This is a genomic window from Paenibacillus artemisiicola (genome assembly GCF_017652985.1).
GTDB lineage: Bacteria > Bacillota > Bacilli > Paenibacillales > Paenibacillaceae > Paenibacillus_Z > Paenibacillus_Z artemisiicola.
On the sequence record NZ_JAGGDJ010000008.1, the window covers coordinates 1 to 55,489 of the forward strand.

The 55,489-nt window shown below is 61.2% G+C and carries 60 protein-coding genes, 1 riboswitch and 1 other annotated feature (1 of these 62 cut by a window edge); of the genes, 44 read left to right on the top strand and 16 right to left on the bottom strand.

What is annotated here, in order from left to right:
* From I8J29_RS33795 to I8J29_RS13175, 5 genes are all read left to right on the top strand, one after another.
* The coding region (locus I8J29_RS33795; RefSeq protein WP_240546156.1) for an HNH endonuclease at positions 1–569 on the top strand (569 nt) is incomplete at its 5' end.
* A 133-nt stretch (positions 570–702) separates the two neighbouring features.
* Complete coding sequence (locus I8J29_RS13160) at positions 703–1,488, top strand: CAP domain-containing protein (protein ID WP_208848061.1); 786 nt, start codon at positions 703–705, stop codon at positions 1,486–1,488.
* 123 nt (positions 1,489–1,611) lie between these two features.
* Positions 1,612–2,247 (top strand): TetR/AcrR family transcriptional regulator, encoded by a 636-nt coding sequence (locus tag I8J29_RS13165; protein ID WP_208848062.1) that lies wholly within the window; start codon positions 1,612–1,614, stop codon positions 2,245–2,247.
* Positions 2,248–2,326: 79 nt separating this feature from the next.
* Positions 2,327–3,475, top strand: a complete 1,149-nt coding sequence (locus I8J29_RS13170) for an ATP-binding protein (protein ID WP_208848063.1) — start codon at positions 2,327–2,329, stop codon at positions 3,473–3,475.
* 66 nt (positions 3,476–3,541) lie between these two features.
* A riboswitch (cyclic di-AMP (ydaO/yuaA leader) is annotated at positions 3,542–3,743 on the top strand.
* A 106-nt stretch (positions 3,744–3,849) separates the two neighbouring features.
* A complete protein-coding gene (locus tag I8J29_RS13175; RefSeq protein ID WP_208848064.1) occupies positions 3,850–4,665 on the top strand; it encodes a 3D domain-containing protein in 816 nt (271 codons plus the stop codon).
* Between the two features lie 142 nt (positions 4,666–4,807).
* On the opposite strand, the gene I8J29_RS13180 is transcribed toward I8J29_RS13175, so the two are convergent.
* Entirely contained in the window at positions 4,808–5,671 is an 864-nt protein-coding gene (locus I8J29_RS13180) for a polysaccharide deacetylase family protein (protein ID WP_208848065.1), read from the bottom strand.
* A 141-nt stretch (positions 5,672–5,812) separates the two neighbouring features.
* Between I8J29_RS13180 and I8J29_RS13185 the strand changes: the two genes are divergently transcribed.
* Positions 5,813–6,775, top strand: coding sequence for an acetylxylan esterase (locus tag I8J29_RS13185; protein WP_208848066.1), 963 nt, complete (start codon positions 5,813–5,815; stop codon positions 6,773–6,775).
* Between the two features lie 17 nt (positions 6,776–6,792).
* Positions 6,793–7,452 carry an SGNH/GDSL hydrolase family protein gene (locus I8J29_RS13190; protein WP_208848067.1) on the top strand — a complete coding sequence of 220 codons (660 nt, stop codon included), beginning with the start codon at positions 6,793–6,795 and terminating at the stop codon, positions 7,450–7,452.
* A 153-nt stretch (positions 7,453–7,605) separates the two neighbouring features.
* Here I8J29_RS13190 and I8J29_RS13195 read toward each other — a convergent pair whose 3' ends face one another.
* Positions 7,606–8,862: a methyl-accepting chemotaxis protein gene (locus I8J29_RS13195; protein WP_208848068.1), complete on the bottom strand. Its 1,257-nt coding sequence runs from the start codon at positions 8,860–8,862 to the stop codon at positions 7,606–7,608.
* Positions 8,863–9,119: 257 nt separating this feature from the next.
* Between I8J29_RS13195 and I8J29_RS13200 the strand changes: the two genes are divergently transcribed.
* Positions 9,120–9,524, top strand: a complete 405-nt coding sequence (locus I8J29_RS13200) for an O-methyltransferase (RefSeq protein ID WP_208848069.1) — start codon at positions 9,120–9,122, stop codon at positions 9,522–9,524.
* 97 nt (positions 9,525–9,621) lie between these two features.
* Here the strand turns inward: I8J29_RS13200 and I8J29_RS13205 are convergent, their stop codons facing one another.
* The 3 genes from I8J29_RS13205 to I8J29_RS13215 all read right to left on the bottom strand — a co-directional run bounded on the left by I8J29_RS13205 (position 9,622) and on the right by I8J29_RS13215 (position 11,252).
* Positions 9,622–9,843 (bottom strand): alpha/beta-type small acid-soluble spore protein, encoded by a 222-nt coding sequence (locus I8J29_RS13205; RefSeq protein WP_090640684.1) that lies wholly within the window; start codon positions 9,841–9,843, stop codon positions 9,622–9,624.
* Positions 9,844–9,937: 94 nt separating this feature from the next.
* Positions 9,938–10,270, bottom strand: a complete 333-nt coding sequence (locus tag I8J29_RS13210) for a DUF1980 domain-containing protein (protein ID WP_208848070.1) — start codon at positions 10,268–10,270, stop codon at positions 9,938–9,940.
* A 61-nt stretch (positions 10,271–10,331) separates the two neighbouring features.
* On the bottom strand, positions 10,332–11,252 hold the full coding sequence (locus I8J29_RS13215) for a permease (protein ID WP_208848071.1): 921 nt from the start codon (positions 11,250–11,252) through the stop codon (positions 10,332–10,334).
* Positions 11,253–11,503: 251 nt separating this feature from the next.
* Here I8J29_RS13215 and I8J29_RS13220 point away from each other — a divergent pair, with 251 nt between their 5' ends.
* Positions 11,504–13,531, top strand: coding sequence for a hypothetical protein (locus I8J29_RS13220; RefSeq protein ID WP_208848072.1), 2,028 nt, complete (start codon positions 11,504–11,506; stop codon positions 13,529–13,531).
* Positions 13,532–13,580: 49 nt separating this feature from the next.
* Positions 13,581–15,494 (top strand): beta-propeller fold lactonase family protein, encoded by a 1,914-nt coding sequence (locus I8J29_RS13225; RefSeq protein ID WP_338113149.1) that lies wholly within the window; start codon positions 13,581–13,583, stop codon positions 15,492–15,494.
* 143 nt (positions 15,495–15,637) lie between these two features.
* On the opposite strand, the gene I8J29_RS13230 is transcribed toward I8J29_RS13225, so the two are convergent.
* Complete coding sequence (locus I8J29_RS13230; RefSeq protein ID WP_240546157.1) at positions 15,638–16,663, bottom strand: YihY/virulence factor BrkB family protein; 1,026 nt, start codon at positions 16,661–16,663, stop codon at positions 15,638–15,640.
* Positions 16,664–16,807: 144 nt separating this feature from the next.
* Positions 16,808–17,068, top strand: a binding site (T-box leader).
* A gap of 46 nt (positions 17,069–17,114) precedes the next feature.
* Between I8J29_RS13230 and trpS the strand changes: the two genes are divergently transcribed.
* The gene (trpS, locus tag I8J29_RS13235) at positions 17,115–18,101 is read left to right on the top strand and encodes a tryptophan--tRNA ligase (protein ID WP_208848073.1); all 987 of its coding nucleotides are present in this window, start codon (positions 17,115–17,117) and stop codon (positions 18,099–18,101) included.
* A gap of 67 nt (positions 18,102–18,168) precedes the next feature.
* On the opposite strand, the gene I8J29_RS13240 is transcribed toward trpS, so the two are convergent.
* Positions 18,169–18,345: a DUF5325 family protein gene (locus I8J29_RS13240; protein ID WP_208848074.1), complete on the bottom strand. Its 177-nt coding sequence runs from the start codon at positions 18,343–18,345 to the stop codon at positions 18,169–18,171.
* Between the two features lie 118 nt (positions 18,346–18,463).
* On the opposite strand from I8J29_RS13240, the gene I8J29_RS13245 reads away from it, so the two are divergent.
* Positions 18,464–18,694 carry an alpha/beta-type small acid-soluble spore protein gene (locus I8J29_RS13245; RefSeq protein WP_208848075.1) on the top strand — a complete coding sequence of 77 codons (231 nt, stop codon included), beginning with the start codon at positions 18,464–18,466 and terminating at the stop codon, positions 18,692–18,694.
* Positions 18,695–18,811: 117 nt separating this feature from the next.
* Here I8J29_RS13245 and I8J29_RS13250 read toward each other — a convergent pair whose 3' ends face one another.
* Positions 18,812–19,798 (bottom strand): metal-dependent hydrolase, encoded by a 987-nt coding sequence (locus I8J29_RS13250; RefSeq protein WP_208848076.1) that lies wholly within the window; start codon positions 19,796–19,798, stop codon positions 18,812–18,814.
* A 119-nt stretch (positions 19,799–19,917) separates the two neighbouring features.
* Between I8J29_RS13250 and I8J29_RS13255 the strand changes: the two genes are divergently transcribed.
* Positions 19,918–20,226, top strand: coding sequence for a hypothetical protein (locus I8J29_RS13255; RefSeq protein WP_208848077.1), 309 nt, complete (start codon positions 19,918–19,920; stop codon positions 20,224–20,226).
* On the opposite strand, the gene gerQ is transcribed toward I8J29_RS13255, so the two are convergent.
* Positions 20,192–20,797, bottom strand: a complete 606-nt coding sequence (gene gerQ, locus I8J29_RS13260) for a spore coat protein GerQ (protein WP_208848078.1) — start codon at positions 20,795–20,797, stop codon at positions 20,192–20,194. The genes I8J29_RS13255 and gerQ overlap by 35 nt on opposite strands.
* Before the next feature lie 491 nt (positions 20,798–21,288).
* Here gerQ and cyoE point away from each other — a divergent pair, with 491 nt between their 5' ends.
* From cyoE to I8J29_RS13275, 3 genes are read left to right on the top strand one after another with little or no spacing between them, the layout of a single operon-like run.
* On the top strand, positions 21,289–22,158 hold the full coding sequence (cyoE, locus tag I8J29_RS13265; protein WP_276316282.1) for a heme o synthase: 870 nt from the start codon (positions 21,289–21,291) through the stop codon (positions 22,156–22,158).
* A gap of 13 nt (positions 22,159–22,171) precedes the next feature.
* A complete protein-coding gene (locus I8J29_RS13270; protein ID WP_208848080.1) occupies positions 22,172–22,792 on the top strand; it encodes an SCO family protein in 621 nt (206 codons plus the stop codon).
* Between the two features lie 6 nt (positions 22,793–22,798).
* Positions 22,799–23,743: an AEC family transporter gene (locus I8J29_RS13275; RefSeq protein WP_208848081.1), complete on the top strand. Its 945-nt coding sequence runs from the start codon at positions 22,799–22,801 to the stop codon at positions 23,741–23,743.
* A gap of 11 nt (positions 23,744–23,754) precedes the next feature.
* On the opposite strand, the gene I8J29_RS13280 is transcribed toward I8J29_RS13275, so the two are convergent.
* Entirely contained in the window at positions 23,755–24,126 is a 372-nt protein-coding gene (locus I8J29_RS13280) for a toprim domain-containing protein (RefSeq protein WP_208848082.1), read from the bottom strand.
* A 320-nt stretch (positions 24,127–24,446) separates the two neighbouring features.
* A complete protein-coding gene (locus I8J29_RS13285) occupies positions 24,447–25,655 on the bottom strand; it encodes an MFS transporter (protein ID WP_208848083.1) in 1,209 nt (402 codons plus the stop codon).
* Between the two features lie 163 nt (positions 25,656–25,818).
* Here I8J29_RS13285 and I8J29_RS13290 point away from each other — a divergent pair, with 163 nt between their 5' ends.
* From I8J29_RS13290 to I8J29_RS13350, 13 genes are all read left to right on the top strand, one after another.
* Complete coding sequence (locus I8J29_RS13290; protein ID WP_208848084.1) at positions 25,819–26,262, top strand: hypothetical protein; 444 nt, start codon at positions 25,819–25,821, stop codon at positions 26,260–26,262.
* Positions 26,263–26,320: 58 nt separating this feature from the next.
* Positions 26,321–27,490, top strand: coding sequence for a transglutaminase domain-containing protein (locus tag I8J29_RS13295; protein WP_208848085.1), 1,170 nt, complete (start codon positions 26,321–26,323; stop codon positions 27,488–27,490).
* 43 nt (positions 27,491–27,533) lie between these two features.
* A complete protein-coding gene (locus I8J29_RS13300; protein WP_208848086.1) occupies positions 27,534–29,567 on the top strand; it encodes a peptidoglycan D,D-transpeptidase FtsI family protein in 2,034 nt (677 codons plus the stop codon).
* A 495-nt stretch (positions 29,568–30,062) separates the two neighbouring features.
* The gene (locus I8J29_RS13305; RefSeq protein WP_208848087.1) at positions 30,063–30,815 is read left to right on the top strand and encodes a Cof-type HAD-IIB family hydrolase; all 753 of its coding nucleotides are present in this window, start codon (positions 30,063–30,065) and stop codon (positions 30,813–30,815) included.
* 7 nt (positions 30,816–30,822) lie between these two features.
* Entirely contained in the window at positions 30,823–31,299 is a 477-nt protein-coding gene (locus I8J29_RS13310) for a DUF456 domain-containing protein (protein WP_208848088.1), read from the top strand.
* Positions 31,300–31,317: 18 nt separating this feature from the next.
* On the top strand, positions 31,318–32,040 hold the full coding sequence (locus I8J29_RS13315) for a ThuA domain-containing protein (protein ID WP_208848089.1): 723 nt from the start codon (positions 31,318–31,320) through the stop codon (positions 32,038–32,040).
* Positions 32,041–32,082: 42 nt separating this feature from the next.
* Positions 32,083–33,738 (top strand): putative polysaccharide biosynthesis protein, encoded by a 1,656-nt coding sequence (locus I8J29_RS13320; protein ID WP_208848090.1) that lies wholly within the window; start codon positions 32,083–32,085, stop codon positions 33,736–33,738.
* An 81-nt stretch (positions 33,739–33,819) separates the two neighbouring features.
* Positions 33,820–35,397 carry a copper amine oxidase N-terminal domain-containing protein gene (locus I8J29_RS13325; RefSeq protein WP_208848091.1) on the top strand — a complete coding sequence of 526 codons (1,578 nt, stop codon included), beginning with the start codon at positions 33,820–33,822 and terminating at the stop codon, positions 35,395–35,397.
* A gap of 80 nt (positions 35,398–35,477) precedes the next feature.
* On the top strand, positions 35,478–35,822 hold the full coding sequence (locus I8J29_RS13330) for a thioredoxin family protein (protein ID WP_090640720.1): 345 nt from the start codon (positions 35,478–35,480) through the stop codon (positions 35,820–35,822).
* A 146-nt stretch (positions 35,823–35,968) separates the two neighbouring features.
* A complete protein-coding gene (locus tag I8J29_RS13335) occupies positions 35,969–36,901 on the top strand; it encodes a COX15/CtaA family protein (RefSeq protein WP_240546158.1) in 933 nt (310 codons plus the stop codon).
* Positions 36,898–38,664 (top strand): UbiD family decarboxylase, encoded by a 1,767-nt coding sequence (locus tag I8J29_RS13340; RefSeq protein WP_208848092.1) that lies wholly within the window; start codon positions 36,898–36,900, stop codon positions 38,662–38,664. Before I8J29_RS13335 ends, I8J29_RS13340 begins: the two co-directional genes overlap by 4 nt.
* A gap of 83 nt (positions 38,665–38,747) precedes the next feature.
* On the top strand, positions 38,748–39,479 hold the full coding sequence (locus tag I8J29_RS13345; RefSeq protein ID WP_240546159.1) for a Cthe_2314 family HEPN domain-containing protein: 732 nt from the start codon (positions 38,748–38,750) through the stop codon (positions 39,477–39,479).
* A gap of 30 nt (positions 39,480–39,509) precedes the next feature.
* Complete coding sequence (locus I8J29_RS13350; RefSeq protein ID WP_208848179.1) at positions 39,510–40,295, top strand: SDR family oxidoreductase; 786 nt, start codon at positions 39,510–39,512, stop codon at positions 40,293–40,295.
* A gap of 82 nt (positions 40,296–40,377) precedes the next feature.
* Here I8J29_RS13350 and I8J29_RS13355 read toward each other — a convergent pair whose 3' ends face one another.
* A complete protein-coding gene (locus I8J29_RS13355) occupies positions 40,378–40,623 on the bottom strand; it encodes a NifU family protein (protein ID WP_048744982.1) in 246 nt (81 codons plus the stop codon).
* Between the two features lie 89 nt (positions 40,624–40,712).
* Between I8J29_RS13355 and I8J29_RS13360 the strand changes: the two genes are divergently transcribed.
* Positions 40,713–40,982: a YuzB family protein gene (locus I8J29_RS13360; protein ID WP_090641011.1), complete on the top strand. Its 270-nt coding sequence runs from the start codon at positions 40,713–40,715 to the stop codon at positions 40,980–40,982.
* Positions 40,983–41,029: 47 nt separating this feature from the next.
* On the opposite strand, the gene I8J29_RS13365 is transcribed toward I8J29_RS13360, so the two are convergent.
* Both I8J29_RS13365 and mqnE read right to left on the bottom strand, forming a co-directional pair.
* Positions 41,030–42,097, bottom strand: a complete 1,068-nt coding sequence (locus tag I8J29_RS13365; RefSeq protein WP_090640725.1) for an NAD(P)/FAD-dependent oxidoreductase — start codon at positions 42,095–42,097, stop codon at positions 41,030–41,032.
* Positions 42,098–42,217: 120 nt separating this feature from the next.
* Positions 42,218–43,321 carry an aminofutalosine synthase MqnE gene (gene mqnE, locus I8J29_RS13370; RefSeq protein WP_090640726.1) on the bottom strand — a complete coding sequence of 368 codons (1,104 nt, stop codon included), beginning with the start codon at positions 43,319–43,321 and terminating at the stop codon, positions 42,218–42,220.
* 300 nt (positions 43,322–43,621) lie between these two features.
* Between mqnE and trhA the strand changes: the two genes are divergently transcribed.
* The 8 genes from trhA to sda all read left to right on the top strand — a co-directional run bounded on the left by trhA (position 43,622) and on the right by sda (position 48,258).
* Positions 43,622–44,266 (top strand): PAQR family membrane homeostasis protein TrhA, encoded by a 645-nt coding sequence (gene trhA, locus I8J29_RS13375; protein WP_208848093.1) that lies wholly within the window; start codon positions 43,622–43,624, stop codon positions 44,264–44,266.
* Between the two features lie 141 nt (positions 44,267–44,407).
* Complete coding sequence (locus I8J29_RS13380; protein WP_208848094.1) at positions 44,408–44,767, top strand: HesB/IscA family protein; 360 nt, start codon at positions 44,408–44,410, stop codon at positions 44,765–44,767.
* A gap of 475 nt (positions 44,768–45,242) precedes the next feature.
* On the top strand, positions 45,243–45,905 hold the full coding sequence (locus tag I8J29_RS13385) for a hypothetical protein (RefSeq protein ID WP_143088949.1): 663 nt from the start codon (positions 45,243–45,245) through the stop codon (positions 45,903–45,905).
* Positions 45,895–46,422, top strand: a complete 528-nt coding sequence (locus tag I8J29_RS13390; protein ID WP_208848095.1) for an accessory gene regulator B family protein — start codon at positions 45,895–45,897, stop codon at positions 46,420–46,422. The genes I8J29_RS13385 and I8J29_RS13390 overlap by 11 nt, the downstream gene beginning before the upstream one ends.
* Positions 46,419–46,547, top strand: a complete 129-nt coding sequence (locus tag I8J29_RS13395) for a cyclic lactone autoinducer peptide (RefSeq protein ID WP_090640732.1) — start codon at positions 46,419–46,421, stop codon at positions 46,545–46,547. The genes I8J29_RS13390 and I8J29_RS13395 overlap by 4 nt, the downstream gene beginning before the upstream one ends.
* A gap of 2 nt (positions 46,548–46,549) precedes the next feature.
* Entirely contained in the window at positions 46,550–46,948 is a 399-nt protein-coding gene (locus tag I8J29_RS13400; RefSeq protein WP_090640733.1) for a LytTR family transcriptional regulator DNA-binding domain-containing protein, read from the top strand.
* A gap of 247 nt (positions 46,949–47,195) precedes the next feature.
* Complete coding sequence (locus I8J29_RS13405) at positions 47,196–47,870, top strand: YheC/YheD family protein (protein ID WP_208848180.1); 675 nt, start codon at positions 47,196–47,198, stop codon at positions 47,868–47,870.
* Between the two features lie 244 nt (positions 47,871–48,114).
* Positions 48,115–48,258, top strand: coding sequence for a sporulation histidine kinase inhibitor Sda (sda, locus tag I8J29_RS13410; protein WP_090640736.1), 144 nt, complete (start codon positions 48,115–48,117; stop codon positions 48,256–48,258).
* A 370-nt stretch (positions 48,259–48,628) separates the two neighbouring features.
* Here the strand turns inward: sda and I8J29_RS13415 are convergent, their stop codons facing one another.
* A complete protein-coding gene (locus I8J29_RS13415; protein ID WP_208848096.1) occupies positions 48,629–49,624 on the bottom strand; it encodes an NAD(P)/FAD-dependent oxidoreductase in 996 nt (331 codons plus the stop codon).
* A gap of 346 nt (positions 49,625–49,970) precedes the next feature.
* On the opposite strand from I8J29_RS13415, the gene I8J29_RS13420 reads away from it, so the two are divergent.
* Both I8J29_RS13420 and I8J29_RS13425 read left to right on the top strand, forming a co-directional pair.
* Positions 49,971–51,164, top strand: coding sequence for an NAD(P)/FAD-dependent oxidoreductase (locus tag I8J29_RS13420; RefSeq protein WP_208848097.1), 1,194 nt, complete (start codon positions 49,971–49,973; stop codon positions 51,162–51,164).
* Positions 51,164–51,418 (top strand): hypothetical protein, encoded by a 255-nt coding sequence (locus I8J29_RS13425; RefSeq protein ID WP_208848098.1) that lies wholly within the window; start codon positions 51,164–51,166, stop codon positions 51,416–51,418. The genes I8J29_RS13420 and I8J29_RS13425 overlap by 1 nt, the downstream gene beginning before the upstream one ends.
* A gap of 80 nt (positions 51,419–51,498) precedes the next feature.
* Here I8J29_RS13425 and hemQ read toward each other — a convergent pair whose 3' ends face one another.
* On the bottom strand, positions 51,499–52,245 hold the full coding sequence (gene hemQ, locus I8J29_RS13430; protein WP_208848099.1) for a hydrogen peroxide-dependent heme synthase: 747 nt from the start codon (positions 52,243–52,245) through the stop codon (positions 51,499–51,501).
* 168 nt (positions 52,246–52,413) lie between these two features.
* Here hemQ and I8J29_RS13435 point away from each other — a divergent pair, with 168 nt between their 5' ends.
* The 4 genes from I8J29_RS13435 to dnaI all read left to right on the top strand — a co-directional run.
* On the top strand, positions 52,414–52,719 hold the full coding sequence (locus I8J29_RS13435; protein ID WP_090640744.1) for a YuiB family protein: 306 nt from the start codon (positions 52,414–52,416) through the stop codon (positions 52,717–52,719).
* 116 nt (positions 52,720–52,835) lie between these two features.
* Positions 52,836–53,714: an alpha/beta fold hydrolase gene (locus I8J29_RS13440; RefSeq protein ID WP_208848100.1), complete on the top strand. Its 879-nt coding sequence runs from the start codon at positions 52,836–52,838 to the stop codon at positions 53,712–53,714.
* A 130-nt stretch (positions 53,715–53,844) separates the two neighbouring features.
* Positions 53,845–55,377 carry a replication initiation and membrane attachment family protein gene (locus I8J29_RS13445; RefSeq protein WP_208848101.1) on the top strand — a complete coding sequence of 511 codons (1,533 nt, stop codon included), beginning with the start codon at positions 53,845–53,847 and terminating at the stop codon, positions 55,375–55,377.
* 23 nt (positions 55,378–55,400) lie between these two features.
* Positions 55,401–55,489: the start of a primosomal protein DnaI gene (dnaI, locus tag I8J29_RS13450; RefSeq protein ID WP_208848181.1), read on the top strand. The gene runs 865 nt beyond the window's last position; the window shows 89 of its 954 coding nt (coding positions 1–89); its start codon is at positions 55,401–55,403; its stop codon lies off the right edge, out of view.

Genomic DNA, 55,489 nt, shown 5'->3' on the forward strand with positions numbered 1-55,489 from the left:
CGGCGGCGGGGACCGGCGACGCGGCGGCCGAGCAAGCGCCGCTGCGCAAGCGGAAGCGCAAGCGCCGCCGCGGGAAGGCGGCGAAGCGGCAGGCCGGGCGGGATGCCGAGGCGGCGTCCGGCGGAGGCCGGCGTCCGCCGAACCGGGTCATCCATCCCGTAAAGGGCAATTTCTCGTTCAAGACGTCGCTCTTGAACGACCGCGGCCGCGGCATGATCCGGCTGCGCGGCCGCCGCGAGACGGGCAAGCGCTGGTCGACGGAAATTCCGACGGAAATGGCCGTCCGGATGGTGGAGGAAGGCGCGGCGGGCATCATTCATCCCGGCCTCATCCACAAGCTGTACACGAAGGCCGATTTTCGGATTCTCGTGCTGCAGCGGGACGATTACGTCTGCCGGTATTGCGGCAATTACGGAGACACGATCGACCATGTGCTGCCGAAGTCCAAGGGCGGCTTGTCCACGCCGGCCAACTGCGTCTGCGCCTGCGCGGAATGCAACCTGAAGAAGGCGGACAGCCTCGATTACGTGGACGACGAAGCGCTGCCGCATTACTATTTGCAGTCCTGATCCCCGTCCCGATTCCCGCCTTGATTAAGGTCATGCTGGAAGATTTTATGGGGTTATCATGAGGTTACTCCCGTGTTACCATGGGTGGCGTCGGAAGGCCGGCAACACTTTAGCACATGAGGAGGATCATTTCATGAACATGCAACCGTTTCGCGTAGGCGTCGCAAGCGTTCTCGCGGCAGGACTGATCGCGCTTGGAGGCGCAGCGCTGAACAAAGCGGAGGCAGCGGCTCCGAACGCTTCCGTAACGTATAAAGTGACGAGCAACGACACGCTTTATCAAATCGCCCGACAATACGGCATCGACCTAAAGGCGCTCATCGGCGCGAATCCGTCCATCGCCAACCCGAACGTGATTTGGCCGGGCATTATCGTGAAAGTGCCTACATCCGGCGGATGGTACCCAAGCACGGGTACGGGCACGGGAACGAACGCGGGATCGAATTCGAACGCGGGCACGGGCTCGAATACGGGCACGGGCACAGGCACGAACGCAGGGACGGGCACGACCGCGAACCCAAGCACGGGCACGGGCACGAGCACGACGGACAAGAGCCAATTCGCTTCGCAAGTCGTGACGCTCGTGAACAAGGAGCGCGCGAACGCGGGTCTGCCCGCGCTGAAATCCGACGCGCTGCTGACGAAGGTCGCCATGGACAAAGCGAAAGACATGTACGCCAAGAACTACTTCGACCATAACTCCCCGACTTACGGTTCGCCATTCGATATGATGCGTGCCTACGGCGTGAACTATTCTTACGCCGGCGAGAACATCGCCAAGGGCCAGCGCACGCCGCAGGAAGTCATGACGGCTTGGATGAACAGCGCCGGCCACAAGGCGAACATCCTGGGCAGCCACTACGGCAAAATCGGCGTGGCGTACTACAACGGCGAATGGGTACAGGAATTCACGAACTAAACGCTTATAACCGCGCTTTACGCCAAAGGCGGCCCTTCCGGGGCCGCCTTTCTTTACATTTCGAGAGGCGCCGTTTATGATATAACCACTGGTTAGCAAATAAAAGGGGGCTTGTCGCAAACGATGACGACGACGCGAAGAAAGCAAATGACCGAAGACATGAAGGCGGCGATCCGCCAATCCGCGGCCGAACTGTTCGCCGAGAAGGGCTACGAGCACGTGACGATGCGCGAAATCGCGAAGCGGGCGGGGTGCTCGCATACGGCGATCTATTTGTATTTCAAGAACAAGGAGGAGCTGCTGCAGCATATCGCCATTCCGTCGCTGCTGGAGCTCGAGCGCGGCTTCCGTGAGGAATTGGAGAAGGCGGACGCGTCGCCGCTGGAACGCCTGAAGGCGGTGTGCGGCCGCTACGTCGTCTTCTGCCTGAGCAGCGGCAGCCTGCATACGGTCCTGTTCATGTCCGGTTCCGTACGGGTCGACGATCCGGCGCCGGCGCTCGAAATCAACGTCATCCGCAACCGCTTGTTCGCGACGATGCGCGATTCGCTGAATCGGGTCGTCCCTCCCGCCGAGGCGGAAGGCGGCGAGAGCGGCGAGGCCGCGACGAACCGGGCACGGGTGCTGTTCTACTATATCCAGGGCTTCGTCAGCACGTATGCCGGCCATACGGAGCCGACGGCCATCCTGCTCGACCGCATCCTGCCGATCTTCGGCGAAGGCATCGTCGTCCTGACGAAGGGAATGGCGCAACATTAATTGTTTTTAATGTCGCAGGGTTTGGCGAATCCGAAGCGAATTAAGCCTAAGAGACTCGTTTCGGGGGATGGATCGGACCATGAGGCGCAAAGCCGTTTACTGCAATCGCGTGCTTGCTTCGAAGTTAAAACGAACGCTTACGCTCCGGACGATCGGGCGCAAGGAACCGGAGGAGAACGATCTTCACCCCGATTCCATGAGCTACCGCCGGCTCATCAAATATTTGCCGGAGCCGATCTTCGTGCATGACGGCGATACGGTCATCTTCACCAACCAAGCCGGACTGCGCCTGCTCGGCGTGACGGAAGCGGAGCTGCTGGCGAGGCCGTTCGTAAGCCATTACCTCCATCCGGACGTCCGCGAGAAGGCGTGGCACCGCCTGAAGGCGATTCTGGGAACGGACGAGCCCAACGAGTTCGAGGAGTCGAAGCTGGTGAGCGCCGCGGGCGAGATCATCGACGTCGAAGTCTCGAGCACCCGCATCCGCGACTATCCGGGCAAAGGGACGGTCGTGCAGAGCGTCTTCCGCGATATCCGCGACCGGAAGCGGGAAGAGGAGGCGCTCATCCAATCCGAGAAGCTGTCGGTCGTCGGCCAGATGGCGGCCGGCATCGCGCACGAGATTCGCAACCCGCTTACGTCTCTGATCGGATTTTCCAAATTTCTCAAAACGAGGATCAACAGCTACCACGATTATTTCGACATCATGCTCGTGGAGCTGGACCGGATCAATGCCATCGTGCAGGAATTCATGGCGCTCGCCAAGCCGCAGGCGAACCAGTTCCGCCGGCACGACCTGATCAAGACGATCCAAAGCGTGCTGACGCTGCTCGAGACGCAGGCGATCATGAACAACGTGCAGCTGTCCGCCAGCTACGACGCCGAAGCGGCGGAGCTCCTCTGCGAGGAGAATCAGCTCAAGCAGGTGTTCGTCAACGTGCTCAAGAACGCGATCGAGGCGATGCCGCAGGGCGGAACCGTCGCCATCCGGCTGACGTCGGCCGGGAGCCGGGACATCGCGGTGTCGATCGAGGACCAGGGCGTCGGCATTCCGGAAGAGCAGCTGCCCCTGCTCGGCGGCCCGTTCTTCACGACGAAGGACGGCGGAACGGGGCTCGGCCTCATGATTTGTTACCGCATCATCGAAGGCCACCGCGGCAAGATCGACATCGCCAGCGCCCACGGCAAAGGCACGACGGTGACGATTTCCTTGCCCAAAAACGAGTGAAACGATGCGCCGGTCCGGCCTGCTGGGCGAATTTACCGGTAGGTTGGCCGAAGCAGCTGTGTTATCCTATTACGCGAGCCGAAACGATAACTCGTACGGGGGATCTTTTGGGAGCAAGTCACGTTGCTCCGTTCCCGTCATCTGATGCGTATCACATGACGGGTTCACCGCGCTTTTGGCGCTGGGGTGAATCGCGCGTTCCGCGCGTAGGGTCGAACTCCTCGACCCGAATCCGACAACTAACCTCGTAGGCCGCATGCGAAGATGGCGTCTTCGTTCCGCACTCGCTCGGCGGATCTGTCCTCTTCGTAATGACGTTCTTATGCCTGCTTTCCGGGCATGCGACCGTAAATCCTAAGGAGGCAACCGACAACATGAATCGTCATCATTGGAAGAAGGGCATCGTGGCCGCCGCGCTCGGCCTCGTCATTTTCGCCCAAAGCGCAGCCGCGCACGCGGAAGGCACGTACAAAGCACAGAACGACGACACGTTCTGGAGGCTGTCCCAAAAGTTCGGCGTCAGCGTCGATCTGCTGCAGCAGGCAAACCCGTTCGTGGAAGCCGGCAACATCTACGACGGCTTGATGCTGGTCATCCCGGCGGCCGAGAAAGTGAAGACCGCGGGTCCTGCGCGCGTCCTGAAGCAGGAAGCCAAAGCTGCCATTGCGAAGAAAGCCCCGGCGGCCGAGGCGAAGCAATCCGTTCCGAAGGCGGCCAAGAAAGCGCCGGCGAAGAAAGCGGCAGCGACCGCTTCGAAAGCCACGAAGACGGCCGTCAAGAAAACGACTGTCAAGAAAACGACCGTCAAGCCATCGGTCGCCAGAAAGCCGCAGCGCGACCGCGTGACGGTGAACGGCAAGTCGTACGTCTACTCGGACGTCAAGACGGTCAAAGCAAGCGCCTATACGGCAGCGGCTTCCGAGAACGGCTGGGGCCCCGTCGACTACTTCGGCAATCCGCTTAAGCTCGGAACGATCGCGGTCGATCCCGAAGTCATTCCGATGGGAACCAAAGTGTATATCACCGGCTACGACCATGGCGGTTTGCCGGCCGGCGGCATGCTCGCGGTCGCGTCCGACCAGGGCAGCGCCATCTCCGGCAACCGAATCGATATTTTCGTCCCGCAATCGCAGAAGCAAGCCAGCGAGTTCGGGTTCCAGAACGTCAAGGTCTTCATTCTCAATAAATAATAATCGCACGACGATAAACGGCAGCCCGGGGGGCTGCCGTTTTTTGTGCTTGCGTTTATTCGTTCGCGGTCGCGCTTCGCGGGCAGCGCGACAATCGTCTCCGTGCGCGGGGGGCTCGGCGAAAGCGAGCCGTACGGCCCGCTCAGGGCAGCCGGCGGGCCGCCGGACGGCCGAGCAGCTCCGGCAGCGTCACGATCGCGTAGCCTTTGCTCCGCAGCAGCTTGATCAGGCGCGGCAGCGCCGCGATCGTGCCGGACAGATCCTGCCCCGTGCCGCCGCCGGCATGCTGCAGGACGATCGAGCCGGGCTGCAGCGTCCGCTTGATGTTGATGAGAATGGCGCCGCTGTCGATGCTTCGCCAGTCTTCGGAGTCGACGTCCCAGTTGACGACGGTAAAGCCCTTGCCGCTCAGCCATTCCACCTGCGCCGGCGTGATCTCGCCGTACGGCGGACGGACGAATCTCGGGCTGTAGCCGACGAGCGGCCGGAGAATCCAGTCGGTCCGCAGCACCTGCTGCTGCATGGCGTACTGCGAGATCCGCGAGAAGACGGGATGGTTCAAGGAATGATTGCCGATGATGTGGCCTTCCCGCTGCATCCGCCGCACGATCGCGGGGTGGGCGGCCGCGCGCTGGCCGACGACGAAGAACGTCGCCCGGACCTTGTAGCGCGCCAGCGTCTCGAGCACCTGCGGCGTGTAACGGGGATCCGGCACGTCGTCGAACGTCAGCGCGACCCGGCGGAAGCGCCGGGAGCCGCCGATGACGAAGGCGCCGGGGTAGCGCTGCTGCAGCGCCACCCACGAAATCGCGGGCTTCTTCTTCTTGGGGCGCTGGGCGCCGGAGAAGGCGCCGGTCTCTTCGGACGGATGCTGCGCTTGAGGACGGTATTCGCTTCCCGCCGCGGCGGACCGCTTGCCGCTTGCCGGCTCCGCCCCCGCGGACGCGGCCAGCAGCAAGCATGCCGCCAGCAGCAGCGCTTTTCGCGCTTCCCCCCATCTTCGCATGGCCGTCCCTCCTTCATGATGTCATTTTGCCCGCCTGCGTAATCGCGCATTCACGAAAATCGGAATCGGCACTTTACAGCGTTGCATTGAAGACGTAACATGAGAAGGAACCGATCACGCGAAAAAGGGGATAGCGTTCCGATGCCAACGATCGATATGCCGCTCAAGGAATTGCAAACGTATTCAGGACTTAATCCGAGGCCAGCCGATTTCGACGATTACTGGGAACGGGCGCTGGCGGAGATGCGCGCCGTCGATGCCGCGGTCGAGCTCGTGCCGAGCGAATTCCAGACGCCGTCGGCCGAATGCTTCGATTTATATTTCACGGGCGTCCGGGGCGCGCGGATTCATGCCAAGTACGCGCGTCCGCGCCTTGCGGAACGGCCGCATCCGGCGGTCGTCCAATTTCACGGCTACAGCGGCAACGCCGGCGACTGGACGGACAAGCTGGGCATCGTGTCGCTCGGCTTCTCCATCTTCGCGCTGGACGTCCGCGGACAGGGCGGATATTCCCAGGACGGCGGGGGCGTAACGGGCACGACGCTGAACGGCCATATCATCCGCGGGCTGGACGATCATCCGGACGAGCTGCTGTTCCGGCACGTTTTCCTGGATTGCGCGCAGCTGGCCGGCATCGCGCTCGGCAGCCCCGAAGTGGATCCGGAGCGCGTCTATGCCATGGGCGGCTCGCAGGGCGGCGCTTTGACGATCGCCTGCGCGGCGCTTGAGCCGCGCGTCAAGAAGCTGGCGCCGGTGTTCCCGTTCCTGAGCGACTACCGCCGGGTATGGCAAATGGACCTGGCCAAGGACGCGTACGCGGAGCTGCGCACGTACTTCCGCCACTTCGATCCGCAGCATAAGCGGGAGGACGAGATCTTCACGAAGCTCGGCTACATCGACATTCAGCATTTGGCGAACCGCATCCGGGGCGAGGTGATGATGGGCGTCGGCCTCATGGATACGATCTGCCCGCCGTCGACGCAATTCGCCGCGTACAACAAGATCACCGCGCCGAAGCGGCTGGAGATTTACCCGGACTTCGGCCACGAAGGCTTGCCGGGCTTCAACGACAAGACGATTCGATTCTTCCTGGGCGATTATTAAGAGGAGGCTGACGCGGCATGCTTATCGGCAATAACGAAAGATTGGTCATGATCGGCGATTCCATCACCGACTGCGGCCGGGCGAGACCGGTCGGGGAAGGCTTGTTCGACGCGATCGGCAAAGGCTACGTAGGCCTCGTCGACGCCCTGATCTCGGCGGCCTACCCCGAGCGCGGCATTCGCGTGACGAACATGGGGATCGGCGGCAACAACGTGCGCGATCTCAAGGAACGCTGGCAGACCGACGTGACGGACCTAAAACCGGACTGGCTGTCGGTCATGATCGGCACGAACGACGTCTGGCGGCAGTTCGATTCGCCGACGATCAAGGAATCGCACGTGTACCTGGACGAGTACGAAGCGACGCTGGAATCGCTCGTCGCGGCGACGCTGCCGCAGCTGAAAGGGCTCGTGCTGATGACGCCGTTCTATATCGAATCGAACGAGAACGACCTCATGCGGGCGCAAATGGACCGCTACGGCGCGGCCGTCAAGCGCGTGGCCGAGAAGTACGGCACGCTGTTCGTCGACACGCAGGCGGCGTTCAATGCCGTGCTGGAGCATCTCTACGCCGGCACGCTCGCTTGGGACCGCGTCCACCCGAACCAGATCGGCCACGCCGTGCTGGCGCGCGCGTTCTTGGGCGCGATCGGCTACGAATACGGCAAAGGGCTGTAGAGCTGCGCGAGTAACGTAAAGTCACGCAGGCAGACGCGCGCGTCCCGGCACGATAAGCAAGCAGACGAAAGAGCCGCCCCCCGGCTTAGACCGGGGGCGGCTTTTTCCGCGTCGCGGGTGCGGGACGTCAGGGATGTTGCGGGCGGACGCGGATTAGATTTTGAATATCGACATCGTGCGCTGCAGCTGCATGACGATCTGCTGCATCTTCTCCGTCTCGGAGACGACCGCCTGGACGGAGCCGATCTGTTCGTTCATGGCGGCGGACACCTGCTCCGTACCGGCCGCGGACTGCTGCGTGATAGCCGAGATGCTCTGAATCGCTTCGGAAATCTTCCGCGCGCTTTCGAGCATCGCGTCGCTCTCGGCGGAGAAGCGGGCGATCTCGGCCGTGATGAACTCGACGCTCCCGACAAGCTCCGAGAAGACGTGCTCGGAATCCCGCAGCATGTGCATCTGCAGCTGCACGACTTCTTCGTTGACCTTGATGTTCGCGATCGCCTGCCGCACGCCGGCGTCGATGTCGCGGACGAGCGTGAAGACTTCCTTCGTGGAGGAAGTGGATTCTTCGGCCAGCTTGCGGACCTCCTGCGCGACGACGGCGAAGCCGCGGCCGTGCTCGCCGGCGCGGGCCGCTTCGATCGAGGCGTTCAGCGACAGCAGGTTCGTCTGTTCCGCCAGGTCGGAGATCGTGCGCGTAATGGACGAGATGCCCTGCGCCTTGCGCGCCAGATCCTCGATCGTGGCCGCGACCTGCGCCGTCGCCTCGATGTTGCGCGTCATGCCCTGCGCCTGGCTGTCGACGGCCTGGCGGCCGCGGGCGACGAGGCCGAGCGTCTGCTCGGAGCGCGCGTTCATCTCCTGCGTCGCGTGGGCGTAGGCGCCGACCTTGTCTTCGATCTCGCGGATGGATTCGGCCATGTCGCCGACGTCCTCGGAGATTTCGCCCGCTCCGGTCGCCAGCTCGCCGGCCGACGCGGCAACCTGCTCCATAACCTGCTTCAGCTCGACGTTTTTATCGAAAATGCTGCGGCTCGTATCGTTGACGACGCGCGAGATCGTCGAGGTTTCCTTCAAGATGTCGCGCAGCTTGTCCACCATGCTGTTGAACGAATGCCCGAGCTCGCCGAGCGAAGAGGAGGATACGTCTACCTTCTGCGTGAAGTCGCCCTTGGCGATGCCGAACGCGATGGACGTCATGTCCTGGATGGAAGATGTAAGCGCTGTCTCCATCACGCGCACAAGCGGATACGCGACGATTGCGGCGATCGCGACGATGCAGAGGCCGAGCAGCATGCTGCCGCCGGTAATCGCCAATCCGAGCAGCAAGGCGATCGCGAACAGCGCGACGATGGCGTAGCAGCCCGTCAGCAGTTTATTACGAATCGATAATGAAGAGAACCATGGCATGAGGCTCGCTCCTCCTAATTTTGGAATAATCCTATTATAGCATTGCAGTGCTTTTTGTCTATATTCGTCTAAACCGGTTCGATTCGATCGACTCATGTCGAAAGTACTGTAATATGTTCAGGGTCAGGTGTCGAAAGAACCGAAATAGCTGTAAGGTATTTGTAAAAAACTGTTGTAAGATTGGGAATGTTGTCCTATAATGGGACCATTGGATGAGATGGAAAATTCATCTAAAACAGACGACGGAGGCGGGAATAGTGAATCTGGAGGCAATGCCTTTATCTCGGCAAATCGATTTCGTGTTTAGACAGTTGGAAGACGAACTGCTTCATTCGTTGGCGGGAACCGTAATCATTCAAATCCGCAACAATGTCGTCGGGAAGTACGGCGTTCGCCATAACCCCATCGAAAGCAAAAACGGACGGATCGGGCCGGCGGAGCAGGGGATGACGCGCGAGCAGGTGCAGGCGTTCCGCCAGATGGCGGTCGATTCCATCAAGCTGAAGCGCAGCTGGACGCACGGGGAGATCATGTACGATTTCTCGGTCCGGTCGGGCGCCTGGACGGCCGGCATTCTCTTCGAAAGCAATTACAATCTGGCGATCGGCATGTTCCGGTATACGCCGAAGCACGGGCCGCAAACCCTGCGCGACGCGCCTTGACCGCGCCTTCATACATAACAAAGAAGCTGCCTCGGCTCATGGGGCAGCTTTTTTCGTCTCTATGATGCGGTTGGCTTGGAGGAACATCGCTTGGCCGTTACCGGGAAGCTCTTCCTGCAAGCTGCATTTCCGCCATTTGCACGAGTCTGCGCGTGATGTTTCCGCCGAGCGCGCCGGCGTCGCGGGTCGCCATCATGCCGTAATACCCGTCTTGCGGGATCGACACGCCGATTTCGCGGGCCACCTCGTATTTCATTTGATCGAGCGCCGCGTTGCATTGCGGGACGAGCAGGGAGTTGCTGCTGCGGTTGTTCGCCATTCGTCTTCACCTCCTTCGCGTACCCTTAGTATGGGTGCGCTGGAAGCGTTTATTCGGCGGCGCCGCTCCGGATCGCGATGTAATTATTGGCAGCTCAGAACGCGAAGCCAAGCGCGAGCGGAAGCAGGAACAGCCCGTAGACGAGCAAGTTGGCGGCCAGGGAAGCGGGCGGCTCGTGGTTGCAGTCGCAGGCGGCGGCCGAGGTGCCCTGCCATTCCTGGAGCGCGGCGTGAAGCTGGTAGATGGCCGTCGCGAACAGGCCGATCGCGGACAGCTTGACGGCCGTGGCAAGATTCGGCTCGACGTAGCGGACGAGAGCGCCGGCGCGCGTCAGGAAGACGATGTAGAAGCCGAAGGCGGCGAGGATGCAGCACCGGATCAAATGATGCGCGATCGTTCTTCGCTGCCGGGTCGACAAGGGCGGCATGGCGCATGACCTCCTTCTTCGGGATGCGCGGGATTCGCGCGGTTCATTAGGTGCATGGGATTCAGGATCCGAATACGAGTTTCTCCGTCAGCAGCGATCCGATCCAGACCGCGGCGATCAGAAACGCGATGATGCCGACGATCGTGCGGCTGCGGAAGGCGGAGAAGAGCAGCAGGACGTTCTTGACGTCGACCATCGGGCCGAACACGAGGAACGCGAGCAGCGCGCCGGGCCCGAAGACGCCGTGGAACGACGAGGCGACGAACGCGTCGGACGTCGAGCAGAGCGACAGCGCGAAGCCGGCCGCCATCATGAACGGCGAGGCCAGCGCGGGCGAGCCGGCGACGGCCGTCAGGAGATCCGGATCGGCGTACGACTGCGCGAGCGCGGCGACGAAAGCGCCGATGATCAGATATTTGCCGATATCGAAGAATTCCTCCGACGCGTGCGTGAACGTCGCTTGAACCCTTTCCGCGACGCCGCCGTTCGCACGGCCGTGGTTGTACTGGTAATCGCCGTCCGGCCGGCGGCCGGGCGAGACGAAGGAGTGCAGGCCCAACTTGAGCGGATTGCGCTTCATGAACGCGTACAGCGCGAAGCCGAGCAGCAGGCAGACGAAGAAGGCGAGGCCCATCCGGGCATAGGCGATCGCAGGCTCGGCGGCGAACGCGCCCAGGGTGGAGGCGAATACGATCGGATTGAGAACCGGACCCGCGAAGATGAACACCATGCCGATGTAGGGCGGCATGCCCTTCCGGATGAGCCGCCGGACGATCGGAATCATGCCGCACTCGCATAGCGGCAGCAGCAGCCCGAGCAGGCAGCCGAAGAGCACGCCGGCGACGGGGTTGCGCGGGGTCAGCCGCGCGATCAGCCGGTCGGACACGAACACCTGCAGCACGGCGGACGCGAGGACGCCGAGCAGGATGAACGGAAACGCTTCTATAATAATGCTGATGAAAATATGCTGGAAATCGCGCACGTTGCCGAAGCTCCTTTCCCGCCGGCGCAAACGCATCGGGCGCATGACGAAAACGCGGCTACGATTAAGGTATGCGGGCCAGTTCGCGAGCAGGACAAACTTTGCGCCGAAATTGGGCGGTCCGCAAAAAAACGTTGCCAACGCTGGGGAAAAAGAGTAGAATTCGCTTTGTGTGATAATGATTATCATTGTTAATTAGATCGACATCATCTTCCATCCATTCACTCTCATAGGTAAGGGGTCTTCTTTCGATGAAATGGCGCAAAACAACGACCGGAGCCGCCGCGATGTCCGCGCTGCTCGCCGTCTCGGTGGCGGCAGCCGGCTGCAGCAACGACGGCGCGCACGTCAAGGTGACGGACTATAATTTCGACACGGCCGGCAACATGTTCGCTTACGCGGAATTCGAGCTGTCCGGCGAACCGCTGGCGGAGTCGCTCGGCGTCGATCTCGACGTGCTGGACGCGGGCAAGATCGACGAGCCGACCGCGTTCGACTATAAAGCGGGCATCGAATCGTACGAGTATTCCGAGGAGGGCATGTACGAGGTCGTGGAGAAGTCCGGGCTCGGCCTGCATCTGGCGAACGGCCCGGCGACCGCGCTGGAAGCGAAGGCGGCCGGCGTCTCCAACAACGAGCTGCTCGCGTCCCGGTTCCAGCATATGGCCGAAAGCGTCGGCCAGCCCGCGGAAGACATTCAGCAGAATATGTTCCCGACGTTCATCGAATATGCCTCGGGCGATCCGCAATATCCGCAGCCGGTCGATACCGGCAAGTTCGCCGACGGCGAAGACGGCACGTATATCCCGAATTACCAAGTGAACTTCGCGTCGCTCCGCTGGGACCGCGACAAGATGAAGAAGCAGCTCGTGCCGGCCGCGTATGGCGGCGCGATGCTGAAGCAGTCGCTGTGGGCCGGAGACTTCCTCGGCAACCTCCACGACGCGAAGAGCGACGAAGAAGTGGATGCGTCGACGGCGAAGGAAGGGCCGGAAGGCGGCCAGGGACTGAAGCTCGGCGTCAGCTCCGTGGACGGCATGCAGGGGATGATTTTGACCGACGAGGTCTGGAACAAGCTGCTGTACGTCCGCGACAACCTGTTCTATAACGCGTCCGCGAAGTCGGTCGGCGCGCTGTCCGCTTCCTCCGGCGGCTACTTGCCGCACGCGGTCGACGTCGAGGAGGACGGCAGCAAGGACTTCGCCGGCGTCAAGAGCCTGAAGGTATCCGACGGCCGCAGCCTGCTGCAGGATCAGTGGCTGATGCTCTGGCCGGCGTCGGAGTTCTTCGGCATGGCCGATCAGCGCCCGGCGAACCCGAACCGCAACCCGGCGTTCGCGCGCGTCTTCGACGGCGATCCGTTCCCGGCGGCACCGGCCGTCAACACGGATGCCGACGACGCCAACGACGTCGCCTCTACGGACCCGTACACCGTCGCGCGCGACGTGCTGCTGGCCGTGTTCGACAACGTGAAGAACCGGCACTGGAACGAGAAAGCCGGCGCGTTCGTGACGGAATCGGACGGCGCCGCGCAGGGCGCGCAGGTGGACACGTTCCAGGCGGGCTATACGATCGAGGCGCTGCGCATGTTCGAACGCGCGATCGACGGCTTGCCGGTCGGCTACGCGAACGGCGAAGCGGCCGAAGGCGTGAAGACGCCGCAAGGCGCCGAGGCGAAGGACATGATCGTGAAGCAGGCGGATTTTATCCTGAATTCGCTGATCAACAAGGACGGCCTGGCCGTGACCGGCTACGACACGGCGAAGGGCGAAGCGAGCGCCGACACTTCGCTGCAGGCGCAGATCGGCGCCATCCGCGGGCTGACGTCCGCGTTCCTCGTTACCGAGGACGAGAAGTACCGCGACGCTGCCCGCAAGCTGTACGCGGCCATGGACGAGAAGCTGTGGGACGACGGGCTGCAGGCGTACAAGACGAACGGCGACAAAGCCAGCTACGATGCGTTCACGGCCGGCGGCGTCTCCGCGGTGTTCCGTCTGGCGCTCGAACACCTGAAGAATACGAGCGGCGACGCCGATGCGCCGAAAGCGCTGGACCAAAGCGCGATTCAAGAGCGCTACGTGACGTTCTTCAAGCATGTCGTCAACGGACCGAAGCTCGACGAGGGCATGCAGGCCAGCGAATTCTGGGATACCGGCGACGCGTACAAGGAAGGCGACGATTCCGGCAACACCGACGGCGACACGGTGCCGCAAATTCAGAAGGGAAATGGTGAACATGGGATTGCTCCGATCCTTCTTCCGGTCGAAGTTACCGATTAACGGACGGCGGGCGATCATGACGGCGGCGGGTGCTGGAGCACTCGCCGCCGTGGCGTTGCTCGGCGGCTGCGCCCAGGAGGGGGAAAAGGCGGCCCCGGCTCCCCAATCCGGCAGCAGCATCGTCGCGAGCCCGGACGGGGAGACGCTCTACGTAGCGAACGGCGACAGCAACACCGTGTCCGTCGTCGACGCGAAGAACCGCAAGGTCGCGAAGGAAATCGCCGTCGGCAAGGAGCCCCGCGAGCTGGCTTTGTCGGCGGACGGGAAGACGCTCTACGTGACGTGCCGCTATGCCGATTCGGTGGAATGGGTCGACGTCGCCAAGGGCAGCGTGCTCGGCTCGGTCAAGACGGGCATCGAGCCGTACGGCATCGTCGCGAGCCCGGACGGCCGGACGCTGTACGTCACCAACTATCGCTCCGGCACGGTGTCGGCCGTCGACACGGAGAGCCGGCAGGTCAAGGACAGCGTCGCCGCGGGCGTCAACCCGCGCGCGCTCGCGCTGTCGGCGGACGGCGGGAGGCTGTACGTGTCCGATTATTTGACCGCGGAGACGTCGATCTTCGACACGGCGACGATGAAGCGGGTAAACGACGGCATGCTGGCGCCTTCCCCGGATGTCGCCGACAGGAAGAAGAGCCAGGGCACGCCGAACACGGTGGAGCAGGTCCGGCTGACGCCGGACGGCGGCTCGCTGTGGGAAGCGCATCTGCTGACGAACACGGACACGCCGGTCCAGTTCGAGGAAGTGATTTTCCCGGCGCTGTCCGTCGTGGACGCGCGGACGGGCAAGGAGGACGCCAAGGCCCGCAAGGAGCTGTTCAAGGCGATCGACGTCAAAGACAAATTCGGCAAGACGATCATCGTCTCCAACCCGACGGACGTCGTCTTCTCGCCGGACGGCAAGAAGGCATACGCGCTCATGGGCGGCAGCGAGGACCTGCTCGTCTTCGACTTGGCGCGGGGCGGCCGCGCGGGGCAGATCATCCACCATCTGCCGGGCGATCTGCCGATCGGCATGGCGCTGTCGCCGGACGGCGGCAAGCTGTACGTGCATAACGCGAGCTCGCACGATCTGACCGTCGTGACGCTGCCGCCGACGGACGAAGAAGGCGGGCAGGCCCGCGTGGACGGCGAACCGGTGAAGCTGGTCGCGCAGGACCGGCTGAACGCGCAGCAGCGGCTCGGGAAGACGCTGTTCTACAGCGCGAACTCCGACGACAATCCGCTTGCGGGGAACAATTGGATGAGCTGCGCGTCCTGCCATTCCGACGGCGAGGTCGACCGGCTGTCGATCATGACGGCCAAAGGACCGCGCAACGTGCCGAGCAACGCGCTGGCGTTCGAGACGGGGCTCTTCATGTGGGACGGCAGCCGCGACGACTTCTATGACTATATCCATACGGTGCAGGGCGAGATGGGCGGGCTAAGCGAGGTCGATCCGGCGAAGCCGCTGCCCGCGGACGCGCAGAAGCTGTTCGACGCGCTGGAGGCGTACATGACCATGCCCGACGCGTTTCCGGTGCCGCACAGCCCGTTCCGGACGGCGGACGGCCAGCTGACCGAAGACGCGGAGAGGGGGAAGGCGATCTTCGAGGGCAAGGCGCAGTGCGTGACCTGCCACGCGACCGACGTAATGACCGACAGCGCGAAGGCCGTCGGCCCGGACGGCAAGCTGACGACGGCCGATACGGACTTCCTGCACGACGTCGGGACCGTTAACGGCGCGGACGTCGATTACGCCGGCGACGCGCGCGGCGCGTTCGCGAACAAGCGCCCGCGCGGCGTCTACGACACCCCGACGCTGCGCGGCGTCTACGCGACGGCGCCTTATCTGCACGACGGCAGCGCGCCGACGCTGGAGGACGTCGTGAAGCGGGCCGGCGACCGGCACGGGCATACGTCGGAGCTGTCCGATAAGGAGATCCAAGACTTGGTGGCGTATTTGAAGCAGATTCAGTAGCGGGACGGACGAAAGCCGCAGCGTGAGCGCTGCGGCTTTTTGCGTCGGCCGATGGGCGGGCGGGCTTCGGCGACGGGCGGCGGCGAAATCGGAACCGCATGGCCGCAGGCTCGGCTCCGGCCCCGATGCCGGCGTCAAGGTGTTTATTTTGCCCGTGTTGCGCGGTCTTTCTTGTCCTTGTGCCGGTTCAGCAGCGGGATCGAGATGGCGAACTGCTTGCAGTTGTTCTTCGTCATGCCGTTCCGGTCGAAGTGCAGCACGGCGTTGATCTCCCCGCCGAGGACGATGATGACGCTCGACAGGTAGAGCCACGTGAGCAGGACGATAATGCCGCCGATGCTGCCGTACGTTTTGGAATAGTTACCGAAGTTGTTGACGTAGAACGAGAACGCGAGCGACGTGGCGATCCAGCCGAACGTCGCGAACAGCGCGCCGGGGACGACCTCGCGGAACCGCAGCCGCAGATTGGGCACGTACAGGTACATGGCGGCGAACACGACGGCCATCACGGCGATCGGCAGCGCGAACTGGGCGATGCTCCACACGGCGTCGATGCTGCCGGGCAGGCGCGTCTCGCGATACAGCATGTCCCCGATGACGCGGCCGAAGATCAGCATGACGAGGCTGAACACGATCACGAGCGCGAGCACGAGGGTGAAGACGAGCGAATAGGCCTTGACCTTCCAGAACGGCCGCGTCTCCTCGACGTCGTACGCCTTGTTCAGCGCCTTCATGATCGCGGCGACGCCGCTCGACGCCGACCAGAGCGTGACCAGCAAGCCGAACGAGAGGAGGGAGCCGCTGCGCGAGTTTTGAATCTCCTTGAAGGAGTCCGCGATCGTCTGGGCCGACAATTGCGGCATCACGGGCCGGATGCGGTCGATGACGTCGTTCACCGTCAAGTCGGCGAAGCTGAGCACCGCGATCAGGAAGATCAGGAACGGGAAGAACGCCAGGATCAAATAATACGTCAGCTGCGCGCCCATCGCCTGCACGTCGTCGTCCTGGAACCGGCAGTACAAATGCTTCGAGAACGACAGCACGCCCATGCGGCGCCGCGGTTTCCGCGGCTGCGCCGCGGGCGAGGGGCGGGCGCCGGCGGACGGTACGGTTCGGGCATCGGGAAGCCTGGCTTTCTCCGATTCGGGCATCGACCAAGGATTGGCCATCTGGATCTCCTCCTCGATATCGTTTACTGATCATTAACCAGCCCGCATCGCGGACAAACTCGGGCGCTCTTTATCCTATGCGGCGTTTCGGGGCTTCTTGTCCTTCTCCACTTGACAATCCATGCGCCGGAGCGTCATAATCGTCCTAAAGCAATGACGGGAACAAGTAAGCGCGGACGAATGCTGCAGAGAGCCGGTGGTCGGTGGAAACCGGCGCGGACGTCCGAGGCCGAATGGATCCCCGAGCCGCGATGAGGAAAGCGATCCCCGGGATCGGCCGTATGCATCGCCGTTTCGCTTCGCGTTACGAAGCTTGGAGGTTTGCCGCGCAGACGCGGGCACGATTCGCGAAGAGCGGGACGCGGGCAAACGAATTAGGGTGGCACCACGGTCCTCGTCCCTTTGCGGCGGAGGGCTTTTTTTGCGTTCACATTCAAGGAGGCGTAGAGACATGAAACGCGTATTATCGGGCATTCAGCCGAGCGGTCAGCTGACCCTGGGCAACTACATCGGAGCCATACAGAACTTCGTCAAGCTGCAGGAAACCCACGAGTGCTACTTCATGGTCGTCGACCTGCACGCGATCACCGTGCCGCAGGAGCCTGCGGCCCTGCGTGAACAGACCGAGTCGGTCGCGGCGCTGTTCATCGCGGCCGGCATCGATCCGGCCAAGGCGAGCGTATTCGCGCAGTCCCACGTGCCGGCGCACGCCGAGCTGGGCTGGCTGTTCACGACGCTGTCCTACATGGGCGAGCTGGAACGGATGACGCAGTTCAAGGACAAGTCGAGCGGCAAGGAGTCCGTCGGCACAGGCCTCTTCGTGTATCCGACGCTGATGGCCGCGGACATTCTGCTCTACAACGCGGACCTGGTGCCGGTCGGGGACGACCAGAAGCAGCACCTGGAGCTGACGCGCGATCTGGCGCAGCGGTTCAACCAGCGCTTCGGCGACACGTTCACCATTCCGGATCCGTACATTCCGAAGGTCGGCGCGCGCATCATGTCGCTGGACGACGGGACGAAGAAGATGAGCAAGAGCAACCCGAACCCGGGCAGCTACATCGCCCTGCTGGATCCGCCGGACGTCATCCGCAAGAAGATCAGCCGGGCCACCACGGACTCCGGGCGCGAGGTACGGTTCGATCCGGCCGAGAAGCCGGAGGTCAGCAACTTGATGAGCATCTACGCGCACTGCGCGGACATGACGCTGGACGACATCGCGGCTCGTTACGATGGGCAAGGCTACGGGGCCTTCAAGAAGGACTTGGCGGAGCACGTCGTGGCGAAACTGGAACCGCTTCAGCGGCGGTATGCGGACATCCGCGGCTCGGGGGAAATCCACGACATCCTGAAGCGGGGCGCGGAGCAGGTGTCGGCCGTCGCGAACGAGACCCTTCGCGCGGCGAAGGAACGCATGGGCTTCCTGCTGCCCCGCTGATCGACTCGCAAGCTTGGGCCGCAAGGCGGCCGCATAGGGAAGAAAGAAGAACGCCGCAGAAGGGGGATTACCCTTGTCTGCGGCGTCTCATTTTGGCGCTGACGATGAATCCGGCTCCGATGCTGAAGACGGTCAGGACGAAAAACAAGAGCGCGAGCCAGCCGCTATAGCTGATGGAAATAGCGGTGGCGCACATAAGCAGCACGGAGAAAACGGCGAAAAACAACGCCATGGGCTTGGACACGAATACCTACTCCTTTGGCTCGTCAAATATTTGCGCAAGGTTAGCATATTCTCCTCGCGATCGAATCATAATAAGTTTGCAACACACCATCGTAAGAGTTGAAAGGAGAAATTACAACATGGCAGGACGTAACAACGGAAACAGCAATACGTTGGTTGTACCGCAAGCAAACGCAGCTCTTCAGCAAATGAAATACGAAGCGGCACAAGAGCTGGGTATCCAAATCCCGCAAGACGGCTACTATGGCAACTTCTCGACGCGCGACGCCGGCTCCCTCGGCGGTTACATCACGCGCAAGCTGGTCCAAATCGCCGAGCAACAACTTTCCGGTTCCTCGCAGTTCCGTTAATCCATAACCGGATCGAAGAAGCAACGGCCAGAAGCTCAAGGGCAACCTTGAGCTTCTGTTTTTGCATGAACGGACGCGCAAAAGCCTCTTCTATTTTGCAAGAAGAGGCCTTCCGAGTCAATACGTGTTCATGCGCAGCCGTTTCTGCAGCCGTTCGTCGCTGAGCCAGCCGACGTACGAGCCGAGCGTTTTGTGCTCCTTATCCATCAGCAGCACGCCGACGAACGGATACTGCTTTCGGTGCCGGTAGCGGACGTCCGACCAGCGGACTTCATAGCCCCAGGGATGCTCCTGCACGTCGGCGCAGGCGAAGGAGGTGAAATACAGGAACGCGCGGATGGACGGATCGTTCCGGGACTTGTCGATCGCGGGATGGTCTTCGCAGCGGGCGCTGTCGATCCAGCGCAGCTTGCCCTGCCGGAAATCCCCGATGAAGAAGTGGCCGTCCGGCCGGCGTTTGACGACGTTCCAGTCATGCAGCGAAATCGTCGGAATCAGAATGTGCTTGTCGCCGGGCCGATAATCGGGATCGATCCGGGCGAGCCGCCGCTGAAGCGTCCGGTGAGTCACGGTCCGCCAGATGTAGTACACGATCAGGAAAGCGTACAGCAGCGGGAAGATGACCGCCGGGTCGCCGACCCGGAGCGCCCACAAGGCGATGGCGATAAGGTGCGAGACGAAGATGACCGGATCGAAAATATGGATGATGTTCCACGAAATCCATTTCTGCGTAAACGGCCTGGCCGCTTGCGTCCCGTACGTGTTGAACAAATCCGAGAAGACGTGGACGCATACCGCGAGCAGCACCCAGCCGCCGACGTGGACCCACGGTAGACGGAAACGGAAGATCGCTTCGATGAGCAGGGTGATGGCGATCGTCCAAAGCGCGACGGCGGGAATGGAGTGGGACGCGCCGCGGTGGTGACGGATGTAGGCGGCGTTGCTCTTGAGCCGGAGCACCCCGTCGAGATCGGGCGCCTGCGAGCCGACGACCGTGCCGATCAATACGGCGGCGTACAGCGTCTGATCCCCGGCGACGACCGGGTCGACGGCGGCCAGACCCGCGAGCCCGATGCCTACGACCAAATGCGTTCCGCTATCCATAGCTGAGAACCTCCTTACGTGCGTATGCGAAAATGGACTGATGCAATGGTGTATACTTCATATATGTACGCTTAAGTATTTTCCGAATCGTGGGCGTTTATAACGGGAGGCTGAAATTCATGTACATCTGTTTCGTCGAATATCGGATCGCGCCGGAAGCCGAGGCGCAGTACCGCGCCTGGATCGCGGACAAGCGTTCGGAAGCGCCCGGCTTCGCGCTGTACGAAGGCACCGACCAGCCGCTGCTGTTCGTCGAGGTATGGGACGCGGGCAGCCTGGAGGAGGCGGAGAACGTCAAAAAAGAACGCTGCGGGGAGCGTTCTTCTTGGCGCCATATGGCGGATTGGGTGCCGGGCGGCGCGGCGAAAATCCACGCCTGGACGTTCAAGCCCGTTACGGACGGCCGAGCGGAGCGGAATTCGTCGTAGGCGACGAAGGCAGTGCCGTGTTGTTCGTGATCGTCACGCCGTTGAACGTGTACGAGTAGTTGATCGGGCCGTCGAACGTGACGTAGTCGAGGTTCAGCGTCAGCAGCAGGTAGCGCATGCCCGTGGACGGATCGCTGATGATGATGTGGTCGCGGCCGGCGGCCTCGATCACGCCGCGGAACACTTTCGCGTTCCATTCGCGATTGTTCTCGTACGTCATGTAGAACGTCGCCATTTTGCCGCGGTTCATCCGCAGAATGTTCTCGACGTAGGATTCTTCCGAAGCTCCCCCGACGACGTTACCGCCGCCGGCCGCGATGAAGGAGCCGTTCGGGATCATAGGCGGCTGCGCCGACGCGCCCGCAACGAGCGGCGACATGCCCATGCCCTGGCTTTGCGCTTGGACCGGCATTTGCACCGGCAGCTGGACCGGCATTTGCGACGACATTTGGGTCGGCATCTGTGCCGGCAGCGTCGTCGGCATCTGCATCGGCATGCCGTAGCCGTAACCCGGGAATCCGCCCGTGCTTGCAGGGCTTACCGCTGTGTTGAACCCGTAACCGTTAGACATAAGATGTAATTCCTCGCTTTCTTGAATAGGTGACTTTGTTCATAAACCGCAGGACAATCGAAAGACTCGGGCGCGTAGAAGCAATGGGCTTTATATTTATCGACCAGCCGCTGTTCCCGCCGGGCCGCCGGCCGGCTGCCGCCCGGACTCCGGTAGACCATCTGCTGAATCGTGCGGATGTTGCGGAGGGCCAAGCAATTGCCGGACACGCGTTCGGCTTCGGGGCGCAGAAGCCGGGCCGGCTTCGCTTCTTCCGAATCGGACTTGACGACCGCCGTCGCCGAAGCTTCCGCTTCCTTTCGTTCAGGTGGGCCATGAACCACATTGACACTGTATGGGGCTCTGGGCAAAATGGTTCCAACCGGTGTCAAATTCATGAACAGGAACCGCGAACATTGTCAAGAGCTTGTTTTTTCGGTATGATTAAAAACGATTTTAAAACATAGAAATGAGCGCCGATACGACGCTCATCGGGATCGGAAGCGGGGAGGCTGGCTGTGCTTAAAGATTATGTGGCCCTGACAAAACCGAGCATCATTCGCTTAAACGCGATCGCGGCTTTCGGCGGGTTCTGGGTCGCTTCCAAATGGGATATCGATTGGCTGCTGCTGCTGTACATGCTCATCGGTTCGGCTCTGACGATGGCATCGGCGTGCGTGATTAATAACTATTGGGACCGCGAGTTGGACACGAAGATGGAGCGGACGAAGAACCGCGCCCTGCCCGCGAAACGGCTCAATCCGACCGGGGTGCTCGTCTACGGCATCGTGCTCGGCGTTATCGGCGTGACGGTGCTGTTCACGCTGGTGAATCCGCTCACGGGCTGGCTCGGCCTGCTCGGCCTGTTCGTGTACGTCGTCATCTACACGATGTGGCTCAAGCGGACGTCGACGTGGAGCACGTCCATCGGCGGGATCTCCGGCGCGATGCCGCCGGTCATCGGCTACTGCGCGGTCACGGGCGTCGTCGACGCAGGCGCGTGGATCTTGTTCGCCCTGCTGTTTCTGTGGCAGCCGGCGCATTTCTGGTCGCTCGCCATCCGGCGGGTGGAGGAATACCGCGCGGCGGGCTTCCCGCTGTTGCCCGTCGTGAAGGGCATTCCGCGGACGAAGCTGCAGATGCTGCCTTACGTCGTGCTGCTCATTCCGACGGGGATTTTCATGTTCGCTTACGACTACGTCGGCTACACGTTCCTCGTTATTTCGCTGCTCGGCGGGCTGCTCTGGCTCGTGCACACGATCATGGGCGTGCGGGCCGGCGACACCACCAAGTGGGCGAAGACGAACTTTTTCATTTCCATTAACTATCTGATGGTCGTGTTCCTGATCATGATCGCGGATACGAATGGAGCGATCGGTTAGGGGGAGACGCTTTATGCGCGTCATGCGCAAGTATGGATTCGCGATCGCGGTGCTCGCGCTTTGCGCCGCGATGGGCCTTTATTTGTATCTTTCATCCACGAAAGGCAGCGCCGTCAACCTGGACCAGAACCTCAAGGCGCCGAGCTTCGCGCTGACGGATCTGGACAATAATCAGGTGACGCTGGCGGACACGAACGGCAAGGTCAGGGTGATCTACTTCTTCTACGCCAACTGCCCGGACATTTGCCCGCCGACCACCTACCTGATGACGCAGGTGCAGGACAAGCTGAAGGACAAGGGGACGTTCGGCAAGGACGTCGAGTTCATGTGGGTGACGTTCGATCCGAAGCGGGACACGACGGAAGCGCTGAAGACGTATGCGAGCAAGTTCGACATCGACGCCGGCGGCTGGAAATTCCTGCGCGAGGACAGCGAGGAAGACACGGAGAAGCTGATGAAGGATTTCGGCTTGGGGCTGGCGAAGGATCCGAGCACGAACCTGTTCACGCATTCGGACGTGATTACGTTCGTCGACCGCGAAGGCGTGGTGCGCAAGTACTTGACGGGTTCCATCGACGAAACGCAGAACGCGGACAAAATCGTGGACGTCATCGACGCGCTGGTCAAGAAATAAGCGCCTATGACCATATTTCTCTCCATATTGTGGAACAACGTAATCCCGCTGTCAGTCATGATCGCTTTAGGCATCACGCTGCATCGGGTTTTTTCTTTGGACATCAAAACGTTGTCGAAGCTCAACTTTTATCTGTTCTCTCCGGCCGTCATATTTAATTTATTGTATACGACGGACATTACGGTGTCCGTGCTGCTGAAGGTGCTGCTGTTCTTCTTCGTCTTCATGCTCCTGCTCTACGGCTGCGTGGAAGTCATGATCCGGCTCCGGGGCACGCCGGGCGGCATGCGGGGAGCGGTCCGCAACAGCGTCCTGTTCTACAACAGCGCGAATTACGGCATTCCGCTCAACCAGCTCGCGTTCGCTTCGAACCCGTACACGCTGTCCGTGCAGGTGCTGATCATGATGATGCAGTCGCTCATCCCGAATACATACGGCATCTACAACGTCAACGCGCATAAGCTGCGGGCGAAGGACATCCGCCGCACCATACTCGGCCAGCCCGTCATCTACGCGATTCCGCTCGGCTTCCTGTTCCATACGCTGCAGGTCCCCATTCCGCAGGCGCTGTCTACGCCGCTCGGCTATTTGGCAAACGCCTTCATCGGGACGGCGCTCATCACGCTCGGCGTGCAGCTCGGCAGCATAAAGCTGACGTTCCGCCATCCGAAGATGAAGGACGTGCTGCTCGCTTGCGGCCTTCGGCTGATCGGGGGCCCGCTGCTCGCGCTGGCGGTCGTCTGGCTGATGCGGACGAACGGCTTCACGGCCGTCGACGCCTTGATGGCGAAGGCGCTCATCGTGTCCTCGTCCGTTCCGACCTCGCTGTCCAGCGTGCTGCTCGCCGTCGAATTCGACAACGAGCCGGAGTTCGCGTCGCAGGTCGTGCTGCTGTCGGCGACGCTCAGCATCGCGACGGTAACGGCCGTGATTTATTTCCTCCGCATCTGACGGCGGGGCGGTCAAATGCCGTCCTCCTTCGACCATATGGCGCCGCTCTCGGGCGGGTACTCGATATACGCTTCGAGGCCCGCCTTTTCCAATTGTTCGATCAAGTACTCTTCCGGCGTCTTCTCCACGCCGGGATAGCCGCGCCGGGTATGGATGTGCCCGGCGTCGGGGAAGGCGTCGCGCAGCATGCCGCGGATGCGCCGTCCGGACGAGTCGTTGTCGGTAAAAATGTAGATCTGTTTGTCGCCGGCTTCGCGGCGGAGCTTGTCGATTTGCAGCGCGCCCGGCGTGCCGTGGGTGCACAGGATGGGCACGTCCGCGTTCAGGACGCGCCGCAGCCGGCTGCGGTCGTTTTTGCCTTCCACGATCAGGGCGATGTCCATGGCGTTCACCTCTTACCGCCATCTTACCGCATTTGCGCCGGAAACGGAAAGACGGCCCGCCGTCGTCCGGCGAGCCGTCTATTCACGTCGAATTGGTCCTAGCAGAAGCAGCCGCTGAATACGATTACGAGCAGGATGAAGAGTACGAGGATAATGCCGATATGACCGAAGCCGTGATGGCCGTGGATTCCCTCTACGGACATTGTGAGTCACCCCTCTTTCGCCTATGGAGGACTAAGGCGTCTGGCGTTCTGCGCGAAGCATCACTGCCGCTTGCCACACAGTACTATATGCCCCGGAGTGACAACAGCCCTGTGCGCTTACCCAGAATGCGAAAAATGGGCGTCGGCGCGGTCTCGGGTGCGCGGGGTGTCGGCGTAGAAGGGCAGCACGGACACGGCGATCATGAGTCCGACGAACGCGATGTAGTACGGCGAGACGAAATCGCGCAGCTGGCCCGCCAGCATCGGGCCGAGGAAGGCGCCGACGGAGAAGGCGATGGACAGGATGGAGAACACGCGGCCGTATCGCTCGCCGCCGCTGCGCTCGATCAGCAGGGAAGACAGCGCGGGAAAGATGACGCCCTTGGCCATGCCGAGGACGAACAGCAGCGCGTAGAACGGGATCGGCACGCCCGCGGCGATCGCGAAATAAGCGAGCGCGAGCAGGAAGGCGCCCCACAGCGAACGCTGAAACGGCGAGCGCCTGTTCAGGAACAGCATGCTGAGCGTGAACAGCGCGCCGAGGCTGACGATGGAGAAGAGGAGTCCCGTCGTCATCATGCCTTCCTTGGTCGTCGACATGAGCGGCAGCTCGAAGGACAGGATGCCTTGGGCGCAGCTCATGGCGACGGGCAGCAGGAAGATGAGCCACGGAACGGCCGGCGTCTTCCCGCTCTTCTTCGCCGCTTCGCCGCGCATGCCGATCGCTTCCGCGCCGGCCTTCGCCTGCGCGCCGCCGGACAACGGAACGGCCATCTGCGCCGGAACGTCGCGAATGAAGAAGAGCGCGCAGGTCGCCGTGACGATCAGAATCCAGCCGAGCACGTTGAAGGCCGTCGTGAAGCCGATCTGCGCCACGAGGTAAGCGCCCGCGGCCGGCGAGACGACGGAGGCGAGGGTGTGGATGAAGCCGTTGCCGGCCATCAGCTTGCGCTGCCGGATGCGGCTCGTGGCGATCCGCGCGAGCAGCGACATGCAGGCGGGCGAGAGGAACGCCAGCACGAAGCCGCTGACGGAACGAAGCGTCAGCAGCTGCCACGGATTCGTCACGTGGGATTGCAGGAGCAGGATGGCGCCGGCGGCCCCGAGGCTGAAGACGATGAACAACCGGCTTCCGAACCGGTCGACGCCGACGCCCGCGATCAGATTGCCGGGCAGATGGGTGATGGAATACAGCCCCATCATCAGGCCGATGAACGACGGCGCGGCCCCGAGCGACACGGCGAACGGGGTCAGGATCGGATATTGGGCGTGCAGGTCGAAGAACGCGACGAACAGAAACAGGTACAGCCAGATGGCGGTTCTCATAACGCGATCACTCCTTCGGGGCGGACAAACCGATTGTTACTACTTGTACGCGGCCCGGGGCCGGGATATGTCTGGGCTTGGGGCCGGTTTACGCTCCCAGGGTCCTCGGGTATAATGGTTGGTAGAATGACCTATGGGCGGTATAATGGAGGCGTGCGCGCAAATGAGCTTTGACTTTAACTACGATACGGATACATGGGTGCAGTTTTTCAAAGACAACTGGCTGATGCTCGTCATCGCGCTCGTCGTGCTGTTCCTCGTCCTCCGGATCGTGAAGACGGTCGTGAAGTGGCTGATCGTCGTCGCGATTCTCGCGGGCGTCGTCATCTACAGCGGCTACTCGCTGGAGGACGTCAAGTCCATCGGCACGAAGGTGGCGGACGGCGTGAAGCAGGAAGCGATCTCGGCCATGGCGGGCGAGGCGAAGGACGCGACCTATACGGATAACGGGGACGGCACGTTCACGGTGAAGACGAAAAACTTGGAGCTGGACGGCAAACCGGGCGACGACGAAGTGGAAGTCTCGTTCCGCGGGACCTCGCTCGGCAAATGGAAAATCGACGCGACGATCCGGACGCTGATCGACCAGGCGAAACAAAACGTCTGATTCGCCGGCCGATTTGGCCGCGAGACGCGTCAAACTGAAATTCAAAGGAGGCCTCATCATGCATTCATGGGTTCAAACCCTGCTCAAACCGGAACCGGTTGCGCTCATGGTGGCGCTCATCCTGCTTGTTTCCCTGATATCGGGCATGCGAAGAGGTGCGTCGGGTTCCGCGAAGCACCTTTTCTTTTTTGTCTGGCAGGCGATCGCGGTCATCGTGTCGCTCGTGCTGGCCGGCCGGGGGGCCGTCTATCTGTCTCCGCTCGTCCGGGACTGGCTGGCGGCGCGGGACATCGCCGTGCCGAAGGAAGACCTGGGCGCGCTGAAGCAGTTTTGGTACACGGCCGTCACCAGCCTGCGCGACTTCGAGCTGCTGCGCTTCGGCGTGCTGTTCCTGCTCTTATATATCGTGATGCGAGTGGTCATTAACGCGCTGGAGCCGGTGCTGTTCGGCCTGCTGGACGCCGTGCTGCCGGCGCGCGGCCGCGACGGGCGCGGACGCGGCGGTTCGCCGCTGATCGCCGGGACGGCGAGCCGGACGACGGGGGCGCTGATCGGCGCGCTGCTCGGCGGCGGCCGCGCGTTCATCCTGATGGCTTGCCTGTTCGTCTACGTATCCGTGCTGCCGAACGCGTTCGGCACGGACATCATCCGCGCTTCCGCGCTGTACAATAAAACGGCGTCGGAGCTGCTCGATCCCGTCGCCGGCGACGTGCTGAAGCGCGGGCCGGTCATCACGCAGGCGGTGGAAGCCGAATTCCGCCGGGTGCTGGAGCGCAAGTACGAAGTGATCGACGCGGCGATCCCGCCGGATATCGGCGCGGCGGCCGCCGCGGTGACCAAGGGCGACAAGTCCGACGAGCAGAAGGCGCGCGCGCTGTACGACTGGGTCGGCACGCGGATCGCCTACGACTGGGACAAGGCGGACAATTACGTCGAGCGGGGCGTATGGAAGGAACAAGCGCCGGAGGATACGTTCAAGACGCGCAAAGGCGTCTGCATCGACGTGGCGCGGCTGTACGCGGTCATGGCCCGATCCGTCGGGCTCGACGTGCGCGTCGTGACCGGCGTCGGCATGACGGGCGACGGCGGCTACGGCCCGCACGCGTGGAACGAAGTGAAGCTGGCGGACGGCGGCGGCGCCTGGATCCCGCTCGACGCGACCTGGGCCTCGTCCGGCGATTGGTTCAACCCGCCGGGCTTCGACAAGACGCATATCCGCGAGGCGTAAGGAAGTCAAGCGGGAATAATGGATAGGAAAGGGGTCCAAGCACGTGGAAGACGATCCGCAAAAGCGGGAGATCGCGAGACGCCGACATTTTGCGTTCCGGCTGAACTTATTCTTTTTCGCCACGTTTTTTCTGTTCAGCGTCCTGATCGTCCGGCTGGCGATTCTGCAGTTCGTCGAAGGCCCGTCGCTTCGCGAGGAAGAGGAGAAGCGGGGCTCCACGAAGGTGCTGATCCCGCCGATCCGGGGCAACATCTACGATTCGGGCGGCAAGGCGATCGCGTATTCGACCTCGACGCAGTCGCTGTATTACAGCATCGAGCCGGGCGAGAAGAAGGAAGACTCCATCGCGACCGCCCGGCAGCTCTATTACGTGTTCCAGCAGCACGGAGATCCGAAGGCCGCCGTGTCGCTCGAACAGATCGTCAAGAACATGGACCTGGACTACAAGAAGAACACGGTGTCCGTGCCCCGGCGCATCAAGAGCGGCCTGACGCCCGACGAGATCGCCTATTTCCTCGAGAACCGCGACCTGTTCCAAGGCATCGACATCGTCGAGGAAAGCATCCGGCACTACGACACGACCAACACGGCCGTCCAGCTCGTCGGCTACTTGAAGAAGTTCGGCGGCGGCGCCGAGAACGGGCTGTACAAGGACAAGGCGAAGACCGACGATCCGCGGCTGAAGTATCTGCAGCAGGAGGACGTCGGCTATGACGGCATCGAGTACATGTACCAGGACGTGCTGCGCGGCAAGAACGGGCTGAAGGTGTACCCCGTCAACGCGGCGAGCCGCATCATCGGGCCGCCGGTCGTGACGAAGCCGGACAAAGGCGACAATATTTATTTAACCGTCAACCGGCAGGTGCAGGAGACGACGGAGAAGGCGATCATGGATCAGCTGCATTATCTTCGGACGACGCCGACGGATAAGCGGGCGCCGAACGCCAAGACCGGGTACGCCGTCGCGATGGAAGTGAAGACCGGCAAAGTGATCGCCATGGCGAGCATGCCGGATTACGACCCGAACATCTGGGAAGGCGGCAGCATCAGCACCGACGATTACAACGCGATCAAGTACGTGCTGCAGAACGGCGCCGTCAGTCCGGTCATCGGGCCGTACGACGATCCGAAGGAGCAGCGCAAGCATCCGTCGTCCATCGTCTTCCTCGGCTCGACCCAGAAGCCGCTGTCCGTGCTGATCGGGCTGAACGAGAAGCTGTTCACGACGAGCAGCACGTATACCGATACGGGTTCGTTCTACTACGGGAAGGAAGGCTCAACGCGCCGCCGGATCGGCAACGCCAAGGGGCATGCGTACGGCACGCTGGACCCGTCATCCGCGATCTCCCATTCGTCCAACCCGTTCATGGCCAAGATGGTCGGCGACGCGCTATACCGGAAGGATCCGAAGAACGGCGTGGAGATCTGGGATAAATACGTGAAGCAGTTCGGCCTCGGCGTGGAGACGGGAAGCGGGCTGCCGAACGAAAGCAAGGGCGTCATCGGCTACTTCCACGAGAAAGAAGCGGCGAGCTCGCAGTCCGCGCTCATCCTCGCGTCGTTCGGGCAGATGGGACGCTACACGACGCTCCAGCTCGCCCAATACGCGGCGACGCTGGCAAGCCACGGCAAGCGGATGAAGCCGCAGTTCGTGAAAGAGATCCGCGACACGGACGGAAACGTCGTGCAGGGCTACAAGCCGGAAGTGCTGAACGAGATCCATTTCCCGGATGCCTACTGGAAGGAAATCGAAGCCGGCATGCTGAAGGTCAGCGTCAAGGAATTCAACGAAGCGCCGTACAAGGTGCTGCGCAAAACGGGGACGTCCCAGCAGCAGGTGAGCGGCAAGACGGTCGAGAATTCCGTCTTTATCGCGTCCGCGCCCGCCGACGATCCCGTCATCGCCGTCGCCGTGGTCATTCCGGAAGGCGGCTTCGGCGCGGACGGCGCCGCGCCGGTCGCGCGCAAAATCTTGGACGCGTACAACGACTACATCGGCTTCGACGGCGTGCCGAAGAAGCCGGCCGGCTCGCCGTCGGGCGGCACGGCGGGCGGTTCCGCCGGCGGCAGCCCGTGACCGGGCGGTCCGAACGTTCCGGCGGGCGAGCGAGGCAGACCCCGGAACGCGACCGGAATCTTGGGCTGAAAGCAAGCCGATCGCAACGAAGAAGCGCCCCGCGGGCGGAAGACGCCGCCGCGGGGCGTTTTTTTGCCGCTGCGGCTCGTCCCGTTGTTGCACCACGGCAACAGTGTTGCATAAGCTAAACCATAAGCGCTTTCGCGAAGGAGGAACTGCCCATGAAAGGACGTATGCGCAAGCACGCCGCGATCCGCCGGCTCCTGTACGCCGTGCTGTTTCTGGCCGGGACGCTTCTGGGCGCGTGAGGATGGCGGCCGGAACGGGATGCGCCGAACGAGGCGGATATGCGGCTCGCGCCGCGGATTATAGCCATGTCAAGCCGGGCCGCGTCTCGCGGCCTTTTTGTCCGCTGGCGGTTTGGATTCTACCCATTCTGTGCTAAAATTGCTTCTAGCGGGCTGCCGCAGGCGCAGCTTGGCAAGGAGGCCAGCAATGGGAGCAATCAAATTCGTCGCGCTCGACATGGACGGAACGCTGCTGAACGACCGGCAGGAAATCAGCAAAGAAAACGCGAAATGGATTCGGAAAGCGCTGGATGCCGGCGTCGTCGTCAGCTTCGCGACGGGGCGGGGCTATCAGGGCGCGCTGCCGTACGCGGAACAGCTGGATTTGCAAACCCCGATGATCACCGTCAACGGGAGCGAAATATGGACGCGCCCGGGCGTCCTGCATCGGCGGACGCTGATGGCGCTGCCCGTGCTGAAGCGGCTGCACGAGCTCGCGCTCCGGCATGAGGACGTCTGGTACTGGGCGTACTCGACGATGGGCGTGTTCAACAAGGAGAACTGGAGCGAGCTCGGGGGGGACTACGCGTCCCAGCACTGGCTCAAGTTCGGTTATTACACGGAAGATCCGCCGATGCTGAAGGCGATTCTGGACGAGACGTCCGCATGGGGCGGCCTCGAGATCACGAATTCGTCGCCGTCCAACCTGGAGCTTAATCCGGAAGGCGTGACCAAGGCGGCGGCCATCCGCGAGGTATGCGGCCTGCTCGGCATCGACATGTCCCAAGTGGCCGCCATGGGCGACAGCCTGAACGATATCGCGATGATCCGCGAAGCGGGCCTCGGGGTCGCGATGGGCAACGCGCAGGACGAAGTGAAGGCGGCGGCGGACGTCGTGAACGTGACGAACGAAGAGGACGCCGTCGCGCGGCTGTTGCAAGACTACGTGCTGAAAGGGTGAACCCGGCATGGAAATCGCAGGCTGGATCCTAGTCATCGCTTTGTTCGTCGTCGGCATGGCCGGCGCGGTCTTTCCGATCCTTCCGGGAGCGCTGGCGATTTACGCCGCGTTCTTCGTCTACGGGTTTTTCATCTCGTTCTCGCCGTTCGGCTTCTGGTTCTGGACGATCCAGACGCTGATCGTCATCGTCCTGTTCGTCGCGGACTACGCGGTCAGCGCCTGGGGCGTAAAGAAGTACGGCGGCTCGCGCGCGTCCGTGATCGGCAGCACGATCGGCGTCCTGGTCGGCCCGTTCGTCATCCCGGCGTTCGGGCTCATTCTCGGCCCGCTGATCGGCGCCGTGGCCGGCGAGCTGTTCACGGGCGCGGGCTTCGAGAAGTCGCTCAAGGCGGGACTGGGGGCGGTCGTCGGCTTGTTCACGAGCACGGTCGTCAAGTTCATCCTGCAGGGCGCCATGATTTTGGCATTCTTCATTTGGATTTAATACGAGGAGGCAGTCGAGATGATCAAGGTTACCGTTTGGAACGAATTTTTGCACGAGCACATTCATGAGGAAGTGAAGGCCGTTTATCCGGACGGCATTCACGAGGCGCTGAAGGCGGGCATCGGCACGGACGGCTTCGAGGTCGCCACGGCGACGCTGGATCAGCCGGAGCACGGGCTGACGGAAGAGAAGCTCGCGAACACCGACGTGCTCGTCTGGTGGGGGCACATGGGCCACGACAAAGTGGACGACGCGATCGTCGAGCGCGTGCACGCGCGCGTCATGGAAGGCATGGGGCTCGTCGTGCTGCACTCCGGCCATTTCTCCAAAATTTTCAAGAAGCTGATGGGGACGGGCTGCGACCTGAAATGGCGCGAAGCGAACGAGAAGGAGCGCATCTGGACGGTCAACCCGGCGCATCCGATCGCGGCGGGGCTGCCGGAGCAGTTCGTGCTGGACCACGAGGAAATGTACGGCGAGCACTTCGACATTCCGGCGCCGGACGAGCTGGTGTTCGTGAGCTGGTTCGAGGGCGGCGAGGTGTTCCGCAGCGGCTGCACCTGGTTCCGCGGCCAAGGCAAAGTGTTCTATTTCCGTCCGGGCCACGAGACGTTCCCGACTTACTACAATCCGAACGTGCTGCAGGTCATCCGCAACGGCGTCCGCTGGGCGGCTCCTTCGGGCGCGGCCAAGCCGGTCCGCGGCAACCACCAGCCGCTCGAGGTCATCAAATCGAAATAAGCGCCGGACGACAGCTTCGGACTAGGAGACGAATAGCGGCTCATGGTTAAAAAGGACTCATTGATCAAAGGCACGATCATTCTCGCGGCGGCGGCGCTGGTGGCCCGGTTTCTCGGGATTTTCCAGCGCATTCCGCTCGATTATATGACGGACAGCCACGGCGGCGGGTATTTTACCGTCGCCAATAACATTTATCTCATGCTGCTCATCGTCGCGACCGGCGGCATTCCGAGCGCGATCAGCAAGATGGTGTCGGAGCGGTACGCGCTCGGCCGGCCCGACGAGGCGCGGCGCATCTACAAGGCGGCGCTGCTGTTCGGCGCCGTGACGGGCGTGCTCATCACGGTGCTGCTGCTCGTCTTCGCGCCGTTTTACGCGACGCATATCGCCGAGAAGCCGGGCGCCGACCTCGCGGTGCGCGCCATCGCGCCGGCGCTGCTCTTCTTCCCCGTCATCGCGATGATGCGGGGCTATTTCCAGGGCCGGCAGTTCATGGCGGCCGGGGGCATCTCCCAGATCGTCGAGCAGATTCTGCGGGTCATCACGGCCGTCGGCTTGGCGTACCTCGCGCTCGCGATGGACTGGGGCCAAAGCTGGATCGCCGCCGCGGCCACGTTCGGCAGCGTGTTCGGCAGCGTCGGCGCGTTCGCCGTCATGCTGTCGTACGCCCGCAAGCTGAAGCGGCAGGACGCGAAGGACGCGGCGAGCGCGGGCGCTGCGCCGCGCCGGGCGGGCCGTTCCGTCCTGTCGTTCGGCGCCATCTACCGGGAGCTCTTCAAAATTTCGGTGCCGATCGTCATTACGTCGATGACGGTGCAGTTCATTTATTTCTTCGACACGTCGTTCTTCATGAAGCTGACGCACGGCTATTACGCCGCCGCGGACGCGGACCAGATGCTCGACTGGCTGGGCGTGAAGGCGCAGGCGCTGGCCGGCATACCGCCGATTCTCGCGATCGCCCTCAGCCAATCGATGATTCCGATCATCTCGTCGGCCTACAAGGTGAAGAACATGAAGGAAGTGGAGCGCCAGGCGTCGCTCGTCATGCGGATCGTCGTCTTCACCGGCGTGCCGGTGTCGCTGATCATGACGGTGGCCGCGTTGTCCATCACCGGCCTGCTCTTCTCCAATACCGGGGGCAGCGGCGCCGTCGCGGCGCTGACCGCGGGCACGATCTTCCAGATCACGATGATGACGAGCAATACCGTGCTCACGAGCATGAACAAGCCGCGGCTGCCGATGCGGCACGCCTTGATCGGCATCGTCGTGAAGGTCGCGACGAGTCTGATCCTGGCCCCGCTGCTCGGCGTGTACGGCATTATTCTGTCGTCCACGATCTGCTTCATGGCGATCGCGTCGCTCAACTTCCGGCAGATCCGCAAGGAGATCCGGCTGAACATCCTCGGCACGCGCTGGGCGGGCTATGCGCTGACGATCGCGATCGCTTCCGGCGCGGGCTGGCTCGTCGATTACGCGTGCAGAACCTATATCGGCGGCACGGGCATTCCGGTCAAGATCACGTACGCGTTCTCCTGCATCGCCGCGGGCGTCGTCTCGCTCGGCCTGTACGTCGCGCTGCTGATTCTGCTCAAGGTCGTCACGCACGAGGACGTGCAGCAGTTTCCGGGCGCGCTGCGCCGGCTGTTGAGCCCGCTCATGCGGCTCGCGGGGCGGCGCGGACCGGAATCTAGCAGATAACTCTTAACTTTCCAATAATCCCCTTATCATGGTAGAATAGGCCGTAGCCTTTTTACCTATGAAAGGGGATTTTATTCGTTTATGAAATCATGGATCCTGCGCAAGAAAGCTCTGGGATTGCTGCTGCTTTCGCTGGTCGTGCTCGTCGTGGCGGGCTGCCAGGCGGTGGGCGGCGTCGACCTCAACGCGATGCTGAAGCAAGCGGTTAAAGTGACGGCCTACGAGGGCAACGAATCGGTAGAGTTCAAGCTGCTGATGAAGGACGGCGCGGCCGACATGCTGGCGGGCGAAGAGGCGGAGCTGCTGAAGCTGGTCTCCGACGTCAAGCTGACGCTGACCGACGTGAAGACGAGCGAGAAGGACGGCATGTCCGCTACGGGCAATCTCGCGCTCGGCGCCAAGAACATCGGGTTCGCGCTGAAAATGAACGACGAGGTCGCGGAGCTCGATCTGGAAGGCGCCAAGCAGCCGATTCTTCTGCCGCTGTCGGAAGGCGGCCCGGCCGTTCCTGCCGGCGCGTCCGACGCCGACGCGGCCACGTTGACGGAAGCCGGCAAAGCGGTCATCGACGCCGTGAGCGGCTACGCGATCGACAACCTGCCGAACCCGTCCCATCTGAGCGTGACGCCGGGCCAAGAGACGGTCAACGGGGAATCCGTGACCGGGATGAGCGTCCATGCCGATCTGACCGGCAAGGAGCTGTGGAACTGGCTGAAGTCGTACCTCGACGCGCTGATCGCCGACAAGGAAGGCTTGAAAGCGATGCTGAAGGGCCTGCTCGAAGCGGTGCAAAGCCAGGAAGGCGCCATCGCGGCGTCCCCGGCCGAAGAGCTGTTCGGCTCGCTGCCGGAGGAGGACAACCTCGACGAAGCGGCCGACCAGATTTATGAGGCGCTGACGCAGCTAAAAGCCGAGCTGGCGAAAGCCGAAACGGAAGAAGCCGACGCGCTGAACAGCGTGTTCAACGACGGCACGTACGTGAAGGGCGACGTCTTCATCGACGGCAAGCTCGACATTCGCAAAGCCGTGCTCGAAGCCGGCGTCAAGCTGACGGACTCGGCGGCCGCCGAGAATGAAGAAGAGGACATGGGAATGGACGCCATGATGCCGTTCGAGGGCATCCAGCTGAAGATTGCGTCGGACCGTTGGAACGTCAACGGCGACGTGAAGCCGCTGCAGCCGTCGACCGGCAAGCCGGCGTTGAACGCCAACGCGCTGATGTCGATGCAGGGCTACGAAGTGCTTCGCCAGTTCGAGCCGAACTCCGTCGTCTACGACCTGCTGCGCAACCAGGCGCACATCAGCCGCCAGACGGTCATCATGAGCGCGGACTACAGCAGCAGCGCGCCGATCATCACGCCGAGCGGCATCACGATCGTACCGCTGCGCTACACGGCCCAGTCGTTCGGCGCGACGCTCGCGAAGTCGGGCGGCTCGTTGATCGTCAAGGACGGCGCGACGAACGCGACGATCGGCTTGAAAAACGGCAGCGGCAATGCCATTATTAACGGTAAGACGGTCAAATGGAGCTTCCCGACGACCGTCGTGAACGGCGTGACCTACGTGCCGGCGCGCGATTTCGCGAAAGCGTTCGGCGCCGAGATCCGCTGGGAGAACATGTTCGGAACCAAAGTGCTGATCATGAACCGCGAGCCTTAAGCCGCGAATCGCGATCCGCGTCCGTCCCCGTTCTCCCCGGCATCGCCAACGGAGGAGCGCCACGAAAGGAGAGGGATACGATGGAACGCATTTCGACGGAAGCGGCTTTCCGCGAAGCGATACAAGCGGACGGCGTGACGGTCGCCGTGTTCAAGGCGACCTGGTGCAAGGACTGCCATTTCATTGAACCGTTCATGCCGGAGGTGGAGGCCGCGTACGGCGGCCGGATCCGCTTCCTGGAGATCGACCGCGACGACATGGCCGATCTGTGCAGCGAGCTGAACATCCTGGGCATTCCGAGCTTCATCGCCTTCCGGAACGGCGCCGAGCTCGTCCGTTTCGTAAGCAAGCTCCGCAAAGACCGGGCCGAGATCGAGCAGTTCCTCGACCGTGCCCTGCAAGTATCCGAAGCGCTGGCGAATTGATCGCCGAATGCGCGAAAAGCCCGCCGCGGCGGCCGTAATCGGCCGTCCGGCGGGCTTTTTTTCGGCGCGCCGGCGTTCACAGTTTGAACATGGTATTTGTCGAATTTGTTCGCTATAATGGGAGTTGATTCTTAGGAAGCAAGGTGATGAAGTTGAATGATACCCGCTATCGCGTGCTTGCCATCCTGACATGCATCGGCATGTTTCTCGTGCTGATCGCCGGCGCATTGGTCACGAATACGGACTCGGGCCGCGGCTGCGGCACGGATTGGCCGCTGTGCAACGGCAAGTTCGTTCCGGCGTACACGGTCGAGTCGTTGATCGAATATTCCCACCGCGTCATCAGCGGCGGCGTCGGCCTGCTCGTACTGGCGACGTTCATCGCGACGCTCATGCTGTACCGCAACGACAAGGAGCCGATCTATTATTCGGCAGGCGCGGGTCTCTTCACGGTGCTGCAGGCGCTGCTCGGCGCCGCCGCCGTCGTCTGGCCGACGACCCCCGCGGTGCTGGCGCTCCATTTCGGCATATCGATTCTCGCGTTCATGTTTACGCTGCTGCTCGTCATCTGGTCGTACCGCAAGAAGCACGGGACGCTGGCGGACAAGCCGTCCAGAGCGCTTCCTCAGGCGGTCTTTTGGTTTTCATTGCTGATTCTCGCATATACGTATTTCGTTATTTATTTGGGCGCGTACATCCGCCATACGGAATCGTCCGGCGGCTGCGTCGGCTGGCCGCTGTGCAACGGCGAGCTCGTGCCGAATTTGGAAGGCGCGACGTTCTACGTGTTCATGCACCGCGTCGGCGCCGCGGTTCTGCTGCTCGTCATCGGCGCCTTGATGCTGTATGTCAATCGGGTGTGCACCGATCGGGGCATGCGCCGGTCGATGACGGCGACGTTCGTGCTCGTGTGCTGCCAAGTGCTGAGCGGCGCGCTGCTGACGGTGACGCTGCGCAACGAAGACTGGTTCGTCTTCACGAGCATTTTGCACAATATGATCGTATCGGGGTTGTTCGGCATCCTGAGCGATTTCATGATCCGGGCTTGGAAATGGCGCGAAGGGCGGTTGCAGGCATGAGTTTTACCGATTTGCGAGGCTTGATCGAGACGCTGCGGCGCGAGGGCGACCTTGCCGTCATCGAGGCGCAGGTCGATCCGTACTTGGAGCTGGCGGAGATTCACCGCCGGGTCATCGACGAAGGCGGACCGGCGCTGCTCTTCACGAACGTCAAGGGGAGCCCGTTCCCCGTCGTCACGAATCTGTTCGGCACCGTGCGCCGCGTGGATCTTGCCTTCGGCCCGCGGCCGGAGGCGTTCATGAAGCAGGCGATCGGCGCGATGGACCGGCTGCTGCCGCCGTCGCCGAAAGCGCTCTGGGGCGAGCGCAATTTGATTTGGGATGCCCTGAAGGTGGGCATGAAGGAAGTACCGGCGAACGCGGCCCCGATACTGGGCGCGGTGCGGCGAGAGCGGCCGCTGGAAGGCTTGCCCGTGCTGACGAGCTGGCAGCTGGACGGCGGCCCTTTCGTCACGCTGCCGCTCGTCTACACGGAGCATCCGGAGCATCGCGGCCAGCACAACCTCGGCATGTACCGGATGCAGATTTTCGACCATTCGACGACGGGCATGCACTGGCAAATCCATAAAGGCGGCGGCTTCCACTACCATGAAGCGGAGAAGCGCAACGAGGCGCTGCCGGTATCCGTCTTCCTCGGCGGGCCGCCGGCTCTGATCGCCTCGGCCATCGCGCCGGTGCCGGAGCATCTGCCGGAGCTGCTGCTGGCGTCGCTGATCATCGGCGGCAAGCTGCAGGTCGTGCAGGATCCGTACGGCCGGCACCGCATCCCGGCGCAGGCGGAATTCGTGCTGAGCGGAAAGGTCGAGCCGCATGCGCTGCGTCCGGAAGGCCCGTTCGGCGACCATTACGGCTATTACTCGTGGACGCATGATTTTCCGGTGTTCGACGTCAGCCATATGTGGCACCGGAAGGACGCGATCTACCCGGCGACGATCGTCGGCAAGCCGCGCCAAGAGGACTACTACTTGGGCGACTTCCTGCAGCGTCTGCTTTCGCCCGCGTTTCCGCTCGCGATGCCCGGCGTCAAGGAGCTGTGGACATACGCGGAGACGGGCTTCCACGCGCTCGCTGCGGCCGTCGTGCGCGAGAGCTATTCCCGGGAAGCGCTCGGCACCGCGTTCCGCATCCTGGGCGAAGGCCAGCTGACGCTGACCAAATATCTGATGATCACCGACCGGCCGATCGACCTCGCCGATTTCCCGCGGCTTATGGAAACCGTGCTCGAGCGCTTCCGGCCGGAAACCGACTTGTTCGTCTTCGACAAGACGTCCCATGATACGCTGGATTACACCGGCGGCAAGCTGAACCACGGCAGCAAAGCCGTCATGCTCGGCGTCGGCGAGCCGGTGCGGGAGCTGCCGGCAACCTACGAAGAAGGGCCGATCGACGAAGTCGCGGATGCCCGCCCGTACTGCCGCGGCTGTCTCGTCGTCTCCGGCGCCTCGTACGAGCGGGAGCCGGAGCTGGCGGTCCGGCTGCTTAAGCGGCTGCGCGAGCGCGGCACGGCTTGGCCGCTCGTCATCCTGGCCGACGACGCGTCGATCGCCGAGGCGCAGACGCCGTTCCTATGGACGGTGTTCACGCGGTTCAACCCCGCGGACGACATCTACGCGGAGACGAAGCTGAACCGGCACCACGTCGGGTACGACCTGCCGCTCGTCATCGACGCGCGCATGAAGCCGGGCTATCCCGACGAGCTCGTGCCGCGCGAGGACGTCGTGAAGCTGGTCGACGAGAGATGGCATTCGTATTTCAAACGCTAAGCGCGTATACTGGTCTAGAAGCCGTTGACGGCTCGGTCGCGCCGCCGCGCCGCACATCCGTGCAGGCGCCGGCGGTTCGCCCCATGGCCGAGGATGGAGGAACGAAGACGATGCTCCGCATCTTGTTTGGCGAACCCCCGCGCAAGGACGAGGGCAAGCTGCTCGAGGCGTTTCAAGCGATGGAGCGGTTCGCCGCCCTGCTGCACGAACGCATCGAGCGCGGCTTGGATCCCGACCATAAACTGCGCAAATACGAAATTTACACGCTTGGGCTGATCTCGTCGCTGGACGAGCTGGAGCAAAGCACCTACGCGGCGTCCAAGTACGCGGCGATGGTGAGCTCCGCGACGCACGAAGGCATGACGGAAGAGGAGCAGGTCAACTACAGCCGGTACGTCTACTTCGACAAGAACGCGTTCATTCGCCTCTTCTCGCTGCTCGACAAGCTCGGCACGCTGATGAACGACTATCTTCATTTGGAGACCGAGCGAACCAAGCCGCATTTTTCGTATTTCACGGTGCTCCGCCGGATGCGGGAACGGCTGCCCGACGCCGAATTGACGGCTAAGCTGCTGGCCTTGAAGGAGAACGGCAAGGAGTCGATGAACCGGCTGCGGAAACGGCGCAACATGGAGATCCATTTCATGAATTCCGAAATGCAGGACGATCTGCAGCAGAACCACGAAGCGTACTTCGAGCAGCACCGCCTCGAAAATTTATCGCAGCAGACGCAGGACCTTGCGCAAATGATGGACCTGGTGCTGGACACGCTTAAGCTGACCTTTCATCATGCCTACAGCCAGATCAAGCATTGAATTGAACTGACCTGGGAGGGTGCTATGGAGCTGAGAGGAAGAACGGCCCTGATTACCGGAAGCGCCAAAGGCTTGGGCAAAATGACGGCGCTTACGCTGGCCGCGATGGGCTGCGACATCGTGCTCAATTACGTGAACAGCGAGCGGGAAGCAAACGAACTGGCCGGAGAGATTCAACGGCTGCATGCGGTCAGGGCAACCGCGGTTCGCGCGGATATCGCCGTGCAGAGCGAGGTCGAAGCCTTGGCCGCGCAGGCGCTGTCGTGGTCCCGGACCGGCACCGTGGATATTCTGATCAACAACGCGGGCCCGTTCATTCGCGAACGCCGGCTCTTCGCCGATTACGGCCCGGCGTCCATCACGGGCCTCGTCAACGGCAATCTGCTCGGCGTGATGCTGCTCGATCACCATGTGCTGCCGGGGATGCGCAGCAGACAGTGGGGGCGCGTCATTCACTTCGGCTTCGGCCATGCGGGGGAGGGACGCGCCTGGCCGCACCGGGCGGTGTATGCGGCGGCGAAGACCGGCCTCGTCTCGTTCACGAAGACGCTCGCCGTCGAAGAGGGCGCGAACGGCATTACGGTGCATATGGTCTGCCCCGGCGATATTCGCGGCCTCAACAAGGAGCGCACGATCGCCGAGGTGGCGGGCGAGCGGGACGAGGAGTCGCCCCGCGGCCGTCCGGGCAGCGGCGAGGACATCGCGCGGGTCATCGCGTTCCTGTGCCTCCCGCAGTCGGACTACATGACCGGCAACATCGTCGACGTGACGGGCGGCTTCGACCCCATCAAGACGACGATCAAATCCAATGCATAACGAGCGCCGATCGGCGCGCAACAAAAAGCGTCTTGCCGCCGGCAAGACGCTTTCAGGTTTAAATGGGGCAAGAAGCGCAAGCTTAGAATACTTGCATAACCTCTTGAACGCCTTCGACTTCCTCGAGCAGAGCGCGTTCGATGCCCGCTTTCAGCGTAATCGTCGAACTCGGGCAGCTCCCGCAGGCGCCCATCAAGCGAAGCTTGACGATGCCGTCTTCGACATCGACGAGTTCAACGTCGCCGCCGTCGCGCTGCAAGAACGGGCGAAGCTTATCGAGCACGTCGAGTACTTCGTCATACATGGTGCTTTGTGCGTTTTCGCTCATTGCAATCCACTCCTTTCTCCCCTATTATAGTACAAAGCGATGCAATTGAAAATGGATATCAGTAACTAGAGGTCAGGTGATTCATCATGTTGAAACCCATCATCGAATTTTGCGCGAGCAATATGCATCACGGCACGGATAAGCTAATGAAGAAGCTTGAAGCCGATCCGGATATAGAAGTCATTGAATACGGCTGCCTCGGCAACTGCGGCGAATGTTATCTTGCGCCGTTCGGCATGGTCAACGGCACGATCGTGTCCGCGGATACCGTCGAAGAGCTGGAAACGAAAATGATGGATGAGATCGAAGAACAGCAAGCCGTGCAAGAAGCGCTGGATCGGATCATTGACGATCTGTGAAGACCGCCCTCGCGAACCGAACACCTTCTTACGCGCATTTCCATAGGTTAACCGAAATGATGCTTGGACATCCACAAGACGCCGCTCTTGACGAGCCGCGGCACGCGTCCGAGCATCGTCGCGCGGCCCATGAGGCCGAAGCCGTCTTTCTTGCCAAGGGAGCCAAGCGTGCCTTTCAGCTTGATCTTGCCGAGCTTCGGCGTCTTGCCGGTCCAGATCGCCTGCATGACTTCGGCGACTTGCTTGCCTTGGCCCTCGGCGGCCTGGGCGCTCGGCGAGAACGGCAGGGAGGCGCAGTCGCCGACGATGAATACGTCGTTGTAATCCGGCAGCTGGTGGTGTTCGTTGATGATGAGCCGGCCTTGGTTATCCTTCGGCAGGTTCATGCGCTGCACGAGCGCCACGGGCTGAATGCCCGCTGTCCATACCGTCACGTCGGACAGAATCGGGCTCGTGCTGTTGGCGTCGTACAGGACGCCGTCTTCGAGCTTGTGCAGGGACACATGGCCGCGCATCTCCACTTCGTGCTCGATAAACCAGGAGGAGACGTATTCCTGCAGCTTGCCCGGGAACGCGGAGAGAATGCTCGGACCGCGGTCGATGATGCGGATGTTCAGGTCCGGCCGGCTTTCGCGCAGCTCCGCGGCGACTTCCACGCCGCTCAGGCCCCCGCCTACGATGGACACTTGGCCGTATGGCTTAACGTCGTTCAGCGCCATGTAGGTTTTGCGGGACGACGCCATCGTTTGAATGCTGTTGGAATGCAGCTCCGCGCCTTCGATGCCGTGGTACTTGTCCGTGCAGCCGAGCGCGACGACGAGCCAGTCGTAGGACAGCGGCTCTTGGCCGGCCATGACGATGTGCTTCTCGTCCAGATTGATGTCCGTCACTTCGCCGTAGGTCACGATCAGCCGCGGATCCGACGGGAACGCCACCCGGAGGTCGACTTCCGGCGACGTGCCGGCGACCAGCGCGTAATATTCCGTCTTCAAGCCTTGGAACGGCATCCGGTCGATCAGGACGACGACCGTATCGTCGGGAAGCTCGCCTTCGAGCAGCGCGTGCGCCACCGTCAGACCGCCGTAGCCGCCGCCGAGAATTACGAATCTTTTCATAATAAATCCCAACTTTCTATAGATGCGATAGTACTGCCGATTCGGATTTGTCATGTAGTATGCACACGACAGACCTTCGCAATGAGAGGTCCTCGTCGCGAAGGTCATGGGAATGACTGCTTATTCGTACACTTTGACTTCGTTGTAGAAGGTGTCGCGTTCCACGGGAATGCGGCCCGCGCCTTTGATGAGCCAGATCAGGTCTTCGCGGGTGATGCCTTCCGGCGTCAGCGCGCCCGCCGCGTGGCTGATCCGCTCTTTGACCATCGTGCCGTGAACGTCGGAGGCGCCCATCGTCAGCGCGACTTGGGTCAGCTGCGTGCCGATGTTGATGAAGTACGCTTTGATATGCTGGAAGTTATCCAGCATCAGCCGGCTGATCGCGATCGCCTTCAGGTCCTCGAACGCGGAATTGCGGCGGCGAATGCTGGCCTTCGGGCTGATCGGCTGCATGGACAGCGGAATGAACACTTGGAATCCGTTCGTCTCGTCCTGCAGCTCGCGAAGCTGAAGCATGTGGTTGATGCGGTCTTCCTTCTTCTCGACGGAGCCGTACAGCATCGTCGTATGCGTGCGCAGGCCGAGATTATGCGCCGTGCGGTGCACCTCGAGGTATTGCGAGACGTCGGCTTTGTCGACGCGCATTTTTTTGCGATACTCGTCGGACAAGATTTCCGCGCCGCCGCCGGTCAAGCTTTGCAGGCCGGCCGCGATCAGTTCCTGCAGCACTTCTTTGTAGGTGAGTCCGCTGATCCGGGAGAAGAAGTCGATTTCCGCGGCCGTGTAGGCTTTCAGCGCGACCTCCGGAAACCGCTCGTTCAGCGCCTTCAGCGAATCCACGTAGTATTGGAACGGCACGTGCGGATTATGGCCGCCGACGATGTGGAACTCCCTGACGTCGGGATGAATATGCTGTTCCACATAGGCGATCATCTCGGGTCCGCTCAACGTGTAGGCGCCTTCGTCGCCCTGATCCTTGCGGAAATTGCAGAACGCGCAGTGCGCTTCGCACACGTTCGTGAAATACAAGCTCATATTTTCGATGAAATAGACCTTGCGGCCGTTCTTCTTGAGGTTGACCTCGTTGGCCATCATGCCGATCGTGAGCAGGTCGTCGGAGCGATACATGAACTCCCCGTCTTCCCGGCTCAGCCGTTCGCCGGAACGAACCTTCTCCACGATGGCCTGCATCTGTTTGTCTGCTGTCGGTATTGCCACATTCATGACGGCTTCCTCCTAAGTCCGCCGGGCACGCGTATTGTTGCAGGTCCGGTGAATGGTATAAAGAACAGAAACGACTTTGTGAAAAAAATTACTTATTCTTTCCCCAAAAAACCATTGAAACAACTTTCCTTATTATAAACCTCATCACATCGGGCGGCAACCATTAACTCGTGGCAGCGCGGCAAAGAGCTGGAAAGCCCGTCCTTGCCGAACTCCGGCGGATTTTGTACCGGACGGCGAATTCGCGTACAATGAAGGCAGGGAACCGAACAAGCCCGCAACGCGGAAAAGAGGGATGAAATGGCAAACACATACACCTATACCCGCAAAGAAGAGGCGGTAAACGCGATCACCCACGGCATCGGAGCGGTGCTCAGCATCGCGGCGCTCGTGCTGCTGATCGTCTTCGCGGCGCTGAAGGGAAACGCGGAGCACGTCGTCAGCTTTACCGTTTACGGGTCCATGATGCTTATGCTCTACGTGGCGTCCACGCTCGTGCACAGCTTTCCGGAGGGCAGGGCCAAGCAGGTGTTCGAAATCATGGACCATGCCTGCATCTATTTGTTCATCGCCGGCACGTACACGCCGATCGCGCTGCACGTCGTCCAAGGCGCCGCCGGCTGGACGCTGCTGGGCATCGTCTGGGGACTCGCGTTCTGCGGCGTCGTGTTCAAAGTGTTTTACGCATCCAAGTTTCTGTTCACGTCGACGTTGGTCTACCTCCTGATGGGGTGGATGATCGTCTTCGCCTGGGGCTCGCTGCGGGCGAATTTGGCCGCGGACGGTTTGCATCTGCTCATCGCGGGCGGGCTGCTGTACACGGTCGGCACGGTTTTCTACGTATGGCGCAGCTTCAAGCATCATCACGCGGTCTGGCATCTGTTCGTGCTCGGCGGGTCCGTACTCCACTTCTTCGCGATCATGCTCTACGTCCTGCCGCGATAACGGCAGGAAGCGGCCGGGTTGTCCGGCGGAAGCGCCCGAAACCGAGCCGTATGCTTATTGAGTCCCGGCGGGAAGTGCAGTATACTGATTACTATAGAAACGTAAGTAGGTTTGCGGAGACTGACCCTAGGAGGGATTACGATGATTCATATCAGCGAAACGGCCAACGGGAAAATCAAAGAAATGCTGGAAGCCGAAGCTTCGCCGGAGCTCTTCCTGCGCGTCGGCGTGAAAGAAGGCGGCTGCAGCGGGTTTTCTTACAGCATGGGCTTCGACGACGAGCAGGCCGATACCGATAAAGCGATGGAACTGAACGGCTTGAAGGTCGTCGTGGACGAAGGCAGCGTCAAATACTTGAACGGCCTCGAAATCGACTTCAAGGAATCCGCCATGGGCGGAGGCTTCACCATAACCAATCCGAACGCGACGGCGACATGCGGCTGCGGTTCTTCGTTCCGCACGGCGACGGAAGCGGGCAACCCTTCGGCGGAACCTTGCTGATCGGGCGCCTTTGGCGGACGGAAAGCCGGCAACGGTAAGGGTTCGTAGGCAGGAAGGCTCCCGTGGCGGGAGCCTTTTTCTTGTGCCCGCGGACGCGCCGGGCCGGGGGCGGCCAGACAAAAAAGTTATTATTTAGTAAATGAAACATCTCTGTTATACTGAAAAAAATGCTAGTGACAAATTACTCATATCAGGATAGAACTTTGTTGCTAGATCGCTTATTATTAAGGTAGACATGGGGCGAGGCCGCCAAAAAGCAGCGGCAAACGGGGCCGCGCCGCCAGTATGCGACAATCGCGGAAGGCGATGAAACGCCCCGGGATCCCAAGCGGGACAAGCATTGCGCCGCATTGGCGCTTCGCGGTTGCCGGGCGACGGCGCACGCAACAGACCCGTCCGGCGGCGTTGGCGGCGAATCGGCATCGAACCAGCGAGCGGAATGTTGTTTAGTAGAAGGCGGAGGACGAAGACTATCATGAATTATGCACTGTTCTTATTAGGCTCTTTAATCGAGTATTGCACAACATTCGTTCTGATGTTCGCTTTATTCCGTTTCCCGCTCCGGGGCATCTTGACCCAAATCGTCATCATCGCCTTCATGATGAGTCATTTCTCCTACATAACGCGGCATTACACGGAGATCAACAGTTACTCTTCCTATCTGCAGCTGGTGCTATTGATCATCGTGACCTGGGCGGTATTCCGCGTGCCGCCGTTCTATTCCTTCATTATGAACGGGGCAGGCTTCATCAGCTTGTTCGCGGCGCAGGGCATTACGATTTTCTTGATCGTCCTGACGGGCACCCCGTTCGCCCACATTACCAAGGATCCGGAAATCATCTTCGCCACGCAGCTGCTCTCCGGCATCATCCTGGTTGCCGTAAGCCGGTTCATCGTCATCAAAAACTGGGGGTTCGATTACGTCCCCGCCTCGCACCGGGTCTACATCGAATTCAACCGGACCAACTCGGCCCTATTTGCCGTAATCGCTTCGAGCATCGTCATCGCGCTCGTCGCGGGCATCGCGCTGAAGGGCAATTTGGAGAAATACATCGTCGTCGCGGGAACGACGTTCCTTTGCTCGATTCCCGTATTCCTTTACTACAGCAGAAGGAAGGATGTCGAGGATGCTCGATAAACTCGCCGTCGGCCTGCACGACCGGATGGTTGCCGCAGGCGTGGAAAAAGCGCCGTCCGCGGCGGTCATCAAATACGCGTTCGATATCCTGACGAATACGTTATCCGCCGCCGTCGCCGCGCTGATCATCGGCGCGTTCACTGGCGAGTTCCGAAGCACGTGCTTCGCGCTGCTCGTGCTGGCCGTCATCCGCTACATGTCGGGCGGCTATCACCTGAGATCCAGTCTGCTGTGCGCGACCGTTTCCACGCTGACCCTCGCCGCGATTCCGCACGTTCCCGTCGCGGACGCATGGATGCCTTACCTCACGGGCTTCGCGGTCATCATGATGCTGATTTTCGCTCCCGCGAATTACGATACCTACGCCACGCTGCCCGCCCGTTATTACCCGCTGCTCAAAGTCCTTTCGGCGTTATTCGCCGCTTCGAACTTTCTCGTTCACTCCGATATCATGACGGTCGTCATCGTCTTGCAATCGATTCTTCTCTTATTTAAGGAAGGAGGTGAAGCAGAATGAAGAAGAACGCGTACCGTTTGCTCGGCGTCGTCATCGCCGGCGTCGCCACGATGTTCGTCACGACGGGCTCTTATGTCATTTTTCACAAGCCAAGAATCCCGGCTGAGCTCAGAAAGCAGGTGTAAGCATGCTGATTCCGCTGGTCAAACGCTATAATAAGAAAGATTTCGATATCGTATACGTCCACCGCAACGACGTACTGCTCATGCACAGCAACTACGGTCAGATCAATTACCAGCACAAGGACGGGACGATTCTGAATCCGCTCTCCACGTTTGAGGAGCATGAACGCTTTCTGACGCAGGACAAGTTTGCCAGAGTCGACCGCTGCTACGTCGTCAACATGGACCGCGTCGAGTTTTTCGACGAGGAACGGCAGCGGGTGTTCTTCGATCCGGAACCGGTCGGCAAGACCGCGCCCAGCGCTCCGGTATCGTTCTCCCGCATGGACACGGTCAAGGACGTCCGCCGCGGCAGCGCGAACGGAAGCTCCGTCCAAAACGGGAATGCTCAGTTCTCGCGATAAGCAGTACCTGGCTTTCCTGCCGAAGGAAAGCTTTTTTATTTGCCCGCCTATTAGTCGTCCGCCATCCGCGCTCGAAGGAACGGAAAATTGCCCGGGCAATATCCGACAAGGGTTACAGGCGCCCCGTCTAGCATGCGCGATCTATCAGCCTACCAAATCAGGCGAGTTGACCATATCAATCATCCAAGAGACATAGGGAGAGGAGGCATAAGCTATCGTATAGGAAACCAGGAAGGGGAGGACTATGATGTCGGATGAACAAGGAAGGCAGCTGGCAAGCAAATGGGCCAAGACGGAGGCGCTGCTTTCGCATGCGCAGATCGCGCCGCATATTCCGCCGACCCGGATGTTCACGAAGGATAATTTGAGCAGCATGCTGAGCCAGCATGGCATGGTCGTCATCAAGCCGGTGAAAGGCGCGGGCGGGCACGGGGTCATTAAGGTGTCCCGCGAAGGAGGCAGCTACAAGTATACGTACTATTCGAAGACGAACCGGTTTCAAAGCTTCGACGGACTCTACCGATCGTTGAACTCGAAACGGGGAAAACGCCGGTACTTGATTCAGAAGGGGATTCGCCTGGCGACCATCGGCGGCCGTCCGATCGACTACCGAGTGAAGTACGTCAAGCAGCCGGAAGGGCATTGGGCCATCACGGCGATCGTCGGCCGGCTGGCGAAGCCCGGACTGTTCGTGACGAACATTTGCCGCGGCGGCACGCTGCTCAGCGGATCCGAAGGCATTCGCCGTTCGTTCTCCAAGTCGGTCGTCGTCTCGAAGAAGCGGGAAATGCGGACGCTGACGCAGCTATCGACCGCAGTATTGGAAAGCCGGTTCCCCGGCATCGGGCAGCTCGGCTTCGACTTCGGCATCGATCAATCCGGTAAGATCTGGATCTTCGAAGTCAATACCCGGCCTCAATAATCTCCTAATATAATCGATTGATAGGTTGATAGAAGGCCATTAAACTTTTTTATCAAAAATGGATATTTGTTCCCTGTGTATAAACGTATCCACAAATCCCCAACGATATTTCCTGTTTTTTCGACGATTATTCACAACGTATTCACATGCTGTCCACATGGGCGTGTGGATAATCGGAACGCTTGTTCTAGGACTCTGGGACATGCTAAGATGAACTGGAAGTAAGAGGAAGGGGGGCTGTGATATGGAACAGCTGTCTGATGAATTGCTGCTCGATGCTTATATCGCCGCAAACAAGTACAACCTGGAGCCTGAGTTCATCGAGATGTTGAAGGCCGAACTGCTGCGCAGGCAGATCAGTCCGGACGCCTATCGCAATTCGGCTTAGCTCGGATCCAGCCCTTCCGATTAACTCCATTTTCGCACCGCGGCTTCAAACGCTGCGCCGCACTGGCGACAGTACGCGACATGGCTGCAGCTTTGGGCCGCCGACATCCTTTCCTCCATCGTCATATCCGTAACCCAATCGACATCATCCGGCTGATAAGGCGAATACGGTCCCGTAAAATCGGCCGTACGGCCCAAATCGTCGACCGCCGACGCGCACGCCGGACAGGGAACGGCCAGCTGTTCCAACCCGTTGCAGATCGGACATAACATAATTAAAGGGTACCCTCCTCAGCCCGAGCGGAACGCTCGCATCATGTTGGCTAACGGTAGGATACCCTTTTTATTTTCGTATTGATACGCCGCTCCGGTTACAGCTTCATGCTGCTGCTGTGGCCGGGCGACAGCTTGGCCGTCGGGTCGACGTACACCTTGGCGTTATTGATGGCCGTCGGCGCTTCGCCGAAGCCGACGGCGATCAGCTTCAATTTGCCGGGATACGTGGTGATGTCGCCGGCCGCGAATATGCCCGGAATGCTCGTTTCCATGCGCGAATCAACGAGAATGGAGCCGTTGTCGATGTCCAAGCCCCACTCGGCGATCGGTCCGAGCGCCGAGACGAAGCCGAAGTTCACGATGACGTCGTCGATCGCCAGCTCTTCGGACTCGCCCGTCTTGACGTGCCGAAGCGTCGTGCTTTCGATCCGATCCGGCCCGCTAAGCGCCGCTATCTCGTACGGCGTCCGCACGCGGACGCTGGATTTCATCAGATTCTCGACGCTATGCTCATGCGCCCTGAATTTGTCGCGCCGGTGAATCAACGTGACGCTCGCCGCGATCGGCTCCAGCATGAGCGACCAGTCGACCGCCGAGTCGCCGCCGCCGCTGACGAGCACGTGCCGGCCGCGGAACCGGCTTAAGTCGCTGATGAAGTAATGCAGGTTCTGCTTCTCGAAGCGCGCCGCTTCCTCCAGCTCCAGCCTGCGGGGTTCGAACGCGCCGACGCCGGCCGTAATGATGACGGACTTGGCATAATGGGTCGTCTTGTCCGTCACGATGGCGAAGTCGCGCTCGTCGCGCTTCACGACCTCCAGAACTTTCTCTTCCAATAATATCTCGGGTTCGAACAGCGCCATTTGCTGTTTCAGCTGCTCGACCAGCTCGCCCGCGGTCACTTTCGGAAAGCCGGCGACGTCGTAAATATGCTTCTCGGGGTACAAAGCCGCGAGCTGGCCGCCCAGCTGCGGCATGCTTTCGATGATTTTGACGGAAGCCTGGCGCATGCCGCCGTAAAACGCGGCGAACATGCCGGCCGGGCCGCCGCCGATGATGGCGATATCGACTTGCGGGGAAGCGGAACTGGACACGGTCTACACCTCCAAAAAGTTGAAAATCATCACGGAAGATCCGCCTTTCTTTCAGTACATTATATATGGTTTACAAGCCAATTTGAAAGATGGAAATTGGATGTTATTCTAAAGTTTTTCGTATATTTTACCCTTGAAGTTTACGGGAAAAGTTTGTATCATGTGTGGTATTAGTAACGGGGTGTCGAAAGGCGCCGGGCACGTTTTATAACATAAATGAACATGAAGATTCGCACACTACAGGCAAGAAATGATAAATGATTGTCTGTTTTTGCTTGTTTGTGTAAATTTTCACTTACTTAACCTAGAGAAAGAAAAAGACTTTACGAATGGATGGGATACTGCGATGAGCAACATACCGAAAATTGTGATTCTGGGTGCCGGTTACGGCGGCATCCTCACGGCGCTTCGGCTGCAGAAAGAGTTGAATTACAATGAAGCCGACGTCACGCTCGTCAACAAGCACGACTATCATTATTTCACGACTCATCTGCATATGCCGGCCGCGGGTACGGACAAGACGGAAAATGCGCGCGTCAGCATCTCCAAGCTTATCGATGAGTTCAAAATCGACTTCGTGAAATCGACGGTCGTGCAAATCCGGACGCAGGACAAAAAAGTCATCCTCGAGGACGGGACGCTTTCTTACGATTATCTCGTCATCGGCCTCGGGGGCGAGCCGGAGACGTTCGGAATCCCCGGTATGCTCGAATACGCCATGAACATCCGCAGCCTCAACTCGGTCCGGTTGATCCGCGAACATATCGAATACCAATTCGCCCGCTATAAGCGCGAGCCGCACCGTACCGATTATCTGACCTTCGTCGTCGGCGGCGCCGGTTTCACGGGCATCGAATTCGTCGGCGAGCTGGCCGACCGGATTCCGGAGCTGTGCAAGCAGAACGACGTGGACCGCTCGCTCGTCAAAATCTACAACGTCGAAGCGGCGCCGACGGCGCTCCCGGGCTTCGATCCGGAGCTGGTGGAATACGCGATGAACGTGCTGACGAACAAAGGCGTCACGTTCCGCATCGGTACCGCCATCAAAGAATGCACGCCGGACGGCGTCGTCGTCGGGGACAACGAAGAGATCCGCGCGGCGACGGTCATCTGGGCGGCAGGCGTCCGCGGCAACCGGCTGATCGAAGAAGCGGGCATCGAGACGATGCGCGGCCGCGTGAAGGTCGACGAATTCCTTCGCGTGCCCGGTCACGAGAATATCTATGTCGTCGGGGACAATTCCCTGATGTTCAATCCGGAGGGCCGCCCGTATCCGCCGACCGCGCAAATCGCCATGCAGCAGGGCGTCGTCTGCGCGCATAATCTGGTGGCGTCCATCCGCAACCAGCCGCAGAAGAAGTTCGAGTTCAAGAACAAAGGCACGGTCGCGTCCTTGGGCAAGGGCGAAGCGGTCGGGCTGGCGTTCGGCAAGAAGTACAAGGGCCGCGTGGCGGCTTGGCTGAAGAAGATGATCGATATCCGCTACCTTTATATCATCGGCGGGATTCCGCTCGTGCTCCGCAAAGGGAAATTCCTGTAATGCGCCACTGCAGCGTGCAGGTGCGCGGGCTGCTGACGCGAGAGGAGCTGGACCGGTATAACGCGCTCATGGAGGTCGGATCGTTCCTGGAGTCGCAGAACCGCTATGATCTCGCGTATACGGTGCAGAAGGAAGTCGATCTGCTCATTCTGCCGGCGATCGAGCGGCTGAAGGAGAAGAGCCGCGAGCGCGACCGTCAGACGGAAGCATACCTGGAAGCGAAGCGGCTGCTTGAAGAGGACGACGAGGATTAAGCGGATTTATATAGAAGAAAGCGGATGGAACCCGAAGGCCTCCATCCGCTTTTTTTTGGCGTAATCGCAGGAACGCCGGCTTAAACGCGGAGCATCTCCGCGACCTTCTCTTCGGTCAGGCGGTTGCCGACGTAGAAGTCGCCGAAATCGCCGAAGCGCGCGCTCACTTCATCGAAGCGCATTTCATACACCAGCTTCTTGAACTGCAGCGCCTCGTCCGCGAAGAGCGTGACGCCCCATTCCCAGTTATCGAAGCCGACGGAGCCGGTGATGATCTGTTTGACTTTGCCGGCGTACTTCCGGCCGATCATGCCATGGCTGCGCATCATTTCTTTGCGCTCGTCCATCGACAGCATGTACCAGTTGTCGTTGCCTTGGCGGCGCTTGTTCATCGGATAGAAGCAAATATGGTTCCATTTCGGCAGAATCGGCTTCAGGCGCGCGACGATTTCCGGGTTTTGCAGCGGGTCGGAGCCAGGCTGGCCCATGTAGTTGCTCAGCTCGACGACGCTGACGTACGAATGCGCCGGAATCGTGAACGCGGCGAACGCGGATTTGTTAAACGCCGTCTCGAGCTCGTTCAGCTCCTCGAGCGTCTCGCGCAGATGCATCAGCACGAAATCCGCCTTCTGGCCGACGATGGAATAGAACGCGGTGCTGCCTTGCTTGCCGTCTTCGACGGACTGCCACTGCTTGAGGAACGCGTTCAGCTCGTCCAGCGCGAGACCGCGCTCTTCGTCGTCCGCCGCGGTCCACGCGATCCAGTCGATGGAGCGGAAATCATGCAGCGCGTACCAGCCTTCCAGCGTTTGAGCCGCTTCACTCATTTGTCATCTCTCCTGTCTGTTTTTGCGATACTAACCCATGTCGCATTCATTGTATCCCAACGGCGGCGGCGAGAGCAAATGGCGGACTTGTGACAACATGGCATTAGAAATTGACTTCCAATTCGCCATCTACTACACTATTTGTAGCGAAAGGGGAAGAGTTTCCGCATGAATACGGATGTTAACATTTTGCAGCTCGTCATCGCGACGGTATTGTTTTTCGTGATGATGTTCGGAATCGGGTTCATCTTGAACATGCTGCTCAAAACGACCTTTTTTCCGATATATTTATTCCTGATCGTGCTGGTGCCGGTCTTCATCTGGCAAACCTGGGACAACTCGAAGACGTTCTCGGGCAATTTCACGTCCTTCACGTTCGTCGATATCTTGCCGGGCATCGGCGCCTTGATCGGCGCGTACATCAGCGGCACGACGATTCGCCTGCTTCGCCGCGGCGGGTACAAAATGTTCTAGGACGCAAGAACGGCTTCCGGTACGGCCATACTAAGGGAAAACGCGGGCGATGACGGCCGCGGCACGCGCTGCCGCGGATGATTCGGATCGCCGCGCGCCAACCGAGGTGAAGGGCTGTGCCGTTTTTTCGTATGGGGGATGTCGAGCTGCACCGGCATGAACCGGCCGGCGGCGGGAAGGACGGGACGATCGTCTGCGTCCATCCGCCTTGCCTGACGGGCCGGCTGTTCGAGAGCGTCGAGCGCGAGCTGGGGAACGGGCTGCGGACCGTGCGCTGGGATGTTCGCGGCCACGGCCGGAGCAGTGCGGGAAGCGCAAGGCTGACGCTGGCCATGATCGCCGAGGATATGCGGCATCTGCTGGACGATACCGGCGCGAAGCGGGCGTACGTCTGCGCGTACGGAGCCGGCGCGCCGGCCGCGCTTACCGCGCTGCTGCTCCATCCGGAGCGCTTCGCGGGCGCCGTGCTGCTGTCCGGCAGCCTGCCGTACGCCGACATCCGAAGCCGCTCCAAGCTGCAGGCGGCGTACGTGTCGAGCCTGCTTGCGCCGAAGGGGCCGATCGCGTTCCGGGCGGCTTGGCACGAGGGGCGGACGCGAGCGGAGTTCGAAGAGCTGCGGCAGGAGGCGAGCTTGGGCGACCCCGGCAAGTGGCGGGATTACGCCGCGGCATGTTTGGACGGCCGGCTGGACAGGCAGATTCGCCAGATCAAGCAGCCGGTGCTGCTGCTCTACGGCGCGAAGGATGCGGCAGGGGCGGACCACGCGGCGCGGCTGCACCGGCTGCTGCCGAACAGCGAGCTGTACGGGATTATCGGCGCGAAGGGCCAGCTGGCGACGCGCGAACCGAAAACGACGGCATTCGTCATCCGGCAGTGGTCGGACAAGCAGGCGCATCCGGAAATCGCCGATACGCACGAGGAGCGCGAGCAGCTGCTGCGGGAGCTGGCCGAGCACGGCGCCAAGGAGCCGGGCCGAGCCGGGCTGGTTCATTGAAGGCCGAAACGAATCGAGGGAAAATTCCCTGTCCCCAGGGGAATTTTCTTTTTTTTGCGTCCTGAAACGGACGTCTCTTTTATGATAAACTAGGTACAAGAATCCAAGACGGACGGAGTCGAGGAATGAGATGCGGATCGGCAGCATGCACCAATTCACGGAACATCACCGCTTTTACACCTTTCGCGCTTTTTCGCTAAGCGCCGTCGACCGGAAGATGATCGGGCTAATCTATCAATCCATGGTCGGCGCGTTCGCGGCCGGTCTCTATCAGCTGCTCTACCAGCAGGTGGCGGAGGACCGCGTGGGCTATTCGCTGCTGGAGCCGCAGCGGAAGCTGCTGCTCGGGCTGGGGCTCGACATGCACGAACGGGGCCGGCAGGAGCTGGCGAATCAGGCGTCGCGGCTCGAGGCGGTCGGCCTGCTTCAGGTGACGCGCCTCGGTGTGCCGGATAACGACGACGTCGTGTACGAATACGAAATCGCGAAGCCGCTGTCGCCGGACGAGTTCTTCGACAGCCCGCATCTGACGCTGCTGCTGCGGGACAAGGTCGGCAAGCATGCGGTCATCGCGCTGCGGGAATCGTTTTACGCCAAGGAAGCCGACGAGCTGGCGGGCGCGGAGCTGACGCGGGAGAACATTTCGGTGCCGTTCTACGAGCTGTTCCGGCTCAACGCGCAGGGCTTCGATCCCGAGCTGGAGCAGGCTTTGACGGAGGTGGCGCCCGCGAGGCAGCCGGTGCCGAAGCCGCAGCAGACCGAAACCGCCGGCATCCAGTACGGCGAGATCATCATCCGCTTCCCGCGCAATTCCGCGAACCGGCAGTACGTCGAGCGCCTGCGCGGCAACGAGGAAGCGATGGCGCAGCTCAACTACGTGGCGTACAAGTACAGCCTGAGCGTCGTGGATTTGTGCCGGCTGCTCGACGAGGACGACGTGTTCGCGGCCGGCGGCGAGCTGCTGCTCGACGAGCTGCAGCTTCGGGGCAATCAGCTGTACCGGCAGGACCGCAAGCGCAGCGACGAGCGGCAGCGTCTGTACGGCCGGCTCGAGGCCGTCAAGGCCGAGGAAGGCAAGCGAGCCGACGCCGGCGACGACGTGCCCGAGGAAGTGGCCGTTCAGGCCGAATTCTACATGGACGTGCCCGCGCAGCTGGCCGGGCGCTGCGACATTCACCAATACAACATGCTGATGCGCAACGAGCCGCATACGCGGTTCATTACGCGTTTCTTCCCGGGGGCCGTGCCGGAATGGCTGATCCGGGTGTTCGAGGTCATCGATCATAATTACCGGCTGCAGGGCGCCGTCATCAACGTGCTGATCCATTACGTGCTCGGCATGAACGACGCGCAGCGCGTGACGAAGACGTACATCGACGCCGTCGCTTCCAACATGCTGGTGAAGGGCATCGATTCCTTCGAACGGGCCGTCGGCTACGTCAGGGAACAGCTGAAGCTGGAGCAGGACAAGGAACGCCGCAGGGAGCAAGGCGCTTCGGCGCCGCGAAGAAGCGGGGGAAATGCCGCTGCCGCCGCCGCGAAGGGCAGGCGCAAGCCCCAGATTCCGATCATGCCGGATACGCCGAACGGCGCGCCGGTGACGGAAGAGGAGCTGGCGGAAATTCTCCGGGTGGCGCGCAAGCTGGACGGAAAATCAACGTAAGATGAGGTGAGACCGCGATGGCGATGGAATCGTTGGGCGACCTGCTGAAGGCGATGCCGGGCGGCAGGAACGTGAGGGAGCAGGCCGACAGGCTGATGGCCGAGCTGCTGGA

Excerpts from the sequence above, each read along its gene's own strand:
- I8J29_RS13170 (WP_208848063.1), top strand. The coding sequence starts at position 2,327 with ATGAGGCGCAAAGCCGTTTACTGCAATCGCGTGCTTGCTTCGAAGTTA.
- I8J29_RS13210 (WP_208848070.1), bottom strand. The coding sequence starts at position 10,270 with ATGCCGCCCTTGTCGACCCGGCAGCGAAGAACGATCGCGCATCATTTG.
- I8J29_RS13165 (WP_208848062.1), top strand. The coding sequence starts at position 1,612 with ATGACGACGACGCGAAGAAAGCAAATGACCGAAGACATGAAGGCGGCG.
- mqnE (WP_090640726.1), bottom strand. The coding sequence starts at position 43,321 with ATGAATGTGGCAATACCGACAGCAGACAAACAGATGCAGGCCATCGTG.
- I8J29_RS13395 (WP_090640732.1), top strand. The coding sequence starts at position 46,419 with ATGAAGAAGAACGCGTACCGTTTGCTCGGCGTCGTCATCGCCGGCGTC.
- I8J29_RS13160 (WP_208848061.1), top strand. The coding sequence starts at position 703 with ATGAACATGCAACCGTTTCGCGTAGGCGTCGCAAGCGTTCTCGCGGCA.
- I8J29_RS13390 (WP_208848095.1), top strand. The coding sequence starts at position 45,895 with ATGCTCGATAAACTCGCCGTCGGCCTGCACGACCGGATGGTTGCCGCA.
- I8J29_RS13290 (WP_208848084.1), top strand. The coding sequence starts at position 25,819 with ATGAGCTTTGACTTTAACTACGATACGGATACATGGGTGCAGTTTTTC.
- I8J29_RS13185 (WP_208848066.1), top strand. The coding sequence starts at position 5,813 with ATGCCAACGATCGATATGCCGCTCAAGGAATTGCAAACGTATTCAGGA.
- I8J29_RS13275 (WP_208848081.1), top strand. The coding sequence starts at position 22,799 with ATGACCATATTTCTCTCCATATTGTGGAACAACGTAATCCCGCTGTCA.
- I8J29_RS13250 (WP_208848076.1), bottom strand. The coding sequence starts at position 19,798 with ATGGATAGCGGAACGCATTTGGTCGTAGGCATCGGGCTCGCGGGTCTG.
- I8J29_RS13405 (WP_208848180.1), top strand. The coding sequence starts at position 47,196 with ATGTCGGATGAACAAGGAAGGCAGCTGGCAAGCAAATGGGCCAAGACG.
- I8J29_RS13205 (WP_090640684.1), bottom strand. The coding sequence starts at position 9,843 with ATGGCGAACAACCGCAGCAGCAACTCCCTGCTCGTCCCGCAATGCAAC.
- I8J29_RS13315 (WP_208848089.1), top strand. The coding sequence starts at position 31,318 with ATGATCAAGGTTACCGTTTGGAACGAATTTTTGCACGAGCACATTCAT.
- I8J29_RS13330 (WP_090640720.1), top strand. The coding sequence starts at position 35,478 with ATGGAACGCATTTCGACGGAAGCGGCTTTCCGCGAAGCGATACAAGCG.
- I8J29_RS13385 (WP_143088949.1), top strand. The coding sequence starts at position 45,243 with ATGAATTATGCACTGTTCTTATTAGGCTCTTTAATCGAGTATTGCACA.
- I8J29_RS13255 (WP_208848077.1), top strand. The coding sequence starts at position 19,918 with ATGTACATCTGTTTCGTCGAATATCGGATCGCGCCGGAAGCCGAGGCG.
- I8J29_RS13380 (WP_208848094.1), top strand. The coding sequence starts at position 44,408 with ATGATTCATATCAGCGAAACGGCCAACGGGAAAATCAAAGAAATGCTG.
- I8J29_RS13435 (WP_090640744.1), top strand. The coding sequence starts at position 52,414 with ATGAATACGGATGTTAACATTTTGCAGCTCGTCATCGCGACGGTATTG.
- I8J29_RS13335 (WP_240546158.1), top strand. The coding sequence starts at position 35,969 with ATGAAGTTGAATGATACCCGCTATCGCGTGCTTGCCATCCTGACATGC.
- I8J29_RS13340 (WP_208848092.1), top strand. The coding sequence starts at position 36,898 with ATGAGTTTTACCGATTTGCGAGGCTTGATCGAGACGCTGCGGCGCGAG.
- I8J29_RS13280 (WP_208848082.1), bottom strand. The coding sequence starts at position 24,126 with ATGGACATCGCCCTGATCGTGGAAGGCAAAAACGACCGCAGCCGGCTG.
- I8J29_RS13285 (WP_208848083.1), bottom strand. The coding sequence starts at position 25,655 with ATGAGAACCGCCATCTGGCTGTACCTGTTTCTGTTCGTCGCGTTCTTC.
- I8J29_RS13445 (WP_208848101.1), top strand. The coding sequence starts at position 53,845 with ATGCGGATCGGCAGCATGCACCAATTCACGGAACATCACCGCTTTTAC.
- trhA (WP_208848093.1), top strand. The coding sequence starts at position 43,622 with ATGGCAAACACATACACCTATACCCGCAAAGAAGAGGCGGTAAACGCG.
- I8J29_RS13425 (WP_208848098.1), top strand. The coding sequence starts at position 51,164 with ATGCGCCACTGCAGCGTGCAGGTGCGCGGGCTGCTGACGCGAGAGGAG.
- I8J29_RS13195 (WP_208848068.1), bottom strand. The coding sequence starts at position 8,862 with ATGCCATGGTTCTCTTCATTATCGATTCGTAATAAACTGCTGACGGGC.
- gerQ (WP_208848078.1), bottom strand. The coding sequence starts at position 20,797 with ATGTCTAACGGTTACGGGTTCAACACAGCGGTAAGCCCTGCAAGCACG.
- sda (WP_090640736.1), top strand. The coding sequence starts at position 48,115 with ATGGAACAGCTGTCTGATGAATTGCTGCTCGATGCTTATATCGCCGCA.
- I8J29_RS13420 (WP_208848097.1), top strand. The coding sequence starts at position 49,971 with ATGAGCAACATACCGAAAATTGTGATTCTGGGTGCCGGTTACGGCGGC.
- I8J29_RS13230 (WP_240546157.1), bottom strand. The coding sequence starts at position 16,663 with ATGGCCAATCCTTGGTCGATGCCCGAATCGGAGAAAGCCAGGCTTCCC.
- hemQ (WP_208848099.1), bottom strand. The coding sequence starts at position 52,245 with ATGAGTGAAGCGGCTCAAACGCTGGAAGGCTGGTACGCGCTGCATGAT.
- I8J29_RS13320 (WP_208848090.1), top strand. The coding sequence starts at position 32,083 with ATGGTTAAAAAGGACTCATTGATCAAAGGCACGATCATTCTCGCGGCG.
- I8J29_RS13400 (WP_090640733.1), top strand. The coding sequence starts at position 46,550 with ATGCTGATTCCGCTGGTCAAACGCTATAATAAGAAAGATTTCGATATC.
- I8J29_RS13305 (WP_208848087.1), top strand. The coding sequence starts at position 30,063 with ATGGGAGCAATCAAATTCGTCGCGCTCGACATGGACGGAACGCTGCTG.
- I8J29_RS13180 (WP_208848065.1), bottom strand. The coding sequence starts at position 5,671 with ATGCGAAGATGGGGGGAAGCGCGAAAAGCGCTGCTGCTGGCGGCATGC.
- I8J29_RS13295 (WP_208848085.1), top strand. The coding sequence starts at position 26,321 with ATGCATTCATGGGTTCAAACCCTGCTCAAACCGGAACCGGTTGCGCTC.
- I8J29_RS13365 (WP_090640725.1), bottom strand. The coding sequence starts at position 42,097 with ATGAAAAGATTCGTAATTCTCGGCGGCGGCTACGGCGGTCTGACGGTG.
- I8J29_RS13310 (WP_208848088.1), top strand. The coding sequence starts at position 30,823 with ATGGAAATCGCAGGCTGGATCCTAGTCATCGCTTTGTTCGTCGTCGGC.
- I8J29_RS13175 (WP_208848064.1), top strand. The coding sequence starts at position 3,850 with ATGAATCGTCATCATTGGAAGAAGGGCATCGTGGCCGCCGCGCTCGGC.
- I8J29_RS13190 (WP_208848067.1), top strand. The coding sequence starts at position 6,793 with ATGCTTATCGGCAATAACGAAAGATTGGTCATGATCGGCGATTCCATC.
- I8J29_RS13355 (WP_048744982.1), bottom strand. The coding sequence starts at position 40,623 with ATGAGCGAAAACGCACAAAGCACCATGTATGACGAAGTACTCGACGTG.
- I8J29_RS13220 (WP_208848072.1), top strand. The coding sequence starts at position 11,504 with ATGAAATGGCGCAAAACAACGACCGGAGCCGCCGCGATGTCCGCGCTG.
- I8J29_RS13245 (WP_208848075.1), top strand. The coding sequence starts at position 18,464 with ATGGCAGGACGTAACAACGGAAACAGCAATACGTTGGTTGTACCGCAA.
- I8J29_RS13270 (WP_208848080.1), top strand. The coding sequence starts at position 22,172 with ATGCGCGTCATGCGCAAGTATGGATTCGCGATCGCGGTGCTCGCGCTT.
- I8J29_RS13325 (WP_208848091.1), top strand. The coding sequence starts at position 33,820 with ATGAAATCATGGATCCTGCGCAAGAAAGCTCTGGGATTGCTGCTGCTT.
- I8J29_RS13345 (WP_240546159.1), top strand. The coding sequence starts at position 38,748 with ATGGCCGAGGATGGAGGAACGAAGACGATGCTCCGCATCTTGTTTGGC.
- trpS (WP_208848073.1), top strand. The coding sequence starts at position 17,115 with ATGAAACGCGTATTATCGGGCATTCAGCCGAGCGGTCAGCTGACCCTG.